Origin of the sequence: Corynebacterium sp. NML120713, from assembly GCF_001875735.1 — a bacterium.
Lineage (GTDB): Bacteria > Actinomycetota > Actinomycetes > Mycobacteriales > Mycobacteriaceae > Corynebacterium > Corynebacterium pseudogenitalium.
In genome coordinates, this window is record NZ_MLCR01000005.1 from 229,314 (window position 1) to 285,191 (window position 55,878).

Genomic DNA, 55,878 nt, shown 5'->3' on the forward strand with positions numbered 1-55,878 from the left:
GCCGCGCAACGAGGTACGCGAGTGGGCTGTTGAAGCAGCGCTTCGCGTCCTGTTGCATGCCGTGCGGGAACAAAAACACGTTGAGGGGAGTTATACCAAGTGATGACTACGACACTTCTAATCGATACGCCGCTTGAGCCCTCGTTCGATGCACAGGATGAGGTCGCTTTTCCATTTCGCGAGTCTGGAACCCGCCAGAAAGAACCGCTGCTGAGAGAGGCGCTAGGAATGTCACTGCGAGCTTTTCGGGCGGATAAAGGCGTGACGTTGCGATCTCTTGCTGCTCAAGCCCGCGTTTCTTCTGGTTACCTCTCTGAGCTGGAGCGTGGGCGCAAGGAAGTTTCCTCAGAGCTGCTCGCATCAATTTGCGAAGCACTGGACACTACGGTTTCAGAAGTTGTTCTCGAGGCTGTTGCGAACCTTTCACTGCAATCGATGAACGATGAATTCGCCACGGCTGATGCGATTCGCGCATAGCGGAGCAGCGCTGTAACAGATAGAATACGAAACAGTTTGGCCGTGGACACGGCCAATTTCAATGCTCAGCGAAAGGTAAAACGCAACACTATGGCAAACCCGTTTTCAAAATTCTGGAACTACCTGATGGCACTTTTCGACAACAAGATTGAGGAGAATGCTGATCCAAAGATCCAGATTGAGCAAGCCATTTCCGAGGCTCAGCGCCAGCACCAGGCGCTTTCGCAGCAAGCAGCCGCGGTTATCGGTAACCAGCGCCAGCTGGAAATGCAGCTGAATCGTCGCCTGGAGGAAGTCGAGAAACTTCAAGCTAACGCTCGCCAGGCGCTCCAATTAGCAGATAAGTCCCGCTCCAACGGTGACGCACAGAAGGCGACCGAGTATGAGAACGCTGCTGAGGCGTTCGCGGCGCAGCTTGTTACCGCAGAGCAGGGCGTTGAAGACACGAAGGCGCTGCACGACCAGGCACTCCAGCAGGCCGCACAGGCAAAGCAAGCTGTGGAGCGCAACGCGGCACACCTGCAACAGCAGGTCGCTGAGCGCTCGAAGTTGCTGTCGCAGCTTGAGCAGGCCAAGATGCAGGAGAAGGTTTCCGAGACCATGCGCTCGATGAACTCGTTGACCGCCTCCGGCCCGAACTTGGACCAGGTTCGCGACAAGATTGAGCGCCGCTACGCGAACGCACTGGGTGCTGCAGAGCTCGCGGAGAACTCGATCCAAGGCCGCATGGCTGAGGTGGAGCAGGCTGGAATCCAGATGGCAGGCCACAGTCGGCTCGAGCAGATTCGCGCAGAGATGTCTGGCGAGTTGACCTCGGGAAAGGAACAGCAGTCGATTGAGCAGGGCAAGACCGGCGCCCCGCACGCAAGTGAGGACGCCGTCGCACGTCGGATGCGTGAGCTCCGCGGCGAAGCCTAAAGCGTGGTAAAGAAAGCTCCAGGATTTCTATAGAAACCTGGAGCTTTTGCTTTGCCCTGCGAAGGATTGAACGCGGTTAGTCGAGCGCGCCACGAGCGACAAGTGCATCGCCGATCTGTTCCGCCCTTCGGATACTTCGCACGATGAGCGGTACGCCAAACGCGAGGGGAGAAAATCCCAGTCCTCGGGCCTTGCGGGCGTCGAGAACTTCCTGCGATGTCTGCAAGATGAGCGGGATGAGACGGAGCGTGAGGGCGATAGCGAGGCTGATTTTCTCAGTTGGTATTCCGAAACGGCCGAGCGGTTTGAGGCCCTCCTCGAGCGATACAAGGAGCGCTTCAACTGTTGTGGTCAGAGTAAGAAGGTTTGCGGCGAGAATCGTTGCGAACAACGTAATCAGCGTGACGCCAGCAAGCCCGATGCCATTTTGCCAGACAAGGAATGCGCCGAGCATTGCGAGCAAGGGAAGAATTGGCACGAGCTGATTGGCAACGATTCGGATCGGAATTCTTGCCACGATGTACAGAACGAAGATCAAGCCTAGCAACGTGAGCGCGATTGGGAACGTACGCCCGAAGTTGGTCGCTATGAGGATGTACAGAATGAGCAGTACGAATTTCTTCTTTGGGCTCATACGGTGGAGCAGCGTTTTGCCTGGGACGTACACGCCCATTGGTAGCGAGTCAATCTTCACTGTTCGGCTCCATTAGCTGAGTGTAGAACTGAATCGAGTCTGTTGGTGTGCCGTCGTATGCAATGACGCCGTCGTTGACACAAACTACTCGGTCGAAGTCACTGAGTAACTCTAGATCATGGGTCACCACGATTGTTTGTTGATCAAGCGAGTTCAATTCAGCGATTATTCGCCGACGATTTCGCAGGTCAAGCAATGTCGTTGGCTCGTCTGCGATGATGGTGGTCGGATCAGTCACCAGTACTGCGGCCAGTGCGAGAAGCTGTTTCTCGCCGCCAGAGAGCGTATGAGGTGATTGTTCTGCCTTGTGCAAGAGTCTGAAGCGTTCCAGTACCTCATCGACGCGTTGCTCTTTCTCTGCCTTAGAGAGCTTGAACTTCTTCAATGAAAACGCCACGTCATCGTGGACTTGGGGCATGACGATTTGGCTTTCTGCGTCGGAGAACACGAACCCGACACGTCGGCGGACTTCAGCGCTGCGAGTTGCAAGCGGAATTCCGTCGTAGAATACCTCGCCTGTGCTCGGCTCTTCGAGCCCATTGATAAGCCGGACGAGCGTTGACTTGCCAGAACCGTTCGAGCCAATGATGCCGATCCGATGTTCCTGCAACGTGAGTGAAAATGGTTGGAGCAGTGTGTTGTCATTACGTACGACGCTCACGTCGTTGAAGCTGATCTGTGGCATGGAAAAATCCAGTTTATGCGCGACGGAGTGAGGGGAGTGCAGCGCGAACTGCGAATGCGATGAACACAATCACTAGCACCTTGGCGGTGTCAGGGATGACAAACGGTAGCTGTGCTGCCCATGCAGCACCAAAAGTCATGTTTGCGCGTGCCATCAATCCAAACACCCCAAAGAAGTACTGCAGGAACAGGCCAGCGAACCCGGCTCCAAGAAGGAGGGCGATATTCACGAAAGAGCTCTTGCTGGAAGCGCGGTAGGCGATGAGACCTGCAACAAATGCGCTTGCGATGTAGCCAACCAGATATCCGATTGTAGGGCTTCCCAGGGCATAGACGACGGTGCGTCCACCTGCGAGAACGGGAAGAGCAAGTCCGATGAGGAGGAACAATAGCACTGTGTAGGTTCCCCGTTTAGGGCCGAGCACGAGCGCCGCGAGAATACAAGCAGCGTTCTGCATGACGATTGGAACGCCGGCAGCGCCGACTGGAATAGAGACAAACCCGAGTACGATGATCACCGCCGCGAACACGGCGATGTATGCGAGGTCTTGGGCTTCAATCTTTGATTGCGGAATGCTTTTAGACATAGCGAGAATAGTACTTGAACGGTGTTCAGTTCGCTATGAAATCGTATTGATTTTTCTGCGCGTATATTTGAGGCCATGCGATTAACGGAGTTTCACCAACTCGTCCAGGATGAATTTGGGGCTGAACGGGCGTCATGGATTATTGAGACGCAACTTCTGCCTCGTCATGGGTGTACAGCCGCAGAGGTTATCGAAAATGGAGGCGATTTGCGCCAAGCCTGGGACGAACTTTGTGACGCCTTTGATGTTCCAGAGGCGCGTCGCCTTGGCGTAGATCGGCCAGGTTTCTAGCTACTCTCGCCGTTTTGTACTTTTAATTCGAACATGTATGCGTGTACACTCTGGTGATGTCTCGGCACTTGCCTATAGTCAGATCCAGATTTAGAAGTCATCGGGAACCGTAACCCTCGAAGGTGAGTCTAAACATGTGTGTGGGCGATGGCGTATGCAAAAACGCCGCCGCCGAACTCGAACAGAATGAACATTAAGGAGAACATGTAAATGGCTGCGAAAAAGAAAACCGCATCAGCCGCGAAAGATCGCCAGAATGCGCTAGATGCTGCACTCGCAATGATCGAGAAGGATTATGGCAAGGGGGCTGTGATGCGTCTCGGTGATGAGAACAGGCCTCCAATTCAGTCGATTTCATCTGGGAATACGGCTATTGACGTCGCTCTGGGTATCGGTGGCTGGCCGCGTGGCCGTATCGTTGAGATTTACGGACCTGAATCTTCCGGTAAGACAACTGTTGCGCTTCACGCCATCGCTTCCGCGCAGCGGGCCGGTGGAATCGCAGCTTTTATCGACGCCGAGCATGCTCTGGACCCGGATTATGCCCGCAAGCTGGGCGTCGATACTGATAACTTGCTCGTTTCTCAGCCAGATACAGGGGAGCAGGCACTGGAGATCGCGGACATGCTTGTCCGATCTGGCGCGATTGACATCATCGTCATTGACTCGGTTGCCGCACTGACGCCTAAGGCTGAAATTGAAGGTGAGATGGGTGACTCTCACGTTGGCCTCCAGGCTCGGTTGATGTCGCAGGCACTGCGGAAGATGACAGGTGCGCTGTACAACTCCGGCACTACAGCGATTTTTATTAACCAGCTGCGTGAGAAGATCGGCGTCATGTTCGGTTCACCCGAGACAACTACGGGCGGTAAAGCGCTGAAGTTCTACTCCTCGGTTCGTTGTGATGTCCGACGTATCCAGACGTTGAAGGACGGACAGGATTCCATCGGAAACCGAACCCGCCTCAAAGTAGTGAAGAACAAGGTTTCGCCACCATTCAAGATCGCAGAGTTTGACATTATGTACGGAGAGGGCATCTCTCGGGAATCGTCCATTATTGACATGGGCGTAGAGAACGGCTTCGTGAAGAAGTCAGGTTCCTGGTTTACCTACGAAGGCGATCAACTTGGACAGGGCAAGGAAAAGGCGCGCAACTTCCTAAAGGAGAATCCGGACCTTGCGGACGAGATCGAGCAAAAGATTTTCCGTGCATTGGGGGTTGGCGAATTTGCCGATGATGATGCGCTGACTGATGACCCAGTAGACATGGTGCCAAACATTGACTTCGACGACGAGGAAGAGCCAGCGAAGGCGAAGTAATACGTGGCAACACCAGATCCGGAAAAGATTCAACGCCTGCAGGACGCACTTGCCGAATGGGAAGCTACCGGTGGGAATGGAGAACTCTTCAACTACGAACGTGAAGAAGCCCTCGCTCCAGTACGGCGGCGTGCATTAAGGTTGCTGGATCAGCGACCGCGATCAGAGCATGAACTCAGGGAGCGTCTTGTCAAGGCTGAGTTCCCAGCGCCTCTCGTTGATGAGGTACTGGCGTCTCTTCGCGCGTCCTCGCTTCTCGACGATCGTCGCTTTGCCCATGAATGGGTCCGACAGCGGGCGAAACGTCGAGGAAAGTCGAGAAGCTTTCTGGACCGCGAGCTCAGGGAAAAAGGAGTCTCAGAAACAGATCGGCGCGCCGCGCTCGCGCAAATCAGTGACGAGGACCAACACGCAATTGCTGAAGCCCTCGCGGAAAAGAAGGCGCGAGAAGTGAAAACACCACCAGCGGGGCACGCGGAGTACACCCGCGCGCTGCGCAGGGTTGTCGGAGTGCTGGCGCGTCGAGGCTTTCCACAAGGTATGTGCATGTCTATCGCAAGAACTGCACTAGATACAAGGGTTGAATCACTTCGAGAGACTTCCTAGGGAGCAATTTGCGGCGTTTGGGCGGGGTAGTTGGCAGTGGCTAGAATGTTCAGCCGTGCCTGCGTAGGCCCGCGTAATCAACCAGGAAAGGCGAACCAGATGGCTGCATCAAGGACATACGAAGTACGAACCTTCGGATGCCAAATGAACGTTCATGATTCGGAGCGGTTGTCGGGTCTGCTGGAAGATTCGGGGTACGTGGCAGTTGAAGATGGGCAGGCCCCAGACCTCATCGTTTTCAACACCTGTGCCGTGCGTGAAAACGCAGACAAGCGCTTGTACGGAACGCTTGGACATTTGAAAAAGGTTAAGGAATCGCAGCCTGATTTGCAGATTGCGGTTGGTGGCTGTCTGGCGCAGAAAGACAAAGACCATGTTATCCAGAGAGCGCCGTGGGTAGATGCTGTCTTCGGGACCCACAATATGGGCTCACTGCCGGTACTGCTGGAACGTGCACGAGTACAAGGCGAGGCGCAAGTTGAAATTGCAGAAGCGCTCGAAGTATTTCCTTCTGTTCTCCCCGCGAAACGCGAAAGCAGCTATGCAGGCTGGGTTTCGGTGTCTGTCGGGTGCAATAACACGTGTACATTCTGTATCGTTCCGAGCCTGCGTGGCAAAGAAGTTGATCGCCGTCCGGGCGATATCCTCGCCGAGGTACAGGCGCTCGTGGATCAGGGCGTCTTAGAAGTCACTTTGCTTGGCCAAAACGTCAATGCTTACGGTGTGCATTTCGTTGACGAGGAAATGGAGCGAGATCGGTCCGCGTTTTCAAAACTGCTACGAGCGTGTGGCGAGATCGATGGCCTCGAGCGTGTTCGCTTCACCTCCCCGCACCCCGCAGAGTTTACATCTGACGTCATCGACGCAATGGCAGAAACCCCGAACGTTTGCCCGCAGCTACATATGCCGTTGCAGTCGGGGTCTGACAAAGTACTCAAGGACATGCGCCGTTCGTACCGATCCAAGAAGTTTTTAGGCATTTTGGATGAGGTCCGTGAGAAGCTTCCTGAGGCTTCGATCACCACCGATATCATTGTCGGATTCCCAGGCGAGACGGAAGAAGACTTCCAGGCAACGCTTGATGTAGTTGAGAAGGCACGATTCACGTCCGCCTATACATTCCAGTACTCACCGCGCCCTGGGACCCCGGCGGCTGAAATGGAAAACCAGGTTCCGAAAGCTGTGGTGCAGGAGCGGTTCGAACGACTGCTTGAACTCCAGGAACGAATCAGCCTGGAAGAGAATGAAAAGCTCATTGGATCTGTGCAAGAACTCCTTGTTCAGCAGGACGAAGGTCGAAAGCACGAGACGACTCACAGAATGTCAGGACGCGCTCGCGACGGCAGGCTCGTGCACTTTGCTGTCGATGAGGCCAATCGATCTGCCATCCGTCCGGGTGACATTGTTACCGCTCGTATCACCGAAGCAAAGTCATATTTTCTGATCGCGGATTCTGGTGTGCTTTCGCACCGACGCACACTCGCGGGTGATCACGCTGAGGCGGGCGAGGTACCAACGACTGCACCTGTTGGGGTGGGACTTGGAATTCCTACGGTTGCACGTCCAGACATCGTTCCAGTAACTAACGTAAGCAACACTGGCTGCTGCACGACTCCTGAAGCGTAAACCACGCGACTAGTGGAAGGGAGACTTCAATGAAAATGGAATTAGGATCCGCGCGCTGGGTACTCGGTATTGCAAGTATTGGGTGGCTTGTTGCGCTGTTTTTGCCCTTCGTTGGTGACATTCCCGGATGGCAGGTGCTCGCGGTGGGCGAAGGCGCCCGCAGTGCAGATACCAAGATCACGGAGTACGTATTTGTATGGCTAGGCTTCCTAGGCGTAGGCGTTTGCACGTCGCTAGTGACGGTTTCGCGACGTTTCGGCATGGCCACAGTCGCTTGGATGATTTCAACAGTTGCCCTGGTTAGCTCGTTGCTGGCAGTGTGGCTGCGGAAGTCGAGTACCGGTGTTGCAGGAATGTTTCAGCACGGGCCCGGGTTTTACCTAGAAGTTGTCGCGGTACTCCTGGTCGTGTTGACGTACATTCCGCTGTTCGTGCGAAAGACGGCGGTTGCCCCGGAACTGCTCAGGAATCAGCCAAGCGAAATCGACGCGGATATCGCGGATGCGCAATTGAATGCGACGCGGACTCATCAGGAGCAAGAAACGAACCCACTGCTTGTCGATGACCGACGGGCGAACGCGGCACGACGCCACAAAAGAAGCAGCTAGCTATCGAGCTTTGGTACGCCCTTCTGCCAGGCCGTCGCTTGGCTTATCCCGGTTGGGGCATAGTGGTCGAGAATGTGGCTCGCACCCGGCTGCGGGTTGGGATAAGAAGCGTAGATCTGCTTCGTTTGTGGCCAAATCGAGAGCGCGGCTGATATCGCAGAAGCCAAGGCGCGCTTGCCTAAACCGAGTCCCCGGCTTGCCTCCCGTACGTACACCAGCCCGATTTCTGCAACAGAGTCTGCGTCATTCTCGAATTTTGCTACTTCTGCAAGCCCGACCGGTTTCCCCGAGACATCACGGGCAATGGCGGTGATCTGGGAACCGCCGCGGTCCTTGAGACGCGCAGCAGCGTCCTGAAGACGGGACGCTGACCACTGGACAGGCTCGAGCGATAATGAGCCACGAGGGTATTTCGCTGCGGACTCCTGGAGAGTAGCTAAGAAGGAGGGCAGATCAGCAGGGTCGAATGCCATGTCTTCAATCACGTCGCACCTATCATTCTGGTCAGGTGCCACGATAGCGTCCGCGTTGATAATTGCCTGTCGCTCACAGTGCGCCGGCGTGTAGCCGCCGTCGCGAAGGAATGGGTGCTCCGGTGCCCCCAATGGCTCCGTGATCCAAATCTGACGGATGGGACGGTGCAACTCTGCAGAAAGCGCGTCAATCAGCGCGAGCGCACTTCGCCACACGTGCGCCGGCTGCTCCTCCCCGGGAAGAGGAGCGATGGAGGCGTCGATAGTGACGTTCGCTTCCAACACATCGACGTCCTCAAGTAGAGGAAGCGATATGAGTACCCAGCCTTCGACGTCGTACAGATCATCCTCAGTCAGCACTGGGTAACCGAACGCGCCAAGGGACCGTGGCGCTGGTTTGCTACACAGCGCGAAGAGAAGCGCTAACGATTCTTCGGATCCCTCCAGGCGTTTCGCGAGATGGGCTGCACTCACTCCGGAGTGCGCTTCTCCCGTAATGTCCTGGATAGCAAGCGTGACTGAGAATGCGTAGGAGGAGACTGCGGCGTGTGACGGGTCGGCACTCCCTACGATCAAGGGATATAGCACTACTGCTCGTCGACGGCCTTCGCTGCGACGTTGGCAAACTCCTGCCACTGCTCAGCCTGTTCACGGAGCTTCGCCGCCTTGGAGGAATTCCCGGCTGCCTCAGCTTCCTGAGCCTGCTGCAGGAAGTGATCAGCTTTCTCCTGGAACTGATTCACCCGCGCTTGTGCCTCAGGGTCTGCTTTGCGCCATCGTGATTCCTCTGCATCCGCTACGCGCTGTTCCAGCCGAGCAATCTTGTCTTCGTACGTACGGACCTTGTTGCGAGGCACAAATCCAATTTCGTCCCACTTCTCCTGGAGCTCACGCAGCTTGGCACGTGCCGCACCTAGACCCTTCTCTGGAGTGATGAGCGCATCGTACTCATCTATAAGTGCGTCCTTAGCTGCAGCATTTGCTTCAAATTCGCGGTCGCGCTCCGCGTTTACGGCGTTGCGGGCGGCGAAGAAGTGATCCTGAGCAGCGCGGAACTGTGCCCACAGCTCATCGTCGACGCCACGTGGGGCGCGTCCGGCTGCTTTCCACTCATCCATCAGAGAGCGGTAGGCACGGGCGGTGGCGTTCCAATCCGTTGAGTCCTGGATTGCCTGCGCGCGGGCGATGATATCCTCCTTGATACGACGAGCCGTTGCGCGATTCCTATCGAGCTCAGCGAAGTGAGCCCCACGACGGCGATTGAAGGCATCGCGTGCACGCGAGTAGCGCTTCCAGAGCGCGTCGTCGGTTGTGCGATCGATACCGCGGATCGTCTTCCATTCTTCGAGGATCGCTCGAATCCTGTCCCCGGCAGCTTTCCAGTCCGTAGACTTCTCGGCGATCTCCTCAGCCTCGGCCGCTAGACTTTCCTTTTTGGCAATTGCGTTAGCCCGTCGGGTCTGCTTGAGTTCCTTTGCTTCGTGTTCCGCAACCTCTGTTTTGCGCAGTAATTCTTCTAGGCGTGCCTCGAGCGCTGCGAAGTCGCCAATTGCGGCGACGTCTTTCAGCGAGTCTTTCAGCTCAGTCACGCTGCGATGCAGAGTGTGTGCGTCCTCTGGGTGTGCAGTGAGTCGCGCCTCCAGGACTTCAGTTTCGACGATGAGGTCGTCGAAACGCTGCCCGTAGTGGCGAAGTCCTTCCTCGGGAGACCCGGCCTGCCAAGATGCGATCTGACGCTCAACGCCGTCACGGGTGACAAAAACATTGCCGGCATCATCGACGCGCCCGAACTTCGACGGATCAGTGTTCGCTGATGACGACTGAGCATGCGCGAGTGGAACAACCCGCTGTGAAGGAACAGACTGTGCCGCACCTGGACGAGGTCCGGGCTTCGGCGTTTGCTTCGGCATGGCAGCCGGGTTCGGACGTCCAGCTGGTGGCTGTGGCTTTGGAGTCGAGGAAGTCATGAAACAGTCCTTTCACAAATAGCTGTGCCGCGCGTCACGGCGCCGAGATACATAATCGACGGCATTCTCGTGTTCATAACTCTAGCGTGTTGCAGACGAACATGCGTCATGTGTCATGGTTTCAACTCCGAGAAAACCCCACTATGGTGGGCGAGGTGAATGAAGCCCGTGCCTGCCTACTTGTCATGCCTGGTTCGCCAGCTCTCGTGCGAGAACTCGCACCTGCTGACGAACCGTCGCAGCGTTTGCTGAACTCAATTAGAGAGACAGCCGGAAAACTGACGAAAACTATTGACATTGTGTGCAGCCACGACAGAAGATGGGCAACGCACCTTGCTGGCTCGTTTGCTGCCTGGGGAGCACCACACGTCGAAGTAGGAGGTGGGCACGTATTAGGCGAACTTGTCGCCAGATACTGTCTTCACGGGGCTACGGTGCGTGAGAGTCGCGAGCACCTGTTGCCGTTAGATCCTTCAGTGCTCACAGTGTTGGTAGTCGATGGACCTGCAGGGCTGACAACTCGCGCCCCGCTAGCGTTAATCCCTGCGGCTGCTGATACGAACGACAAACTCCAGGCTTTGTTGTCAGGAAAGCAAAGCTCCCTGATCCGTGAGCAGGAAATGCGAGACGCAGGAGTACTGGAACCAGATATTTGGCTTGAGCTACAAACACTGCAGCCAACGAAGGCCACACTCGTAGACGTAGACGACACGTTGGGCGTTGGTCGGTATGTTGCTTACTGGGAGGTAGAGCAGTGAACAAGGAGATCGGACACCAACCAGTAGCAATCGTCGGCCCGACGGCTTCAGGTAAGTCCTCGCTGAGTCTCGCGCTTGCGCACGAACTCGATGGTGAGATTGTCAACGTTGACTCGATGCAGCTTTACCGCGGGATGGATATCGGCACTGCCAAATTACCTCTCGCGGAGCGACAAGGAATACCGCACCACCTGCTTGATATCTGGGAAGTTACGAAGACCGCCAGTGTTGCAGAATATCAGCAACGAGCGGTGGAGACCGTTGAGGAGATCTCCAATCGAGGAAAGCTGCCGATTCTCGTTGGTGGGTCCATGCTGTACATGCAGTCACTTGTCGACGCTTGGCAGTTCCCGCCAACCGACCCCGAAGTCCGCGGGCGCTACGAGTCTCTGTTGAAGGAAATCGGAATAGATCGCCTTCATGCGCAGCTAGCTGCAGTTGACCCTGTGGCGGCGTCGATAATTGAAGACCGTGACCCCCGGCGCACAGTGCGTGCACTCGAAGTCATTGAGCTTACTGGTAAGCCTTTTCAGGCATCTCAACCCCCCAAAAACGCCCCTACACGCTGGGGTACGCGCATGATTGGGCTGGAGACAACCCCAGAGTGGCTCAACCCGCGGATTGCGCAGCGTACTGATGCGATGTTCGAGCAGGGGCTCATCGATGAGATTCATCGGTTGGTGGGCCAGGGATTAGTGAAGGATTCGACTGCTGGCAGAGCTATCGGATACGCCCAAGGACTTGGAGTTATCGACGGCCACCTCACCATCGACGAAGCTTGCGAGGACACCAAACTGCGAACGCGGCGCTATGTGCGGCGTCAGAAATCCTGGTTTAGGCGCGACAAACGAATCACTTGGATTGACGCGGCGAACTATGACGTTGCGGAACTAGTAGCACACCTTGGTTGATTACGACGGACCAATTTCTCGAGCAGCGTTACGGGCAGCCACCCAGGCGTCCTCAAGCTCGAGGGCGCGCTCGTCCGCAATTCGAATGAGTTTTTCAAGGTGGACGCGTTCCAGGTCCGGTGACTGCAGGTAGGTGTCAACGCGCGCGAGAAAGCGCTGTGCCGCACTGTACTTGAGATGAAATTCGCTGATTTCGGGTACAGAAAGATCGCTGTTCGCAAGCGCGGGAAAATGAAGCGTGCGGTCGGCCAACGCCTGCGTCGAGCTACCATGTTGCAAGTTATCAAACGCTTCAACGATGTCGCGGATGTCATCGCACGCAATCAGAAGCGATGAGCGAAGCGACTCTACTTCCGGGTTAGGGATAAAACGCCTGCGGGTCAAAAGCGCCGTGACACCAAGCAGCCCGGCGATGATGGCGCCAGGAGTCTTGAGGAGCAGCACAAGCAGCACCATGACGGCGAAGATCAGGGCGCCCCACAGTGCTATGGAAAGATCACGACGTGCTGGATCCATGAGTAGTGCCTAGTTCCTAGCAGCCGCCACCGCAACCGCAGGAGCCACCACAACCACCACATCCGCCACCTGTAGGCACCGGGATGGTACCGACCATGACGGCGTTGCCTGCGATGACTTGGTCGCGTTGGGGGAGATCGCCATCAGGTAAGCAAACGTCGAATGGAAACGCCCCGTCGACTGAAACATGAATGAAGCGGTCACCCGTCAACTCCGACGTGCGGTATTCAGCATCCAGCACGCGTGCGGAAAAAGTGGCTTTTGCATCGGGGGAGGAGGCTGCCCCAGTTGCAATCGCTTCGGCTCCTGCAGACGTGACTGTGCCAACCGTGCTACCAGGGTGCTCCTCAAGATAAGCAGAGGTGGATTCGTACGTGCTCACATCGAGTGCAAGGGCGGTCACGCTGAGTTCTTGCCACTGGATTGTGGGCTCATCGACGATCAATGGCTCCTGCGCCAGGTTGAGCGTCAGAGATCCGATTGGATTCCCATGTGGATCCACAACCTCAGCAAGCGCAACCACATCGGTTGCCGGGGTGATGTGCGCGTTTGTGCGTGTGATGCCTTCAAAGCCGGCAAAGGTGGCGAATGGCTCAACTGCCAAGATATTCAGCTGTGCACCAGAGCGGTCCTGGTATTGGACCATTTGGCCGCCGCGTACCTCACCGATAACGCCCAGGCGACCGGATGCGATTGCAGCTTCTACCGCGTCTTGCCACTTAGGAAAGTTCAGGCCGATCGCGGCCAGATCCTTGTTTTCAGTCAGAGGTTGTTGGTTCATAAGTGTGAAGCCTAGTCGAATGCGCTCTGAGGTGAAGAAATGTGGTGGAAGAAAAATGGGTGGGCTACCGTTGAGCAAGGAAGAAAGCGAAAAAAGTTACGTATACACACTATTTTTGAAAGCTTGCATGAATTCGAAATCAACCACTCCTGATTCGCATGAGGCGTTGCTGGATGAAGCGTTTCGCCATAACGCACAGACGCGCACCGAAACCGCGGGAACAGACCTATCGACGCCAACACAGGGCGCACTCGACCTAGAGGAACGAAACTCGTTTCGTCGCGTAAACACCACGACAGAGCTGCACAATGAAGTCCGGGAAGACATTTACGAAGTCGAGTACCGTAAACTGCGGCTCGAGCGCGTCATCCTTGTTGGAGCATGGACTGAAGGTTCCACCGCCGAAATGGAAGCAAACATGCGGGAATTGGCAGCACTGACCGAAACCGCAGGCGCTGAAGTTATTGACATGCTCTATCAAAAACGAGATAAGCCGGATCCAGGGACATACATTGGTTCCGGAAAGGTGAAAGAGCTGCGCGAGATTGTCGACGCCAGTGGAGTGGACACCGTCGTATTCGACGGTGAGCTATCCCCTGGTCAAATGGTGGCGCTAGAGGAAGCCCTCAACTCTAAAGTGATCGACCGAACGATGCTCATTCTGGATATCTTTGCTCAACACGCAAAGAGCAAGGAGGGCAAAGCACAAGTTAGCCTCGCGCAGATGGAGTATCTCTACACCCGTACCCGTGGTTGGGGCGGCAACCTTTCGCGCCAGGCCGGTGGTCGTGCGGGTTCGAATGGCGGCGTTGGTTTGCGCGGTCCCGGTGAAACCAGAATTGAGGCAGACCGGCGAAGGTTGCGCTCAGAGATGGCAAAGCTGCGTCATCAATTAGCAGACATGGAGACTGTTCGTCAGATTAAGCGCGCGAAGAGGCAGAGCTCGACGACACCCAAGATTGCGATTGCCGGATACACGAACGCAGGGAAGTCCTCACTCATTAACGCAATGACGGACGCCGGCGTGCTTGTGGAAGACGCATTGTTTGCAACGCTTGACCCCTCCACGAGACGCGCAACGCTGGCCGATGGGCGAAACGTCGTTTTGACGGACACAGTTGGTTTCGTTCGGCACCTGCCGACCCAGTTGGTCGAGGCGTTTAAGTCGACGCTGGAGGAAGTGAGCAATGCAGACCTTTTGCTACACGTCGTTGATGGAGCAGACGAGTTCCCACTCAAGCAGATTGCTGCCGTGAGCGAGGTGCTGGCAGAGATCACGCGAGATAAAGATTCCGAATTGCCTCCGGAGATTGTGGTCGTCAACAAGATTGACTCCGCTGACCCTGTGGTTTTGGCAGAGTTACGCCACGTGTTTGACGCGACCGGTCGGGAAGCGGTGTTTGTCTCAGCGCTCACGGGTGAGGGTATTGCTGAACTCGAGGGAAACATCGAGATGTTCCTGAACACGCTCGATGAGCATGTAGTCATGCTGATCCCGTACACCCGAGGAGATGTTGTCTCACTCGTCCATGAACACGGGACGATTCGCTCCGAAGAATATGAAACCGACGGCACCAGGATCGATGTCCGCTTGCCACGAGTTCTGGCGCGTCAGTATGACGAGTTTGTCCAGCAGGTCTACTAGAGACTGCTGGAGTGGTGAGTTAACGCCAGTAGGCGTCGATCTCCTTGTAGAACTCCACATCGCCGAGGCCGGATGCTGCGGCTTCGTCGAGTAATATGCACACATCGTTGTGCATTTGCAGCGATGAGGCAGGGCAGAAAGAGCTCAAGGGCCCTTCGATCATTGCTTGGACAGCCTCGGCCTTCGCTGCACCGGTAGCGATGAGGAGGATCTTCTTCGCTTCCAGGATGGTGCCGATGCCCTGCGTCATTGCCTGGCGAGGCACCTCATCTTCTGACTCGAAGAAGCGTGCGTTGTCAGCAATGGTCCGCGGGCGTAGATCAATCAGTCGGGTCCGGGAACTCAGCGAGCTGGTCGGCTCGTTGAAAGCGATGTGGCCGTTCGCGCCGATGCCGAGCAGCTGAATGTCGACACCACCGGCGTCTTTCATCATGGACTCATACGTCGCAGCCTCCTGCTCCGGATCGGCCGCTGAGCTGCTAAGCGAGTGCACGGCCGCGTCATCGATATCGATTGATGCCGTCAGCTCGCGTCGGATTGTGGACCAGTATGACTGCTCGTGGTGTTGATCGATTCCGTAGTACTCGTCGAGCAAGAATGCGTCACAGTCGGCGAAGCTGAGGCCTTCCTCGCGGTGCTTTCGGATCAGTGCCTGATATGTCGGGCTCGGTGTCGAGCCAGTAGCAAGACCAAGCGTTGCGCCTTGCTTGACGAATGGTTCAATCATGTTTGCAGCGAAATCGCCGATTTCGTCTGCCGTGCGGCGAATGAAAATCTCCATGCGTATTACGCTACTTTGCCCAATTCGCTTTCGGCAATTATATAGCGACATAATATGAGCCTGTGAGTAAAACTATTGGATGGACCTTGCATGGCGACGGGCGCCGCGTTCTGCCCGGCGCGGTGGTCGCCCCTGATGAACGCCTTTCTTGGCCTCGAACAATTGGCATCGGCATGCAGCATGTCGTAGCAATGTTCGGAGCTACACTTCTCGTTCCCACGTTGACGGGATTCCCTGTAAACACAACGCTGCTGTTTTCAGGACTGGGAACCATCATCTTTTTGCTGATTACCCGTAATAAACTGCCCAGCTACCTCGGCTCATCATTCGCTTTCATCGCGCCGCTGTCTGCGTCGTCCCAGTACGGAATCGGCTCTCAGCTGGGCGGGGTACTCATCACGGGTCTGACGTTGATTGCAGTTGGCTTTATTGTTCAACTTGCAGGCAAGAAAGTTATCGACGCCGTCATGCCTCCCACGGTCACTGGTGCCATCGTCGCGCTGATCGGTTTCAATCTTGCGCCGACTGCAGTTTCTAATGTGCAAACTCAGCCCGGGGTCGCGTTTGTCACGCTCGGCACGATTGCTCTGCTGACTGTCGCTGCGAGGGGAATGCTGTCTCGTCTGAGCATTCTGATCGGCGTCATCGTCGGCTGGGTGTTTGCGGCGCTTACTGGCGGGTTATCGGATGACGCACTGGACACGATTGGCGCTAGTCCTTGGATCGGCTTGCCGCAGTTCCATACGCCAGAGTTTCACCTCTCAGCGATTTTGGTGACGCTTCCTGTCATCGTCGTGCTGATCGCGGAGAATATTGGTCATGTCAAGGCAGTTTCTGAGATGACGCAACGCGACCTGGACCCATACCAAGGCAGGGCGTTGATCGGTGACGGTATCGCGACGACATTGGCTGGTGGCTTTGGCGGCTCTGGTACGACGACTTATGCGGAGAACATTGGCGTGATGGCTGCTACCAAGGTTTACTCGACGGCTGCGTATTGGGTCGCATCGTGTTTCGCGATCGTTTTGGCGTTCATCCCGAAGTTCGGCGCAGTCATCTTCACAATCCCGGCCGGTGTGCTGGGCGGAGCGTGCCTGGTTCTTTACGGCCTGATTGGAATGCTTGGTGTACGTATTTGGCAGGATAACAAGGTAGATTTCACGAACCCGGTGAACCTAACAGTTGCGGCTGTGGCACTCATTGTTGGTATCGGCAACCTGTCGTTCACTGTCGGTCAGGTGACGCTTGAGGGCATTGCCCTGGGGTCGGTCGGCATCATCGTGTTCTATCCTCTGTTGAAGTGGATTTACAACACAGTGGGTGAGGGGCAGTTCAACGCTGCATCTCGAAAATAGCTCGAACAAGCAAAAGCCCGAGCGCTCAGATGTATCGCCCGGGCTTTTGTTGTGGGATTTACTCTTCGTCGAGGTTCTTTTCGATCAATGCGGCAATCTTTTCAACTGCCTCACTGTTGTCAGAGGTAACGGTGACCTCATCACCGAACTCGGCGCCCATTGCCATGATCATCAACGAGGAAGCAGCATCCGTCTCTTCCTCGTCCTCGTCACCGACAAGGGTCAGGATGACCTCGTCATCGTATTCACCGGCGGCGTCAGAAATAATGGTTGCTGGACGTGCGTGCAGTCCAACGGTGGATCCGACTTTAACTGTCTTTGAAGCCATGTGCTTCATCCTTTCTGCTTTGAAAGTATCTATCGAGTTTCTGTATTCAGTTTAGGGGCCTGTGTCCTTAGTTCGCCACCGCTGCAGGTTCTGCTTGGGCAGCGACCTTCTGGATCTCCTCGTTTGGCCAGAACTGCTTAGCGACGATGACCGCTACAGTTGCGACCGCCACGCCTGCAATGAGCGCGACGAACAGTCCCCACCAAGGCTCGTAGGCAAAGAGCACGAAGAGACCACCGTGTGGAGCCTGCACACCAACATTGAGTGCCATGCTGACCGCGCCAGCAGTGGCGCCACCGAGCATCATCGAAGGGATAACGCGGAACGGGTCAGCTGCAGCAAACGGGATTGCGCCCTCGCTGACAAACGACAGTCCGAGGAGCCATGCGGATTTGCCGTTCTCTTGCTCCGCCGGGGTAAACAATCCTTTGCGGAGGAACGTCGCGATTGACAGTGCGATCGGGGGAACCATGCCAGCAATCATTACAGCCGCCATAATTTGGAAGCTTGCCTCCGTTCCCGCAGACAGACCAGCGGTTCCGAAGAGGTACGCCGCCTTGTTGACTGGGCCACCTAGGTCAAAGCACATCATGAGCCCGATGATGACGCCGAGCAGGACCGCAGAGGATCCGCTCATCGACTCAAGCCAGCCCTGCAGTCCCAGCATGAGAGACTCAAGCGGACGCCCCAACAGTAAGAACATGATGAGGCCGATAGCAAGGGAAGTCAGCAGCGGGATGATGACCACTGGCATCAGGGACCCGAGCCAGCGCGGAACCTTCCATGTCTGAATCCAGTATGCGATCAAACCAGCCAGCAGACCTGTGACAAGGCCGCCGATAAAACCTGCGCCAACCATGACGGAGATAGCACCGCCGATAAATCCTGGCGCGATACCTGGACGTCCTGCAAGGCCATACCCGATATAGCCGGAGAGCGCCGCAACAACGAAGCCCATGCCCATCTGGCCTGTCGCGAACATGACAGCACCGAGATACAGAAGCCAGCCGGAACGGCGGAACGTCATCATTTCACCGTCGACATCGATTGTATGCCCAGGCAGGTGGGTCGGGGAGAAGTTCGTGACGAGGGACTGCCAGCCATTCGCCATGTCGTATCCGCCAAAGAGGAAACCAAGCGCGAGGAGCAGGCCGCCTGCTGCAACGAAAGGCACCATGTACGACACACCGGTCATTACAGCTTGCTGGATCTTCTTTGGCCAGCTTTCACCAGAGGAAGCGGAGTCTTCTCGCTGCTCCGATCCCGCCGTGGTGACTCTTGGTGCATTCGGATCGTTTGCAGCGGCAATGGCCTCGTCGATCATCTTGTTTGGCTCGTTGATGCCACGCTTTACTGGACTATCAACGACCGGCTTGCCTGCAAAACGTGCTTTGTTACGCACAGCAACATCATGGGCGAAGATCACGGCGTCAGCACTGTTGATGTAGGCCTGATCCAGAGGATCGCCGCCGGAAGAACCTTGCGGCTCCACCTGAAACTCGACATCATCGCGAGCCTGCGCAGCTTGTGTCAGAGCGTCGGCTGCCATGTATGTGTGGGCAATGCCGGTCGCGCACGATGTAACAGCTGCAATCCTAAACTTTTTCACGCCATCGGTCTTGCCCGTCGCAGCGGGAGTAGGTGCTGCGGCAGTTTTCTTCTTAGGAGCAGCGTTGACGACGTCCAGCACCGCGTTGACGACCGTTTGCTCATCCTTTGCTTCGCGGAGCTGAGTTACGAAGTCGCCGCGTACCAAGGCACGTGCGAGCTTGGAAAGGATCTTCAAATGCGCCTTACCGCCGCCTTCAGGAGCAGCGATCAAAAATACAAGCTCTGCGTCTCCATCTGGCCCCGAGAAGTCAACGGGCCGCTGTAACCTGGCAAAAACCAACGTTGGGGTTTCGACTGCTTCGGTGCGGCAGTGGGGGATTGCAACACGGCCATTCACACCGGTGCCAGCTTTCTGCTCACGGGCGTAAGCTGCGTCGGCTAGCTTCAAGCTGTCGCTTGCTCGGCCTGCGTCCTGGGCTTGCTGCGCGAGGTGTTCGATGACCTCTCTTGGCGTCGACCCGTAGTCCACATCGAGACTAACGAGTTGTGGAGTGATGATGTTGTCACTCATGGTGGACTCCTGTTCTCTTAAATTATGAATCGATTTCTACGACTTGGGTTTGTTCCAAGTTGATGTCGTCAGGGCTTGGAATCCCGGTACCTGGTAGGCCTGCTGCAGCAGAGCCATAGGCGACCGCGGTTTGAAGGCACTGGTCCAACGGCAGGCCTTGAGTGCGAGCCATAACATATCCAGCAAGTGAGCTGTCGCCTGCTCCAACGGTAGATTTCACAACAGTCGGTGGTGGCGTTGCTGCCCAGGCAGAGTCTGCAGTGACCAGGCAAGCACCTGCGCCACCAAGGGTGACGAGAACTTCCTTAGCCCCTCGCTGAATCAAGCGCTTCGCTGCCTCAACAACCTCGGAGTAGTCTCCGGCTGAAGCGCTAGTCTCTAGTACATGCCCATCGGCTCCCACCAATTGCGCTAATTCAAAAGCGTTGGGTTTCAGGATATCGGGGGCTGCAGATTCAAGCTGATCTCCCAGCTTTACCAGGGGTTCGTCTGATGTGTCGACGGCCACCAGTACGTCTTCGGCGAGCCTCAATCGGATTTCTCGGGTCAACGTTGCGTAGAGATCCGCCGGGGCTCCACTGGGCAGCGACCCTGCCATGACGACGGCCTTACATTCGCTGCTATGCGAATCAAGCGCGTCGAGGAACCCCTGCTGGACATCAATGGTGTATTGAGGGCCAGGCTCATTGATTTTGGTAGTCGTACCGTCGGATTCAGTAATCGCAGTATTGGTACGGATAGTGCCCTCAACCGGGATGAAAACAAAAGGAAAACCGAGTCGGTTGGCAGCGAACTTGAAAGGGTCGCTTTCCCCGCAGGGAACTACAGCGAGTGCCACTCTTCCAGCCTTCGCTACGGCGTGGGCCACGTTGACGCCTTTTCCGCCAGCTTCTCGCGTAGCGGTAATGGCACGGGCGACTTCGCCGCGACGCAACGTTGCTACAGAAAGCGTTGCATCTGTACTTGGATTCGGAGTGAACGTCAGAATCATGTGGCGCATCCTTAGAGTAATTGGTGCTCTGTGGGGTAGCGCCTACCGAAAGTCTGTTGTGCAGCTGCAGTATCGAAAAGCGCTACTAAAGCCATAATGCCCGATTGTGTCCGTTAATGCAATAGAACGGGCACAATCGGGCATTTGATTCCTTTTGTTTCACTCTTCGGCAAGGACGACCTTGATTCCACGCTCCCGCAATTCGCTGACAAAGCTCTCTGGTGCGTCTGTGTCGGTAACAACGACGTCAATTGCGTCTAGCGGCGCAAAGCTAACTAGATAATCATTGCCGAGCTTCGTGGAGTCGCAGAGCACAACTACCTTGCGTGCATTGGTGACCATTGAAGATTTGACCGCAGCCTCTTGGGCGTCGGCGGTAGAGAGGCCGTGGTCAATAGTCAAGGCATTCGTGCCAATAAAAGCAACATCTGCACGCATAAGCGCGAGAGTGCGTAATGCCGTATCGCCTACAACAGCTTGGGTGATTGCACGGACTGTCCCCCCGAGGAGCTGAACGTCTGTAAGCCCGCAGGATGATAGGTCTAGCGCGATCGGGAGGGAGTTCGTAACTATAGACCAATGCTGTGTTTTTCCTGCTGCAGCAATAAGATCGGCCAGTCCATTGATGGTGGTGCCGGCGTCGAGAAAGATGCCAGCGCCAGGATCCTCTGGGAGAAACTGTGTCGCAGCGCGCGCGATCGCCGATTTGGCGGTCGGTGCCGACCGGAACCGGGCATCAAGAGAAAACTCTGTGGTGAGAAATGATTGGCTAGCGACGGCTCCGCCGTGAACGCGGTGGACAATTCCTTCATTATGGAGAATTGCCAAGTCCCGCCTGATGGTCTCGGCTGTTACATCAAACCGTTCGGCCAGCTCCGTAACATTCACGCGTCCTTCGACTGCGGTAAGTGACGCGATCTGCCTTCTTCTCTCTTCGGCGTACATACAACTCCTCCGTGGGGCAACCACGAATCAGCAGGGTTCAAAAATTAGGTTGCCCCTATTGTTGCAAAACCGTGCGCCCGAATGCTTTTACATGTGTTTGATAGCCCCCGGTTGGGGGCGAAATGGCGAAAAATGGCTACAGGGTCCGGAAAACAGAGACCACTTTGCCCATGATCTCGGCGTCGTTGCCTTGTATCGGAGAAAAGGCATCGTTATGAGGAATGAGCCATACTCCGGAAGAGTCCTTATGAAACTCCTTTACAGTAGCTTCCCCGTCAATTAGCGCTGCTACGAACTCGCCCTCTTCGGCAACATGTTGCGAGCGGATGACTACCCAGTCACCATTGAGAATGCCTGCATCGCGCATTGATTCTCCAACCACCTGAAGCATGAAGAGGTCGCCGCTATCGAGTAGTTCTTCCGGCAGGGGGTAGTAGTGTTCAATGTTTTCCTCTGCCAGGATCGGAGTTCCAGCGGCGATTTGGCCGAGGACAGGGATCATCCGTGCTGGAGAAGTTCCATCAATGTCCGCATCGTTTTTCGGTGTAACCGAACCTCCCATAGATTCTGGCAGGTGGCGGAGGTCTACGGCTCGTGGCTTGTTTGGGTCACGGCGAAGGAACCCTTTCTTTTCGAGCTCCTTCAGCTGGTAGGCGACAGAAGAAGTTGATTGGAGTCCTGCGGCGTCGCCGATCTCTCGAATGCTTGGTGGATAGCCACGTAATACGACGGCGTCGCGAATGACTTGAAGGATTCGCTTTTGTCTGTCTGAAAGTACGCTCATATCGAACTTTTCACTGGTTGTGTTCTTGCGTGCCATGGGTCCTCACATTGAGTCTTGATAGTGTCTTCTGTACAGAATATATCAAAGAGGGCAAATATGTTCGATAGTTGGGGGGTTGTGGGGATGTGATGTGGGATGGTATAAATCGAACATAGAAGTTAAATCGAACAAATACGCTAAAAATGATTCGCGTGAGATGAGAAACCATCGAATTCGCGAAATGAGGTAAGGGGCATTTTATGAGCATCATTGACCAGGCGAAAATGATTTCTACTCGTGCTGATATGGCGGGAGCTCCACTTGCACCACGGTCTTCAATGCCAGCTGAAGTGTGGGATTTTGTACCCATGCGGGGTGATCGAGGGGGTAAGCCGTCACGCCACGAGCAGGTTATCAACCAGAACTTTCGTTGCCACTGGGCGGCTGCAGATGCTCCCGAGCCAACCGTTTATTCTTCCGCCGAGCCTCAAGAGCAGCGAGCAAACGTTCTAATGGGAGCCCTTCTTGGGGTAACTATGTTCGTCGCTGTACTTATCTCGGGCGATTTCGGTAATAGCGAGTGGGACTCGGTGTCGCGGGACGATTCGAACGTTGCTCATAGCTATGAAGTCGCTTCTGCAGCGCAACGTTAACCCGCTAATGTAGGGGGGTGATAACTGTTCTCCGAGATAGTGGGGTGTAGATGTACTGTCCGTTTTGTCATCACGAACAATCGCGAGTTACAGATTCTCGTGTTGTAGACGGGGGCTCTGCTATCCGGCGGCGGCGAGAGTGCACCTCGTGCGGGGGCCGATTCACAACGATCGAGAAGGCCGTGCTGACCGTTGTGAAGCGCAATGGAGTAACTGAACCGTTCGACAAGGAAAAGTTGATCGTTGGTGTTCGGCGTGCTTGTCAAGGCAGGAACGTTAGCGACGACGCATTGAAGCGGCTAGCGCAGCAAGTAGAGGAGACGGTTCGGGCCCAAGGAAGTTCTCAAGTTGCGGCAAATGACATTGGACTGGCGGTATTGGAACCGCTTCGCACACTGGACGAGGTTGCGTACCTGAGATTTGCCTCGGTGTACAAGTCTTTTGAAAGCGCCGAAGATTTTCAGTCGGAAATCCGCTTGATGAAACGACGCGAGCGAGAGGGACTGGAATAAAGTCCGAGGCTCACTAGCGAAGTTTATCGACCATTTTTTCAATACGACGCACGCTCACAGGCTTTTGGGTGCCAAGGTGTTGTGCAAACAAACTCACTCGCAGCTCCTGAATTCGCCACATCACGTCCTTGTATGCGCGTGTCTTCCTGCGTTGGGCAGGGAGCTGTTCCATTCGTCGCTCTAGGTAAGCCTTAGCATTTGCTACTTCAGCCTGCCGCTCTTCGTCACGTTCCGGTTCCGCTTCTAGATGCTCAAGCCGTATCTGGATTGCCTCTATGTAACGGGGGAGGTGCTGTAGGTGTTGCATGCCATGAACCGTGATAGCGTTCGCGGGCAGCATGAATGCTAGTTGCTCCCGAATATCATCAATCGCAGGCCCAGACCAATTCTTGAGCTCTTGCATCAAATCTGAGTATGCAGCGAGACCTGGCGCGATCGATACAATTGATCGTCGGACAGCTCCCGGAATAGTCGGTTTAATTTTCGCACATAGTGCGTCGAAATCAGCAGGTGACCTCACAGGGCCGCCGGCTTGAATCATCGCGTCGCGGATTGCTGCAACGCGAGCGTCTTCGACAAGGCCGGAAGCCCCGCCATGTGGATACCTATCAACAGCGACACGTTGCTGTAGTGGCAGTCCCTTCGTCATCTGAGTATCGGAAACCTCGATTGCCCGCAGCAGCAACGTGAGCGTTGCCGTCATCATTGATGCATCAGCACTCGCCCGGGTTGGATGCACAGCAACGCGAACGCCTTTGGGAGTCACCTCGAGCGCAGGATAGGCCTCGACTTTGTTGCCATCAATGGTTGTGGTCGTAGTTTCGGGAATATCGCCGAGTGTGTCTTCGGTCCATACAGGAACTTCGGCAGTTTCAGAGTGACGGCTTGCTTTCGCGACTGAAGATCGAATCTGTGTGGCCCGACGCTTCTTCAAAGCAAGGAGACTCTTGTCTGAGTCGACAATTTGCCCACGTTTATCAATGACTGCAAACGTTATGAGCAAGTGCGGTGGCAGCAGGTGCGCGCGGAAATCATGCCCACTGATGCCGCTGGCGCCCAATTCAGTGAGGGCCTGAGCCAGTGCTTCGGTAACCGACGTGCGTGGATCGAACGCCATACGCTCAAGTGCACGGTCAGCGAAGTCTGGAGCGGGGACGACGCCCTTGCGTAGTGGTTTCGGCAGTGAACGAATGAGTTCAGTCAGCAACTCTTTACGTAGCCCAGGTACAAGCCAGTCAAATCCGACCGATTCAACGCTGGCCAGTAGAGGCAGGGGAATTGCGATGGTAACACCGTCGTAGGCGCTTCCAGGCTCGAATTTGTACGACACATCGAACCGCATCGACCCTTGTGACCATGACATTGGAAAGTCTTCTGCAGAGATAGTCTGGGCAGAATCGTCAACGAGCTTACTTGGATCAAAGTGAAGATATTCGGGATCGAGCTGCCGTTGCTTCTTCCACCAACTGTCAAAATTGTTCGCTGTTGTGACTGAATCCGGCAGTTTCACGTCGTAGAAATCGAATAGAGTGTCTTCGTCAACGACGATGCCCCTACGCCGTAGCTTTTCTTCAACTTCTGCGGCTTCGCTTAGCAACAAGCTGTTGTGTTCGAGAAACTTATGAGTCCTCGTCCAATCGCCGTCAATGAGTGCGTGACGAATAAACATCTCGCGCGCAGCCGTAGGATCAACGCGGTGGTAGGGGATAAGTCGGTCTCGCACGATAGGGATGCCGTACAATAACGATTTTTGATGAACCATTGCGCATGCGCGTTTCCGTGACCAGAACGGTTCTGAATAGACATGTTTCAGGAGTGATCCTGCCGCGTGCTCGATCCATGAGGATTCTACTCTTGCCACGTCTCTGGCCCAAAGCCGCGAGGTTTCTACAAGCTCGCTTGCCATCAAAAACTCTGGTGGGGTCTTGGCCAGCGATGACCCTGGGAAAATCAGGAAACGGGTACCACGAGCACCTTGGTATTCCTTGCTGTTTCCGTCGCGAGCACCGATATTCGAAAGTAAGCCAGTGAGCAATGCTCGATGAATCGAGTCAGCGTCACGTTTCGTTGTCATTGTCATTGCTTTGTCGACGTCCCAGCCCAGTCGACGTTCGACGTCGCGGAGCTGACGAACGAGGTCGTGCCATTCACGAATTCGCATATAGTGCAAATACTCACGCTTCATGCGCTTTCTGAACTGATTGCCTGAAAGCTCTTCACGGAGACCTCCGACGTAATCCCAGAGCTTGAGCGCTGAAAGAAAGTCGGATGTCTTGTCTTTGAAGCGTGCATGGGCTTGGTCTGCTTGTGCCTGAAATTCCAGGGGGCGTTCGCGCACGTCTTGAATCGACATATGGGCGACAACTGCGGTGACATCCTCCAACACCCGGTAGCGTTCGGCCTCGACGAGCATGCGAGCCATCTTGGGGTCGACTGGGATTTTCGCAAGCGTATGGCCAATTTTCGTGAGTTTTGGAAGTTCACCCTTTGGTATTGCTTTGATTGCACCGAGCTCGTACAAGAGTGTAAGGCCATCGCGAATAGCTTTGTCGTCTGGGGATTCCACGAATGGAAAGTGCCGCATGTCGCCGAGATTGAGAGAAATCATTTGCAGGATCACACTTGCCAAGTTGGTCCGCAATATTTCAGGGTCAGTAAATTCCGGGCGTGAATTAAAGTTCTCTTCCGAGTACAAGCGGATAGCGATACCGTCAGCAACACGTCCACAACGGCCCGAGCGCTGGTTTGCTGAGGCTTGGGATATCTCCTCAATTGGAAGACGCTGTACTTTAGTCCGCGTTGAATACCGTGAAATGCGAGCGAGGCCAGTGTCCACAACGTAGTGAATTCCCGGCACTGTGAGCGAAGTTTCGGCGATGTTCGTAGAGAGGACGATCCTACGCCCGCTATGTGGGGAGAAGACGCGGTGCTGTTCTGCGTTCGAAAGGCGTCCGAAAAGTGGCGCGACTTCAACATTCTTCCAATGCTGCTTTTCAATTGCTTCCATGCAGTCACGGATGTCACGTTCTGAGGCGAAAAAGCAGAGGATGTCACCGTCGCCTTCTGCCATCAACTCCTTGATGGCGTTGATAACACCGTCAATCATGTCAATATCAATTTCACGATCGCCGGCATTTTCGACGAGCGGACGGTAGCGCACCTCAACCGGGTAGGTACGACCTGAAACCTCAATAATCGGGGCGGGGTTGCCTTCTTCGTCACAGAAGTGCTGCGCGAAGCGTTCGACGTCAATGGTGGCGGACGTGATGATGACCTTCAGGTCGGGGCGTTTGGGGAGAAGCTCCTTGACGTATCCAAGCAAAAAGTCGATGTTCAGGGAACGCTCGTGCGCCTCATCGATAATGATGGTGTCGTACGCGTTGAGGAACCGATCACGCTGAATCTCCGTAAGGAGAATTCCGTCTGTCATGAGCTTCACTGAGGTAGTGGTGCTGACCTTGTCGTCGAAGCGAATGGCGTAGCCGACCGATTCTCCAATGCTCTGACCTAATTCGTCTGCTATGCGTTCAGCGACAGTTCTAGCAGCGAGACGGCGCGGCTGAGTATGCGCGATACGCCCTCGTCGACCGCGGCCGAGCTCGAGCAGCATCTTAGGAATCTGGGTGGTCTTGCCGGATCCAGTTTCACCAGCAATAACAGTCACTTGGTGGTTCGCGACAGCTTCTAAGATGTCATTCTTGCGCTGAGAAACCGGGAGTGCATCTGGGTACTCGATGTTCGGAATGAGTTCATCCCGCGCCCGAACGACGTGCAAGCTTCGGGCAATTGCCTCTTCAACTTTGTTAAGTTCCTTGCCGTTCTTGGCCTGTCGAATGCGACGGCGAAGACGTCGGACGTCGCGTAGTTCCACGTTGTCTAGTTGGCGGAAGAGTTCTTTCTTAGGTGTTTGTTCCTGGTCCTTCATAACTAGCGTCCCAGTTTAGCGGGACAGAATCGCATCACTGGTTTTCGCTACCTCTTTGTACGCCTTTCTACACAACGCTCCAAGTTCCTCAAACTCATGGATGCGGGAAGAAGAAGAGCGGTAGGCCAGTCCAATTGTTCGCTTCGCGTCGACACTCTTCTGGAATGTAGAAAGTCCCAAACCAGGACGTGTGCACTCAGCTGCAATAGCTGACTTGGGAACGAGGGTTGATCCAAGGCCAGCAACAACCAGCTGCATGATGGTAGTCAGTGACGCAGCCCGTGTATCTGATTGGCTTGAATTTGAGGGTGTGGTTTGAACGTTCTTGCAAAGATCAACTATTTGGTCGCGCAGGCAGTGGCCGTCGTCGAGAAGAAGCAAATCGAGTTCTTCCAGGACATCGAGAGTAAGGTTTTGGAGCCCGGACAACTTGTGTTTCTCATTCGTTACGACGATGAAGTCTTCGTCATAGAGTACCAGTTCACTGACTCCAGGCGCGTGCGTAGGCAGGGCTAGCAGCGCCACATCGACGTTTCCGTCGCGCAATTTAGCGAGTAGGTGCTTGGTGGGCTCTTCGATGATTCGAGGAGTTAAATCGGGGAACTCGCTCTGAATCAGTTGTAAAAGGGTGGGCAGGATATACGGTGCGATGGTGGGGATGATGCCGATATTGAGAGGCCCGGAAAGGACCCCATGTGCACCGCGGGCATGTGCAACAAAAGCATCGGCTGCTTCAAGCGTTGCTTTCGCATAGGGGAGGAGCGCCTCCCCAGTTGGAGTGACGATGACCTTTCGGGTGGATCGCTCGATAAGTTGAATCCCTAAACCGGTCTCTAGCGCGACCAATGCCTGGGATAATGACGGTTGAGAAATGTTGAGCTTGCTCGCAGCAGTGCCGAAGTGCCTATTCTCGGCGATGGTCACAAACGTACGAAGTTGGGCCAAGGTTGGTTTATATTCTTTATTGTTCATTCTTATAACCATACGGCATTGCAATAGGTTTTGCTGTTGAAATTGCGCGGCGTTTCTGGCACAATGTTTGTCAGAGTGCGAGCGATTGCATTCCAAGACCGTATATGTACGACATCTCACATTCGGAGGTTAAGCTATGGCAATTCTGACTGTAGGCGAGCGTTTCCCTGAGTTCGATCTGGTAGCGCTGAAGGGTGGCGACCTTCATGAGGTCGACGCAACAAGCCCAGAGGACTACTTCGAGAATGTATCCCTAGGAAAGTACGAGGGTAAGTGGAAGGTCGTCTTCTTCTACCCGAAGGACTTTACGTTCGTCTGCCCAACCGAGATCGCAGCGTTCGGCAAGCTGAACGAAGAGTTCGAAGATCGCGATACGCAGGTCCTTGGTGGCTCCACTGACAATGAGTACTCCCACTTCAACTGGCGTGCAACGCACCCAGATCTGAAGGCCGTTCCGTTCCCAATGTTTGCTGATGTCCGCCACGACTTGATCCGTGCACTGGGCGTTGAAAATGAGGCAGGCGTCGCTGATCGCGCAACGTTCATCATCGACCCAGACGGCGTCATCCAGTTCGTGTCTGTCACCCCGGATGCTGTTGGCCGTAACGTCGAAGAGGTCCTTCGCGTTTTGGATGCTCTCCAGTCCGAAGAGGTCTGCGCCTGTGACTGGCAGAAGAACGACCCAACGAAGAATATCGACAAGTTGGCTGTCGTTCAGGAATCCCTGAAGTAAATGAACTCCGAGTCCCCGTCACTAGTTCAATACTCAGTGACGGGGATTTATTAATAAACAATAGAGAGGAAAGAGAAAAGAGATATGTCGATCGATAACCTGCGCAGCGCTTTGCCTGAATATGCAAAAGACCAGAAGCTGAACCTTGGCTCCTTGATACGCTCTACAGAGCTGAACGAGCAGCAGCTGTGGGGCACTCTCGTTGCCTCCGCTGCAGCGACAAAGAACCCCACCGTGATCTCTGAGATTACGGACGAGGCCAAGGAGCACCTGTCCGAAGAGGCTCTCGATGCCGCTTTCGGCGCAGCAACTGTTATGGCAATGAACAACGTTGCCTACCGCGCAAAGGGCTGGCTCGGCGATGACTTTGCACAGGTAAAGTTTGGCCTTCGCATGAACATCATCTCGAAGCCTGGCGTCGAGAAGGCAGACTTTGAGCTGTGGTCGCTCGCAGTATCTGCTGTCAATGGCTGCGAGCATTGCGCTGTAGCACACTCCAACGTCGTGCGCGAAGAGGGCCTGACCAAGGAGCAGGTCTGGGAGGCAGTAAAGATTGCTGCTGTTATCCAGGCCATTGCACAGACCGTAGTGGTAGAAGACGCACGCTAACTGTTACGTCTTCTGCACGATAGTCGGCTGAGGGACTACATCTGGACAACGTCCAAGTCCCTCAGCCGAACTTCTCCCGCCTCATCAGAGGCATCGAGATCGACGACGCCGTGGAATTGGAAGCTGCGGTCCCCATCTGGATCTTTCACGATCTGTACGACTTCCCAGAGCCGCGAGCTTTCATCCTTAACTCGGAAATACTCTGGCCCGCGAGCATCTGCGTCTATCATGACATCGTCGTACTCGTCGAAGTAATCGTCGAGAAGCGAGGGCCAGTCGGGCCGAACATCGGGGTCGAGATATTCAAGCATCGACTCCAGGGCTTCTTCCTTTTCGAACGCAAACAGTTCAACAAGCCTAAAGAAGTAGTTGCGAACCATGATTTTGAACGCCCTGCGGTTCGCTGTGAGCGCCGTAGGATCCTCAACACCGAACGCGAGCTCGCGGTCGAGAACGTCCTGGGAGATTGGGGCGTCGTCATCAGCTAGCGTCGCCCATTCGTCAATGAGCGACGAGTCCACCTGACGGATCAGTTCGCCTAGCCATACGATGATATCTTCGAGCTCTTCAGTCATGTATGCCTCGGGCACAGAGTGGGAGAGGGTGCGCCACGCATCGGTAAGGTAGCGGAGCACCACACCCTCAGAGCGGGATAGCCCGTAGGTTGCGATGAGATCCGAAAACGTCATCGCATGCTCGATCATGTCGCGTACCACCGACTTTGGCGAAAGCTGCCACTCTTTCGCCCACGGGTTACTGGAGCAGTAGGTTTCAAATGCATCTTCCAGTTCCTCCGCGAGCGGCTGAGGGTACGTCACATCTTCGATGAGTGCCATGCGCTCCGTGTAGTCGACGCCCTCTGCCTTGAGAGCTGCGATCTCCTCGCCGCGAGCTGCTGACTGCTGAGCTTGCAGCACCTGACGGGGGTCATCCAAGATTGCCTCAAACGCTGAGATTACATCCAACGAATACGTTGAAGACTCGGGGTCAAGCACCGTGAGAAAAGCAAGCGCGAACGGGGAAAGCGGTTGGTTGAGCGCAAAGTCCCTGTCCAGTTCTCGCGTGAGAGTATAGGGGCGATACGCTGGGGAATCAGGAGTGCGCTCTACAATGTCAGCCTGGATGAGCCCGCGAAACAGATCGACTGCCGTAAGAATGTCACGGTTCTGCTTAGCGCGTGTGTCATGGTTGCTCCGAATCAAGTGCTTCATGTGCCCGTAGCCGTCACCCGGGCGAGCAATAACATTGAGCAACATGGAATTCGAAACTTGGAACTGGCTAGTGAGTTCCTCCGGTTCCGCCGTAGTGAGGCGCTGGAAAGTTTTTTCGGACCAGGTAACTTCGCCATCACGAGCTGACTTCTTGTTGAGCTTCTTAAGCCGCTTCGGATCGTCGCCGGCGCGACGCCGAAGCTTTGCATTCTCAATCTCGTGTTCTGGCGCTTCGACGACGACCGTGCCCTCGGTGTCGTACCCAGCTCGCCCCGCGCGGCCGGCGATTTGGTGAAACTCCCTCGATTTAAGGATGCGTTGTTTCGTCCCGTCATACTTTGCCAGGCCGGTAATCAGCACAGTACGAATTGGCACATTGATACCGACGCCGAGAGTGTCCGTTCCGCAGATCACCTTTAAAAGCCCTGTTTGAGATAGTTTTTCGACGAGCCGTCGATACTTCGGCAGCATTCCGGCATGGTGAATACCAATGCCCTTTCGAAGTAACCTCGACAACGTCTTACCGAAGGTAGTCGTGAACCTAAAATTCCCGATCTCCTCTGCGATACGTTGCTTCTCCTCTGCGTTGATGATTTTCATACTGGTCAGAGCCTGCGCTCGCTCTGCTGCCTCGCGTTGTGAGAAGTGCACAACGTAGATCGGCGCTTTGTTATCCGCCAGTAGTTCTTCAATCGTCTCGTGGACGGGGGAGAACACGTAACTGAAATCGAGTGGCACGGGACGCTCCGACCCACCAACATACGTGGTTGGGCGGCCAGTGCGCTCGGTGAGATCCTTTTCTATCCAGGCAGTTTCTCCAAGCGTGGCAGACATCAAAAGGAACTGGGCCTGGGGGAGTTCCAATAGCGGCACCTGCCATGCCCATCCGCGGTCCGGCTCCGAATAGTAGTGAAACTCATCCATGATGACCTGCTGAATCTTCGCGTGCTCACCTTCTCGCAGCGCAATATTCGCGACGATTTCAGCGGTGGCTGCGATAATAGGGGCGCCGCTGTTCACTGTGGCATCACCGGTCATCATCCCTACGTTTTCTGCTCCGAAGATCTCACACAGTGCAAAGAACTTTTCGCTCACAAGCGCCTTAATTGGGGCAGTATAAAACGAGCGCTGCCCCCGAGCCATGGCAATGAAGTGCGCAGCGTTTGCCACCATCGACTTTCCCGAACCGGTTGGCGTCGCCAGGATCACATTATCCCCAGCAAGCAACGCAAGCGAAGCTTCTTCCTGAGCTTCATAAAGCGAGATTCCACGACTCTGCGTCCACGCAGTGAAAGAGTCCCAGACGGCCTCTTCAAAAAGGCCTGCTGGAACGTCGTCAAGGTCTGCCAAATACGTAGAAAGAGTCACGCCAACTACCGTAGCCGAGTTCGTCGCGAAAAGCCGCTACTCGTCTTCCTCATCGGTTGGCTGAGCTGGGTCAATATAGTAAAAATCCTGCAAAGCCTGACTGAGATCATCGCCAAAAGGCAGTCCCCGTTGTCCGTCGACAAGCGGACGACTCTGCTGGTCCTCGATCGCCGTGAGATAGTTCTCGAAGGCTTCGCTGATCTCATCGCCGGAAGGAACCTGTGCCTCACCGGGCATCTTTGCGTTGGGATTGTTCCTGCGGTACTCCTCAACTTCACGGTCGTAATGCTGTTCGAGAGCCGAGACGACTTGCGCGATCTCCTTTGACGCAGCCGTTTGCTCTGCTAATTGACGCTGAACACTTGTTATCTCTTGCTCGAGCGCGCGGAGTGGCAACTGAAGATTTGCTGTATCCTCGAGCGCCTGCATGAGCTGGAACGCCGCCATCGGGTAAGGAGAGTTTGCAATGTAATGAGGTACATGCGCAGTAAAACCAGCGACCTTTTCGCCTCGCTTATCTAGCTCTCGCTCGATCATGATGGAGGCAGCCCCGGGCACAGTAATAATTCCGTCGAAGAGATACTTGTCTTTCACCAAGCTCTCATCATTTCCGTGTGTGGAAACCACTACTGGGCGGGTATGGGGAGCGGCAACAGGGGCAGCGTAGAGGCACAGCGTTTGCTGAACTCCAAACTGCACTGCAAGGTCAGCCACAGACTTGCTAAATGCCTCCCAACGCAGATCAGGCTCTGGCCCGCTCAGCAGCAGAAACGGCATATCCTTTGTGTCGCGGACAACACGCAGCTCAATGCCGATCTCTTCGACGTCGGCCACCGTGTGATTCGCCAGGGTTACAGCAGGCCTGCGAGAGCGGTAGTCAATAAGTTCATCGTTATTGAAGGTAGCTAAAGTGCGGGTTTCCAACGCCGCGTTGAGATGATTCGATACCCCTTCAACCGCATGGCCCGCATCTGCGTAACCCTGTAACGCAACGACGAGCGTTGGCCCCTCAGGAGATTCGCCAAGACTCGAGGGAGACGGGTACTCAAGTTCATACATGCGATTATTCGTTGGCATGACCGCTCCTAGGATAATTTGAAAGGATCTAACTTTGTACTTACCCACAACGTCTGGGGTGAAGAAATATTCCTGCTGAAAATAAGGAATTCTAGCAAAGCGGGAACCGATGGTGTGTTGGCTACGTCTAAACTGTATGAAAATAAATGCAGCTAATTCATCACTTTTTGGACCATCAGATATCATCGCAGCCCTGCCCGGGGTTCTAGGGTTTTATCCTCAAGAATCGGTCGTGGTGCTCGGCATCATTCCGGACAGCGAAGGAACAGGTGGGCTTCAACTTGGACCTGTAGTTCGCGTTGACCTCACGCGCCTTGAAGCATTCATAGAAAGCCTCAAGACCGACGTGACGCAATACCTACTGGGGGATGACGTCATCGCGTACCTTGCAGTCATTGTGAGCCGTATTCCGAACTCAGAGCTCGTCAAAGACGCAGTTGATCGCTTGCAGTTCCTCGAAGAAGAAACCGGTTTCAAAGTCGACCTGTGCTGGCATGTTTCCGAAATTGCGCAGGGTACCCCATATACATTGCTTTTTGGACCGCCATTGAATGCGGCCGAAGAATGCGATCGCGCGTCCTCCCTCATTGGTGGCTGTGTATCGTCAGTGATTTCCTCTCCATCGATGCGCCCATACGTTGAGCAGGGGATACTCCCAGAACTCGATAGACAAGACACGTTTAGCTATTTTGAGCCGGTCGATTCGGAGTCCGTCCAACTGGCGCAACAAATCCAGGCACAGACACGCAAAGCCGGGTTGCAGCTACTGAAAGACTTGTGGGGCGGTAGCCACGCTGGGGAGGAGGAACACCCGGCAAAACTGGCGAAAGAAGAAATTGAAAGCATTATCGAGGTTCTGCTTTGCTTGCCCGAGACTTGCCTCATCGGCCAGCGCGATGCTAATCCAATCGGCGAAATCTCGAATGAAATGAGAATCGCGCTCGAAGGCTTGACGGCTCTGCTCACCCATGCTCTACTGCGGGATACACTTATCCCCGCGATTATGCAGAACCCAAAGCGACTTGCTGCTCCACTACTATTCTTGTCGCGCCATGCTGTGGGGACAGTGCGGGCAAACGCGTTAGCGTTGTGGGCTGTAATCGCTGTGCGGTGCGAGATCGGGTCTTGGGCAGGGGTCGCACTACAGTGCGCGCTGCAAGAAATGCCGGACCACTCATTAAGCGACGTGCTCCTGCAGTTACTCGCGATCGGTCAATATGAGGGTCTCCTGCACGCAGTTGAAGAAGGCGGGGAAGCAGTCTGGATGGAGCTAGAGATGCTTGCAGGTTCCTAACAGCAGATTGTCTCTACCGAAGCTCAATGCGCACGGCATGCGCGAGGTCATCAGGAATGACGAAATCTTGTTGCTCAGGAAGTGATAGCTGTAGCCCGCCATCATCCGGAAGGCTCACTATGACTTTCTGGCCGACGATATCGCCTAAGCCTGCCAGCTCCGGCAAACGCTCTGCTTCAAGCTGCAGAATCTCACTGATTTGGACCACTACAGCTTCGCGACCCTCGGAGAGATCTAAGTCCGTTGCGCGAGTGCCAAGCTCAGGCTTAGCAACATTTGAACCGCCAATTTCATCCAACGCAGGGATGGGGTTGCCAAACGGAGATACCTGAGGGTGGTTGAGTACCTCGTATACGCGCTTTTCCACGGCTTCACTCATCACGTGTTCCCAGCGACATGCTTCGTCGTGCACTTGTTCAATATCCAACTTGAGGATGCCGGTGAGAAGGCACTCTGCGAGGCGGTGCTTACGCATCACCGCAGTCGCACGGGCGCGTCCCTCGTCGGTAAGGGAGAGCGAGCGATCTGTTTCAACAACAATCAGGCCGTCGCGCTCCATGCGGGCGACGGTCTGGGAAACTGTCGGGCCAGACTGCTCGAGCCGCTCTGCGATTCGTGCGCGGAGCGGCACAATGCCTTCCTCCTCAAGTTCGTAAACTGTACGTAAATACATTTCTGTTGTGTCTACGAGATCACGCACGTGGAACTCCCTTGCCTAAAAGTCGCTCTGAAGCGTTGAGGCTGCATCAACATTCAACGCAGTCCAAGAATCGACGCCTATTAACGATTGCTATGGTAACCCAAAAAACTATTAGTTGCGGAACGCTTCGTCGCGGTTGTTACATTGCGTAATCCCTAAGGCGCTCTGCCCGGTCACCTACGCGAAGCTTCGCCATGACCTCTCGTTCGATTTGGCGAACGCGCTCACGAGACAAGCCGAATTTACGCCCAATCTGGTCCAATGTGCGGGGAACACCGTCGGTCAGCCCATAGCGCATACGGATGACGTCCTGCTCGCGCTGCTCCAAACCGTTGATGACATCTTGGATGTCATCGTGACGGAGCACGGATACCACCGCGTCTTCGGCGTCTGTAGCTTCTGCATCTTCAATGAAGTCCCCCAGGGGGGCCTCTTCATCCGCTCCGACCGGCATGTCAAGACTCACGGGGTCTCGGGATTGACGGAGGAGGAGCTCAATCTTGTCCTCTTCGATGCCAGACTCCTCTGCCAACTCCTCATTCGTTGGTTCGCGGCCAAACGACTGGTACATCTCGCGGCGAATTCGGGAGAGTTTATTGACCTGTTCTACAAGATGCACAGGGAGACGGATAGTACGAGACTGGTCTGCCATGCCGCGAGTAATGGCCTGGCGAATCCACCACGTCGCGTACGTTGAGAATTTAAAACCCTTGGCATAGTCAAATTTCTCCATCGCGCGGATCAGTCCGAGGTTGCCCTCTTGGATCAGATCGAGCAGTGGCATCCCGCGTCCTGTGTAGCGCTTTGCCAACGACACAACCAGACGAAGATTTGCCTCGAGGAGGTGGGCGCGAGCTTTCCGTCCTTGCTTCGCCAGAATTTTATAGTCACGTTTCTGGGCTCGGGTGAGCTTGCAGTCTGGATCATCAAGAAGCTGCTGGGCATAGAGTCCAACTTCGATCTGCTGGGCTAGTTCGACCTCTTCTTCTGCATCGAGCAGGGCAGTCTTGCCAATGCCATTGAGATACACGCGAACAAGGTCAGCCGATGGATTGTCGTTCGTTTGATTGCGACGACTACCGCGGTCAACTTTTTCTTCGTTGTCCGCTGTTAAGGTCTGACTCTTCGACGTCATTGAGCACTGCCTCCTTGGACGAGTGGAACAGGTAATCTTCTACACCCTCAACGATCTTGGACACATTTTTGTTCCCAATGATCAAAAGAGTGCTAGGCCTCGACAATCACCGTGAATGGGCCGTCGTTGATGCTCTGCACCTTCATATGGGCACCAAACTTTCCTTCAGCGACCGTGATGCCCCGGTCCCGGAGGTAGACTGCGATTTTTTCCATGATGGGTGCTGCTTCATCTGCGGGGGCTGCGTCACTCCATGATGGCCTCCGTCCTTTTGCCGTGCGACCCATCAACGTGAACTGACTCACAAGCAAAACAGGGGCTTGTGCGTCCACTACAGACTTTTCGCCCTCAAGAATTCGCAGTTCCGCGATTTTGCGAGCAACCGTTTCCCAAGCGTCGTCGCTATCCTCACGTCCTGCTCCGACAAGGGCCAGAATTCCACCTGTCGCCTCGCAGTCGATTGCTCCGACGACTTCACCGTCGACGGTGACGCTCGCGCTCGTAACTCTTGTCAATACAGCCTTCATTCCTACTCCACCTCTGCAATTTCCGACGGCAGCACGATGCCGTGGCGGATCAGATCCACAACAGCTGCAACCGTTTGGTTTTCCAATTCTTCAAGGGCCTGCTGGTCGTCGACACCTCGAGATGCTGCTAGGATGCCCACCACGTCACGCAATGGCAAACCGGCGGGATGCAATCCCGCAAGGACGGTTTTCAACGCCTCATCCAATGAATGAGAGAATCGTGGGCCATCCATTCGAGTAATGCGCAACTCTTCGCGCGTGAAACCCAGCCCCTCTTCAGTATTTGGCACAGCGATGTCTTCGATCGCGACTGTGGGCCGGACCAGGAACGAACTATCTAAGAGTTCCTGGACGGATTTTTGCCGTAGCCACGCCTGCCGCAGAAAGTATTCCTCGACCTCAGGCCCAAGCGGATCCGTGAACGGTTGCGCTAGTTCTTCCGCAGTGATCTCGGAGGGCTGGTCGCCGATGTGTTGCATGAAAATCCAACCGAAACCAATAGCGTGAACACCCGCGGCTTGGAAGTAATCGAGCCACTGTTGTGTGCGGGCTATGCCACTTTCAGTCCTGAGATCGACTGATTCATCTTTCAGCCACGTGGCGACGTAGGTCTCGGGGTCAACCACTTCTCGTTGAAGCACCCATGCGCTGACTCCTTGCGAAGGGACCCAGCTCGCAACCCGCGACTGCCATACCTCACCATCAATATGGGCCCATGAGCCCAGCATGCACAGCATCCCACCTGCTGCGAGATATTCAGGTGCGTGCTCTGCTACGAGGCGACTTGCTTCATCCAGCGGCATGCCGGAGTCGCGGTAAACATGCCCCACCTCCGGAATGCCGACTACAAACGGCGGGTTGGCAACGATCCTTTCAAACTGCTCGCCCGCGACAGGCTCAAACCAAGATCCTTCGCGGAGCTGAACGTTAGTGATGCCATTCATCTCGAGCGTGGCCTGAGCCAACTCGATCGCTCGATGATGAATATCAGTACCGACGATCTGATCCGCAAGGCCAGATTGCGCTACTGACAGCACTCCCGAACCGGCTCCAAGGTCCAAAACCGTTCCAGTCGGTGACTGCGGGATCGCGTGCAACAGGGATTTCGACGCCGCTCCGACTCCAAGTACGTGATCTTTGCCGGGAACGATTGCAGACGTAGAGGCGTCAAGATCTGCAACTATGAAGTGATGCTGTTGAGACAACAAATGAGGCCGGATGTCGTAAGCAACCTCGTAACGTTGCTCTTTGGTCTGGCGAAAGACACCTGCGCTGATGAGTTTCTCAGCAAGTGACGAGCCAAACAACGCCTCGAGCTCGTTTTGGGAAGTCGGGCGCCGCAACAACAAAGTGGATATGGCCGATCCGATAACGTCTTCTGAATGGCAGCGACGCAGGACGGCTCCCACCTCGCCCCGGTAGAGAGCCTGGTATGCATTTGGCCCAAGGTAACTTCCAATCGAAGATGTGGTGTAGGGAAGCGCGCGCAATCGTTCACCGAGCTCCCGCGCAAGTCCAGGGTGTAATCCAAATGCCGTAGATGATAAATCTGTCATGCTGCTACTCCGATTGGGATTCGTGATCGATAACGGTCGGCGTCGTATCTGTTGAAGCCTGGTTCGAGGATAGTTGTTGCCTCGACTGCTCCTCCAACGCGGCATAGGCACGACTCAGCGCAGGCTTGTAGACATTCTTTTCACGCGGATCACGCGACTCTCCTTTCGCGTTGCCCAACATCACTGCGACCCAGGGGAGCGGTACGGAAACAATAAAGAGCAACGTCGCAATCCACCAGTTACCGAGCCACCACGCAGATGCGATCGAAAGCAAAATGAAAGGGATCCGAAGTGCCTGCAACCAAAGGTATTGAGCCTCTCGGCTCTGCAGGTTTTGCTCCGGCGTCTGCTTCGCATCCGTAATGAGTGCACGGTGTCGTTTTGAGCGGAAATGACGAAAAAGGAAATGCTTATCGTCGTGGACTTCGACTTCCGCATCAATCGAGACGTGCTCTTGTGCCTCGCCCTCTCTCTCATTCATAAATACACAGGTTAGCGCCTCGGCTTAAAAACTTTGCCAAAGTGGGGCATGATGGGAGTCGTGAATACGACGACGAAGACTCTTGAGCGCACAGACCTTCGGGAAGACACATCGTCAACAAATGATGATGGAACCCCCAAGTTTTTCCACTATGTGAAGAAGGATCAGATTTTCGATTCTGCGATTTCTGGAAAAGTCGTAGTCGCACTCTGTGGCGAGACATTTCCGGTGAAGAAGCAGGCGAAGCCTGGGTCGCCAGTATGTCCTGACTGCGAACGCATCTATAAGGGGTTGCGTCGGAAGTGACGGCTCCAGGTACGTCGGACGGGCCTCAGCTGCGCGCATGGCAGCAAGAGGCCCTCGATTCGTTTATGCGCACCAAACCTCGAGACTTTCTCGCTGTAGCAACTCCTGGTGCGGGTAAGACGACGTTTGCACTGACACTAGCCAGCAAACTGCACGCATCGAAGGCAGTGCAGCGCATCATCGTCGTCGTACCAACAGAACACCTAAAACACCAGTGGTCCCAATCAGCAGCGAGGTTCGGCCTTTCGCTAGACCCAAACTTCACAAACTCATCTGCGGTAAACCCTGCCTATGACGGCATTGTCGTGACGTATGCGCAAATCGGTATGCACCCGTTCAAGCATCATGCGGTGGCCACTGCGAAGCGCAGTTTGGTGATTCTTGATGAGATTCACCATGCTGGTGACGCCAAAAGTTGGGGGGATGGAGTCTACGAGGCTTACAACGATGTCGAACACCGCTTAGCGTTGACAGGTACGCCGTTTCGCTCTGATGATTCCCAGATTCCGTTCGTCCGATACGTCGAAGACGGCGATGGGCACCTCGTTTCACAAGCGGACTACACCTATGGGTACTCCCACGCCTTGGCCGATGGCGTCGTCCGCCCAGTTGTATTCCTGGCATATTCCGGCGAGGCACAGTGGAAAGACTCCGCCGGGGAAGAGTATTCCGCAAGGCTTGGTGAGCCACTGAATGCCGAGCAGACCGCGCGTGCCTGGAAAACTGCCCTAGATCCGAAAGGGGACTGGATCAAGGCAGTCCTCCAGGCGGCACATACACGGCTGAAAAAACTTCGTACGAATATGCCGGATGCCGGAGGCCTCGTCATCGCTACGAACAAGACGACAGCACGCGCCTACGCCAAGATCCTCTCCAGCATTTCGAGCACGCCCGTTACGGTCGTGCTCTCAGACGAAGCCGGGGCATCCGACCGCATCGACGAATTCTCCGCGTCCACCGACGAATGGATGGTCGCAGTCAGAATGGTCTCCGAGGGAGTCGACGTTCCTCGCCTCGCTGTCGGCGTATATGCAACATCAGCATCGACACCACTGTTTTTCGCGCAGGCAATCGGACGATTCGTGCGCTCACGCATGCCAGGCGAATCCGCCTCCGTTTTTCTCCCGTCGGTCCCGGTTCTGCTCCGCCTCGCGGAAGAAATGGAGGTGTCACGCGACCACGTTTTGGGCAAACCACACCGAGAATCAGGGTGGTCCGACGAACTACTAGCCCAAGCAAACCAAGTTCAAAACGAACCAGACGACAACCCTTCGTACGAAGCCATCGGCGCATCAGCCGAGCTAGACTCTTTAATTTTCGACGGCTCCACCTACGGCACACCCACCGTCGCAGGATCCGCAGAGGAACAAGACTTCCTAGGCCTTCCAGGGCTGCTTGACGAAGAACAGGTCAAGACTCTGCTCCGCAAACGCCAAAGCGACCAACTAGATGCCCGAGAAGCAGAAGAAAAAGCGCGAAAGGCTGCCGAGCGCCAAGCACGCGAGCGTGCTGAAGTACTAGGAGAGCACTTGGCTCCCACTCAGCCGTCCAAGCAAACCTCCGCGCCGGGTAGCAGTGAGGAGGCATCAGTGGCGGCTGATGAGATTCCCCAGTTGAGAAAGGAACTCAACGCTCGCGTTTCAATCGTCGCTGGAAAGACGGGTCGCCCGCATGGTGCGATCCATACGGAAGCGCGTAAAGCGTGTGGTGGTCCACCGACCGCGCTGTGCAATGCGGAACAGCTGCGGGCGCGTATTGCGTACTTACGAGATTGGTAATACACGAAACCGGTAGGAGAGTGGACCTCCTACCGGTTATTGCTTACTACGTAGAAACGCATTTAATCGAGGTAATCGCGCAGCACCTGTGAACGCGACGGGTGGCGAAGCTTCGACATCGTCTTGGACTCGATCTGCCGGATGCGTTCGCGTGTCACACCGTACACCTGGCCGATTTCATCTAGCGTGCGAGGCATGCCATCGGTCAAGCCGAAGCGGAGCCGCACTACGCCGGCCTCACGCTCGGAAAGTGTGTGGAGGACATCCTGAAGTTGGTCCTGAAGAAGCGTAAAGGAAACAGCATCGACTGCGACAACGGCCTCGGAGTCTTCGATGAAATCACCGAGTTGACTATCGCCTTCATCGCCGATCGTCTGATCCAACGAGATCGGCTCACGGGCGTACTGCTGGATCTCCAACACCTTCTCTTCGGTGATGTCCATCTCTTTTGCGAGTTCAAGCGGTGTAGGTTCGCGCCCAAGATCTTGTAGAAGCTCACTCTGGATACGGCCAAGCTTGTTGATGACCTCGACCATGTGCACCGGGATGCGAATGGTTCGAGCCTGGTCTGCCATGGCACGTGTAATTGCCTGGCGGATCCACCACGTTGCATAGGTGGAAAACTTGTAGCCCTTGGAGTAGTCGAACTTTTCAACTGCACGGATGAGACCGAGGTTGCCCTCCTGGATGAGGTCCAAGAAGGCCATACCGCGACCGGTGTAGCGCTTTGCCAGCGAAACCACGAGTCGAAGGTTAGCTTCGAGCAGATGGTTCTTCGCCTTGCGACCGTCTCGGGCGACGGCGCGGAAGTCGCGCTTAACCGCAGGGGTAAGGCGTGCTTCCTTGTCTCCCTCCTCAGCTGCACGGGCCATCTCGTCGAGTCGGTGTTGCGCGTAGAGACCAGCTTCAATGCGCTTCGCGAGAGAAACCTCCTGCTCAGCATCGAGCAGAGCAACCTTACCTATTTGCTTCAAATACGCACGGACAGAGTCCGCAGATGCGGTGAGCTGAGCGTCCTTGCGGGCTTGGCGAAGTGCAGCAGATTCCTCGATATCCCAGACAGAAGATCCGTCGTCTTCCTCGTCTTCTTTTTCCTCGTCGTCATCACCAAGATGCTCGTCAAATTCTTCGTCATCTTCTTCAGCCGTCAGCGGGTCGAAGTCCTGCTCCTGGTCAGAATCGTCGAGCGATTCGTCCGCTTCTTCCAGCGCGGAGTCGTCGCTGGTGACCTCATCAGTTGCGGGTGAAGCAGTCTTCTTTGCGGCGGTTTTCTTTACCGTCTTCTTCGCTTTCTTAGCTACCTTTGACGCCTTTTTCGCGGTTTTGCGTGCTGTTTTCTTTGCAGTCTTCTTGGCGGTCTTTTTGGCAGCCTTTTTGGCGGTTTTCTTGGCTGCTTTTTTGGTGGCTTTCTTGGCGGTCGTTGTGCCGTCGGTTACGCCGCCGGAAGTGCTCTCTGCCGCATCGTTGACGGAGTTTTTGCCTGAAGCTTCGCTGGCTACCACGTACGCCCTTTCGCCTTTGTGAACTGATTGATGCTTTTGCGGACACCGAGACTTCCTCCAACAATGGATGGAAAGAAAGTCACTCTGGTGAAAGCAGACCAGCAAACGCCGGTCTGCCTTCCTAGCGTACGCAAACTGTGCTGATTTTTCAGAACGCCTATCTTAACAGCATTGTCAAGCTGCTTTGTGTTAGACGCCGAGTCTCGCTAGTTACGGTGCGAGGTGCTCATTGGCCGCCATCGCTGCTCCGACAATGCCTGCTCGGTTGCGAAGAGTGGCCACGACGACAGGAGTGTCGACAGTCAATAGAGGGACCCATTTGTCAGATTTCCGCGAGATGCCACCACCGACGACGAAACACTCTGGATTAAACAGTCGCGCGTATTCGTGCAGCACCTTATCAACTCGCTTCGCCCACTTCTTGAAGCTCAGGTCTTCCCTCTGCTTTACAGCTGAGGAGGCGACGTGCTCTGCTTCCTTCCTATTGACGATTAAATGGCCAATTTCTGTGTTAGGGAAGAGGTGCCCATTAACCAGGAACGCTGAACCAATACCAGTGCCAAACGTGAGGAATATGACAGAACCGTTTCGGGCTCGTTCATTGCCAAAGGCAACTTCAGCAAGCCCCGCGGCGTCGGCGTCGTTTAATACAGTGACAGAGCGCTCAGGGAGATGCTGCTCAAAGAGCTCATGCACATCGGTGTCGATCCACGACGGGTCGATGTTAGCTGCGCTCTTTGCGATCTGATGCTGAATCACCGACGGCAGCGTTACTCCCACAGGGCCGTCCCATTCGTGGAGACGGACGATCTCTGCGACTGTTGATGCAACAGCTTCAGGTGTAGCTGGCTGAGGAGTTGCGATCTTGATCCTGTCGCCGACGAATTCTCCGGTTTTGAGGTTGACGATGGCGCCCTTGATTCCAGAACCGCCGACATCGACGCCCATACCATAGTGCTCTTGGGCACCATCAATTCCACTTGTTGTAGTCATAACATTGAGCATACAAAAGGTGTGCTCATTGCGCATGTAGGAAAATATTTAGGAGCGCGGTACCTAGAACGAGCGGGTTGACGTCGCTGTACTTTAATTAGCTATAAAGCCTTTGATGTGTAGGGAACCCGTGGGTATTGGCCTGCTGACCTTGTAATATGACATATAGCTTTGTGTGCTTTATTATTCGGCTCCAAACCAATAAAAAGGCTGAGGCTCATCTATAGGAAGCGTATCTCCTCAACGGGCCTAGGCATTGCTGAACTTGACTACTCCTGGAGGCACCACCACCATGGCGACCGATTACGATGCACCGCGTAAGCGCGCAGAAGACGAGCTTGAGACTGACTCCCTCGAGGGCTTGAAGGCTGCGGAGGTTGCGGGCAGCAGCATGGATGATGACGGTGAAATCGTTGAACCGTTTGAACCGCCACTTCAAGATCTGTCCGGTGAGGAACTGAACGTTGAGGTAAAGCCTCGCCAAGATAACGAATTCACTTGTGCGTCTTGCTATTTGGTTCAGAAAAAGAATCGGCTGGCTTACGAAACCGAAGACGGCCAGAAGATTTGCCTCGACTGCGAGTAGTAGCGAGCAACGCAGTCGTGCGATCCCTAGGCGGTCCGCTGCTCAGGCAAAAACATTCCGAGGATTTTCTCCGGTTCTTTCGCAGCAATTAGCCAGTAGGGGGTTGGGTCCTGAGGATCGTCCAAGACAAGCAGAATATGTTCTTTCACCCAACCATGCGATACCAAGAAAGCAGCTGGGTCTAATTGTCGTCCGAGAGCATTTCGCTTCGCCGATGCAGGGACAACCATAGATCTGCTGACAACGGTGTTGGGTAAGTTGGCGTCGTCAACGACGAGCCAACGAGTGCCGTCGCTGTCTTGCTCGACCGCAATTGTAGTTTTCGAAAGCCATGTCAAGAACCAAAAAACTAAACTTCCGATAACGAGCACGGGGATAATAAACCACCAAAAATTGCGGTTGAGCGTAAGTTGTGCCCCGATGAGCAGCGTTAATGCTGCACCGATGATCCACCAGTACCAAGGCACCCATTGACGCTCCGTATATAAGACTTTGGAACCACTGGATGCCGGTGCGTTTTGGTTGCTATTCATACCCTCATCAACTCGTCAATTCGATGTACTCCCGAATACGTTACCCAATAACACTAGGCGAAATTATCTTAAGAATGCACACGCAATGGAATCCCGTAAGGTGTATGAAGTGACCTCTCTTGAACCAATTTCAGTAAAACGTCTTGATCCAGACATGCCGCTTCCTAAACGAGCGCATGAAGGTGACGCCGGGGCGGACCTTTACTCCTCGGAAACACGGACATTGGCTCCCGGCGAACGGGCGCTCATCGGCACCGGAATTGCTGTCGCGTTGCCCATGGGAACTGTCGGGCTCATTCATCCTCGTTCGGGACTCGCTGCCAAACACGGGATTTCTATTGTGAACACGCCAGGCACCATTGATGCCCAGTATCGAGGGGAGTTGAAGATTTGCCTTCTTAATACCGACCGTGAATGTTCGTTTACAGTTGAACGAGGAATGCGGATTGCTCAACTAGTGGTGCAAAAAGTCGAGTTGGTTGACTTCGTCGAAGTTTCCGAGCTTGACGATACCCAGCGTGGTGCCCAAGGATACGGATCAACGGGGCTCGCCTGAGGCCACATTGGGCCCGTACTAGAGTAATTCTCACCCGAAGAAACTTTTTTGAAATACACAACTTCACTCGAAAGGTGATCACCCATGGCATGGTGGCCATTTGGTAAAAAGAAGAAAGACCAGCAGAAGGAAGACGCTGCCCCAGCTCAGACGGAGGCAGAGACCAACGACGATCTAGAGGTCACAGCACCAAAGTCTCAGGACACGGGGATTGCAGCGGATACTGATCTATCCCAGACTCCATCAGCCACTGGTACTCTTGCCGATTATGATCCAATCAGTGGATCTACCGGTCCGTTCGACGGCGACAACGTCGACATTGAGGAGTTCGATTTTTCTGACTTCTCCCAGGTGAACCTCAACCTCGGATCAATGCAGATTCCGCTGCCAAAGGATTCGCAGGTGCAGGTTGAAATGGGCGAGAACGGCCCGAAGATGGTGCACATCGTTACCAGGTACGGTCGCATCACTCCGGTTGCTTTCGCTGCACCGCGTAACGGCGGCCTGTGGGCCGAATCGGCAGAAGAAATTGCCGAGGGCATGAAGAACGAGGACATGCCTGTCGAGTTTGAAGAGGGCCTCTGGGGAACCGAAATCGTCGGTACTGGCGCTAACGGCGTGATCCGCATCATAGGTGTTGAGGCGCCTCGATGGCTGTACCGTGTCACGTTGGCCGCTCCGGCGGGAATGGAAGAACAGCTTGCTGAGCTCGGGCGGGAAGTCGTAGCACGCAGCTTTGTTTACCGCGGTCCGGACCCAATTTTGGCGGGTAACTCTTTGCCAGTCGTCCTGCCTGCGCAGTTGGCTCGGCAGGTGCAGCAGGCTGTACAGGAGCGGGCTGCGCAGGAGTCGCAGCAGCAGAGCCCACAGGCTGGAAACCCGAACGCCCTGAGTGACGCGCTGAAACAGATCATCGCACAAAACAACGAAGCGAATAAGAATAATTAATGAGTGCCCAACCATCGCTGACACCAGGCGACAGCATTCAAGTCACATTCCACGCCTTTGCTCACGGCGGTGAGGCTATTGCCCTTGCCAATGACGGACGAGTTGTCTTCGTGCAAGGCGCTCTACCTGGAGAAACAGCGACCGTCAAACTGCTGAAAGTGAAAAAGCGGTGGGCTCGCGGTGAACTGCTCGAGATACAACAAACTTCACCAGATCGAGTGAAGGTAGGATGTCCTGCTGCTGCGGCAGGTGCGGGCTGCTGCGACTTTGCGCATATGAGTGAATCTCTGCAGCGGGCCGCCAAAACAGAGGTACTTGTTGGACAGCTTGAAAAAATGGCACGTCCATCTGGTGTGCTTGATGGCATTGATCTCACCGCCATTTCGGTTCAGGCTTTAGCGCCTACGACCGGATGGCGGACGCGTATCCGACTCGGCACTGATGCGCAGGGGCGTGCCGGTTTCAGGAAAGCACGTTCCAATGACGTCGTCGCCGAGCGTTGTACTCAGGCGATGCCGGAACTGTTTGACGGGATTGTTGGCGATGGGGCACGACGATTTACTCCTGGGTCTGAGATAGTCGTCGTCATCGATTCTCTCGGGAACCGGCATGTCGTTGAAACGAGCAAAGTCCAACGCGGACGGCGCGTGGAACGAATAGACCGTACGGTTGAAGGCTCCGGCAACATCGTAGAAATGGTCGGAAACGATAGGTTTGAGTTTCCGGCGACTGCGTTTTGGCAGGCGCACCGTAGTGCACCGTCGGCATATGCAGATCTGGTGCGTGAGTGGTCCCTTGCGGGGAGGCCTTATCAGAACAATTCCGGTTGGGACCTCTATGGCGGAGTAGGGCTCTTTGTTCCATCCATGTCCGCGGCACTCGGTGGTGGTCCGGTTGCAACCGTCGACTATTCGAAGTCCGCGATGGCGCATTCTCAGCCTGCACTTGCAAGCCTCGACGTCAACAAAGTCAACTCCCGGGTAGAAACAGGAATTCGATCCTTGCCCCCCGCGGGCCTGGTTGTGCTCGACCCTCCTCGAACTGGTGCTGGAGACAAAGTGATTCATGATATCGCAGCGGCGAGTCCGCAGCGAGTGATTCACATTGGGTGCGATCCGGCAGCATTTGCTAGAGATTTAGCAAGTTGGGGAGCATGCGGATATCACGTAACTGAGATAAAAGTCATCGATGCATTTCCAGGAACGCATCACTTTGAAACGCTTGCATGCCTGGAGCCTCTGCGTCCTCATTAGGAATGGGGCGTGCGCCCCGCAAGGTGTAAACTAGCGTCAACTATTGCTTGTTCTAAAGGAGAAGTAGAGGACCGTGGGACTGATAGGTAAACTCAATTCGCCAGCGGATTTGAAGTCGTTGGCGCCTGGGGAATTATCAGATCTCGCTGATGAAGTACGCCAGTTTTTAATTGAGAAGGTGTCAGCAACGGGAGGTCACCTGGGGCCGAACCTCGGCGTTGTCGAGTTGACAATTGCACTGCATTACGTATTCGACTCGCCAACGGAACCGGTCGTTTTTGATACCTCTCACCAGTCGTACGTGCATAAAATTCTGACCGGGCGTGCTGGTCAGTTTGATTCCTTGCGTCAGAAAGACGGTCTTTCTGGCTATACCTCGCGCTCGGAGTCGGAACATGATTGGACTGAGTCATCGCACGCGAGTGCTTCGCTTTCAATTGCAGATGGCTTAGCGAAAGCCAAGTACATTCAGGGCAAGGGCGACGAAAATGTTGTCGCCGTCGTCGGTGACGGTGCACTGACGGGTGGGATGTGCTGGGAAGCGCTGAACAACATTGCAGCCGCAGAACGCAACGTAGTCATAGTCGTAAATGACAATGGTCGCTCGTATTCGCCAACTATTGGTGGTTTTGCGAACAACCTGACTCGCCTTCGTGATCAGCTCGCAGCTTTGCGCATGAAACCCGGCTACGACGACGTAATGGAATCCGGTAAGAAGACCCTCAAGTCGATGGGTTGGGTCGGAGAACGGACGTTTGAAGCGCTTCATGCGCTGAAAGAAGGAGTGAAGGCCCAGGTTATCCCAACAGAGATGTTCCCAGAGCTGGGGATGAAGTACGTTGGGCCAGTAGAAGGTCACGACCTCACGGCGTTGCTAAGCGCTTTCGAGTACGCGAAGACCTACGAGGGGCCCTTGATTGTGCATGTTGTGACTGAGAAAGGCCACGGCTTCGCCCCCGCAGTTAACAACATCGCCGACCAAATGCACTCCACTGGTGCGATTGACCCTGTTACAGGAGAAACTCTGAAGAAGTCCAAGCCAGGGTGGACATCAATTTTCACCGAGGAACTTCTCGACGCCGCTAGGACTCGACGTGACATTGTCGCAATCACGGCCGCTATGGCTGGGCCGACAGGCCTTGCACCGTTCGCAGAGGAATTTCCTGATAGATTTTTTGATGTCGGTATTGCGGAGCAGCATGCGATTGCCTCTGCCAGCGGGCTTGCTCTCGGGGGACTGCACCCCGTTGTCGCGGTCTACTCCACATTTTTGAACCGAGCTTTCGATCAGCTCCTGATGGACGCAGCACTTATCAAGCAGCCGTTGACTGTAGTGCTCGATAGAGCGGGCGTCACTGGTACGGACGGCGCAAGCCACAACGGCGTGTGGGATATGGCGCTGACGTCGATCGTCCCAAATATTCGTGTCGCGGCGCCTCGCGATCCGCAGCAGCTAAGGGAACTGTTTAGGGAAGCTTTGACTGTTAAGGACGGGCCAACTGTCGTCCGCTTCCCTAAGGGGAACGTCGGCGAGAACCGAGCAGCTATTAAGCGGCTTCCAGGAGGCGTCGATATTCTTCGAGAGCCATCATCGACTGCGCAGAATGATGAAAGTGACCAGACAGTTGATGTGTTGATTGTTGCAGTGGGAGTTTTTGCGGATTCGGCACTACGGGTCGCTGAACGATTGGAATCGGACAATGTTCGAGTTACCCTGGTAGATCCTCGTTGGGTTGTGCCTGTTTCCCCTGATATTCTCGAGCTTGCGGTTGAGTCCGATCTTGTCGTGGTGTATGAAGACGGGATCGTGCATGGAGGCGTTGGTTCAGCAATTGCAGAAGCGTTGTCCTACGCTGAAATCGACACACCGCTGCGGCATATTGCATTTCCTCAGGTGTTCCCAGAGCACGCTTCCCGGGAACAGATCTTTGAAGAATTCGGTATGGACGAGTCAGCTGCGACGAAAAAGATTCGCGAGTGGGTACGCGGCCTTGAGGACCGCGATCAATAAGGCACTCGCTGCCTAGCGGCGAGGTTCCGGCTGTTCCGCCACGAAAATAGGTGCTAGGAAGTCTATTTGCCATTCGCGCAGTCCCATCTGCTTGAGCAGGGGACGGGTGTATTCCATTGGCCAATCTAGACGTTCGTGGAAGGCGGTCCATATGGTCCGTTCGAGGACCTTGTTCGTCAAAATCAGCTCTTTGCGGATCTTAAGAGTCTCGGCGATTTCGGCGACCCGATTGTTTATGTTTTGTCGCGTACGTAGCGCCACTTTGTTGTGCCTTGTCCACTCCCAAATGCTTTTCCTAGTAGGTAAGCGAAGTTGTTCCCTCAGTGCGGTTTCAAATGGGGATAACAGCGCATCATGGATTGTCTCGAGCCAGAAGTATGGATAGGTGGTGAGCGCATGGGTTGCACCGTCAAACGCCAGCAATTCGTCAACGGTCGTTGGGCGGGACTGAGCCAGTGGTACCAGCATCTTGTTCGGAAGTACTAATCCCGGAGCTATGTCTTGGTCGTAGGCAAAACAATCGCGAGCATCCCAAAGCCACTTCGTCAAAGTGAGCTCGAGATCCGACAATTTGTCCGAAACCTGGGGTATATCGAGCCAAGAATGTTTCTTTACCCCCGGGTTTGAACGTGTAGCTACCAAATGAGCAAATTCTTGATTCGCGTATTCAAGTTTGCCTTGCATATCGAGGAGGTGTACTAAGGCCTGTTCAAGGTGGGGCAGGTAAATAACGTCCTGCGCTGCGTACTCGAGCATTGAGTCGGTCAGTGGTGTCTGTGACCAATCGGCATCGCCGTGCTGCTTGGGAAGTGAGACTTGGCAAAACTCCTTTACCAACACGCCAAGTTTGGTTGCTGGGTAGCCTGCAAATCGTGCTGCAAGTTCGGTATCGAAAATAGTGGACGGGCGTAATCCTAATTGCGCGAGACACGGTAGATCCTCTCTCGCCGCGTGTATTACCCACTCCTGATCATTGCAGACTGGTGCAAAGTACTGTTCGAACTCGTCTCGATAGTGCTCAGGGGCAATGAGGAACGTTCCCGCGTCTTTGCGGTAGATCTGCACGAGGAATGCTCGGTCATCGTAGCGGTACGCGCCGGCTCGTTCGGTATCGATACAAAAAGGACCAAGTCCTTCGGCTAATTGATCAGCTACCTCGGCAAACTGCGATGGATGATCGACAAAGGTGTAGGACAAATTCACTTCCATGCGTACACATACTAATGCTACGAAATAGTTCGCACACCTTCGGGTGGCAGACCCGCCACTAAACTGAGGACATTTGCAAACGCTTCCACATGTGATGACAGATCAATTCCTTCAGCTGTCCAAGATGCGCGCATCTCCAATTGGTACGCCCGCGGAGGGCCGCCAATCTCCCCGTAGCGGACGGAAGCTGTGGAGGTTACCGTACCTCCAAGGTTGGTAAACCCGGCCCCATTGCCATCGAGCGACTCGTTAAGCCACTGCCATGCCACATCGGGGAGAAGTGGATCCGCCGCGACAGCATCGTCCATATCTGCCTGGATATAGGCGACTAGTCGCATTGAACCCTCCCAGGCCTCTTCGGCGTCGGGGGAATGAAGCAGGATGAGGCGACCGAACGCGTCACCTTGGTCTGGCTTGGTCTGGATAACCTCAAGCCCAACGGCGTGGCTAAACGGTGCAGGCCGCTGAGGAGGCCGAATGGTACCGATGGAGATTTCTGGGCGCACTTGAGCCTTATGCATCGATTCGACCGCTGCGGTGAACTCCGCAGGAGTCGACGCGCTCTCGCTTGGGGAGGTGGTATCCGAGTTTATCACGCCAACCAAGCTAATGAGGATGCGGCTTTGAGGGGGCGAGGCGCGCCGTATATTGGTTGGCAAGATTCAGCGTTTGCAGCGAAGTGTACACTGAACTAGTACTTTCGTTTGATGTATGTTTTTATAGCGACGGTTGGTCGCCTTGGCATCCAACGTGTTTCCGTGAATCTCAGAAGGAGAGTTTAAATGGCGAAGCTTGACTACGAAAAGCTGAACGCAACCCAGCGCTACCTGCAGTACGCGGTATTTCGTGCGATCCCAGGTGCACTTGGTACCGAGCGCGACGAAGTTATCGCAGAAGCAGAAAAGTTCTTTGAGCAGCTCAAAGAGGAAGGGAAAGTTGTCGTACGTGGTATCTATGACAACACTGGTATTCGGGCTGACGCGGACTTCATGATTTGGTGGCATGCGGAGGAATTCGAGTACATCCAGGATGCACTCGCGCGATTCCGCCGTGACACTGCGTTCGGTCAGCTGTTGGAGGTTTCGTGGCTCGGTAATGGAATTCACCGCCCTGCGGAGTTCAACAAATCGCATCTTCCGAGCTTCATCATGGGGGAGGATCCGAAGGACTGGATTACGGTGTACCCATTCGTTCGTTCATACGACTGGTACGTAATGGAGCCTGAGAAGCGTCGCAAGATCCTAATGGAGCATGGCATGGCAGCACGCGACTATGCAGACGTTCGTGCCAACACCGTCGAGGCCTTTGTCCTTGGCGACTATGAGTGGATGCTTTCGTTCGAGGCGGACACGCTGGAGCGTATTGAGTCACTTATGAAGACGATGCGCTACACAGAAGCGCGCCTTCACGTCCGAGAAGAAATCCCGTTCCAGACCGGTCGCCGCGTCGCAAGCATTGCTGACATCATAAAGGTTCTGCCGTAGCTGGCATTGCGAAATCAAAAACTCCCTCAGCGCATCTCGGCGCTGGGGGAGTTCTTTAATCGTCCTTTCTTGGGGCATCAAACTTCAGAGAAATTGAATTGATGCAGTATCTCTGATCGGTTGGTGTGTTGAAACCCTCACCCTCGAATACATGCCCCAGGTGGGAATGGCATTGAGCGCAAAGCACCTCAGTTCTTACCATCCCGAGAGAGTAATCGGCTCGCTTGATGACGGCGGCTTCGCTATCAGGAGCGTAGAACGCTGGCCACCCGCAGTGGGCGTCGAACTTCGTTGTAGAGCGGAACAACTCTGCGCCGCATGCGCGGCACACGTAGATGCCTTCTTCGAAATGATCGGTGTACTCACCAACTCCAGGTGCTTCGGTGCCGGCTTGCCGAAGTACACGGAATTCCTCAGGGGCGAGGTGAGCTTTCCACTCTGCTTCCGTCATCTGCTGAAAACGATTCTCTGTCATGAGGGTCTCTGTCGCCTTTCTTTGTTGTGAACACTGTTGTGAGTACCCAGGTGGCCGTCGATACGATGAACACAGCCCAACCCAATGTGGGGAGGAATGTAGTAATCCAGTTCCCGATGAGAGGGTTTCGAAGTGTCGTCCATTGTAACGGTGCAAGGCAGAAAAATAGTCCGATCCAGGGGCCGCTGGTGTGCATTGGGCTTCGTGCTGAAAGAACAGTGAAAGCCGCCGGGAAGAGCATCATCGAGTAGTAAGCCTGGCCGAGGGACGAGAGCAAACATACACCCGCGAGTAAAACCGTGGAGCTAAACGTGAGCCATAGGAGCTCGTCTGACCAGCGCCAGCGGGCAAGCCCCAGGACCGCTATAGCGACAGTGATGCCGAAAAAGACGAATAGTGCGTCGTAGAACTGCGTCGGAAAGCCAAAGTAAGTCGTGAAGCCGGCAAGCGATGAATTGGCATAGTCGCGGGTGATCTTTAGATAGGGGACGACGACATCGATGTAATCGCGGGCGCCCGGTGTCATTGGCCATGCGACAACGTTGAAGAGCACGGGAACTAGGACACTCGGTACGACGCAACGCCAGCGGAGTTGCATGAGTGGCAACACCACCAAGGGGGCAAACATCGGCTTGACCAGTATGGCGAGGCCTAGGCAGACGCCGGCTAACACAAAGCGCCTGTGAGTATAGCTATAGAGGAATACGGTAAAGAGGAGCAGCAATACACCATTGATGTTCGAAAAGACGAGTGTGTTTACAACTGACTCGGTGCAGAAACTGAGCACGATGCTGATAGGTAGCAGCGGGTGGCTCAGCGGTTTTCCACTGAGCTTCGTGAGGATTCCAAGTGCCGCAAGAATGGCGGCGGTGTTTACTAAAACAAAGAGTGGACGGATCAGCGAGGCGTCGTCAAACAGGCCCAAAGGTGAGAGCAGTAGCGTAGCTCCAGGATTGTAAAGATAGTGCGGATCGACGTGGTGATACACCTCGTTGTAGACGGGGACGCGCTCGACAAAGCGACGGGTGGCAGCCCACACGGTGGTGAAGTCGTCGGTCTGGGAGCCGTGCCTTGCAAGAACGGCAACTCGGTGGATGGTGAGCAGAAGTGCCAGTGGCCAGGCAGCTGCGTTAGCGGCGGTTTGTAGCGTGCGCGTTGCCGCTGTGGTGTGCGAGCCATTCTGTGGGGCAGGAGCGGTCCAGATGTTGTTCAGGCGCTGCGCCCAGGCGGGGGGAGTGTCTTGTGCGTACGTCACTTGCATAACAGTACCGAATGCAGTTACCCCTCGTGGGAAGCAGCAGTGCCCCACAGACGGTAGCGCACGAACATCGTCGAGTCCTCGCTCACCCGCACGTCTTCGAGCTCGAGCGGGGTGGCATAGTCTCCACCTCCGCCGAAGAGGGGCTTTTCTACCTTGCCTTGCAACGTAGGGTCGATGGTCAGGTGCAAAATGTCACCGAGCCCAGCAGTCAGGAGCATGTCGTAGAGTCCAGGTCCGCCCTCGCAAACGATGCGGTTAAAGCCCTGGGCGTGCAGGGCATCGATAATTGAGCGTGCAGTGCCATCGCCAGTGGACAGAATGCGGCCGCCCGCGTGCAGGAGTGCTTCTCGACGCTCGGCGAGCTCCGGATCGTCGACGTGGTGCTCCGGAGCGAGGAAAAGCGGAGGCACCTCCGTGTCGTAAAACAACTGTGTGTCCACGTCAAACTCGAAGCTTTCGGTGATGATCGCAAGCGGTGGGACCTCCGCCTGCCCGCGGGACCGACGTTCGGCCTTGTCCTCGTCGGTGCACTTGACTCCGAAGTAGTTTTCCGCCCGCGCGGTGCCTCCACCGACTAAGACAGCGTCGGACCACACACGCAGCAGGTTGAGCAGCGCGGCATCGATGGCGTTGCCAAGGGAGCGGGAGGTGCCATCGAGAGAGGCCGCGCCGGAAAGTGTCATGACCGCAAGCAGACGCAGTTCCGGGACTGAAGCGGGCAGCACAGTGCCCAGCAATTCAGCTGGTTCGAAAGTGCGGCTCGCGTCTATCATGGCGTCAAGCGTACACATCTGACTGCCAGGATTTTAAAAGGAGACAGCACGTGCTCGATCGTTTTCCGCTCGTGGAAGAGGCGCAGCGGGTATGGATAGGTGGCGAGAACCCTGACCGGCTCTTCGCAGCGCTCTTTGACCCAGACGTGGCAGATGCCGATTGGAAACAGCAGGTCTGCGTACTTGCAGACGCGGTGTTCGGTGAGACCGTCTACCGTGAAATCGATGCGTTTGAAGCGATGTTCAACGCCGTGACCGACGCAACATGGAAGGCACGTGAGCGCTGCCTCGGTGAGCACAACGAGGAATGGCTTCGGCTGTTGCCGGAATGGGCAAGGCAGTCTCGCACTGCAGAGTTCGCGCTCATCCTTATCGAGCTGCAACTCCATCGCTTCAACTTCGACCACGATGGCATCCGGCGCGTACTCGATATGGCGAACGATGCGCCCCTGCGCTTCCACAACCTGTCGGTGACCGTCAACCTCAACCAGGTTTTTCTCACCTTCGCCAGGCTGCTCTCGGGTCGTAGGATTGACCCGCAGCACGTCTTCGACGCCGTGGGAGCCCCACCCAGCGACGGGAACGAGCATGCCGTTTCTCAGCTGGAACAAGTGCCACTGAAGCTCAAACATCTCATGCTCCACGGGTTGTGGCTCTACCCAGACACCGAGTATGGGGAGCAAATACTCGCCTTCTCTGAGGCAATCTTGCGCTATCACTCGCCAAACGACTACATCGCGCACTACCGGCGTGCCGAGGGATACCGCCGCATGGCAGCCATCGAAGCAGCACCACGCTCCGACGTGTTCTCGGGACACACGGTTCGTTCCCGGGACGACTTTTACGCCGAGGCACTTCACTCTGTGCAGATGGCCATTAAGAACCTACCCCGCGGATGCCACAGCGCTGCACGGGGAGTTCGTCTCCTACCGGATGATGATTGCCACCGAACGGCAGGTACAAAACTCCATTCAAGGACGTGTAGATGCAGAGCTTGCGTACGTCGGCGCCGAAGTAGAGCGGATGTCGGAGAGGATTGAAGCAGAGTCACGCAACAGTCTCTTACGGAGCATAGAGATTCTGTCTGTCTTCCTCGCTGTCATTGGGGTGCTGTCTTTCAACATCTCGCTCGCAGGGCTAGAACAGATTGGCACCTTTGAACGCTTCGGCCTGATCCTTACCGCCGGGGTCATCCTGGGCGCATTCTCCTGGATGGTGCACGTGGCGGTCTACCGCCATACGCACGCCGAACCGGTGGTGATGAAAACGCGACGGAAACAAATACGAGAGCTGCAGCAGCGAATTGCAGC

General features: G+C 55.0%; 57 protein-coding genes (2 of these 57 running past the window's edge). 27 read left to right on the plus strand and 30 right to left on the minus strand.

What is annotated here, in order from left to right; genetic code table 11:
* The 3 genes from BJP06_RS01095 to BJP06_RS01105 form a co-directional block, all read left to right on the plus strand.
* Positions 1-103, plus strand: the 3' end of a protein-coding gene (locus BJP06_RS01095; protein ID WP_071572542.1) for a CinA family protein. It extends 464 nt beyond the left edge of the window; 103 of the gene's 567 nt are visible here — the last part of the coding sequence; its start codon lies off the left edge, out of view; the stop codon is at positions 101-103.
* The gene (locus BJP06_RS01100) at positions 103-477 is read left to right on the plus strand and encodes a helix-turn-helix domain-containing protein (protein WP_083433148.1); all 375 of its coding nucleotides are present in this window, start codon (positions 103-105) and stop codon (positions 475-477) included. The genes BJP06_RS01095 and BJP06_RS01100 overlap by 1 nt, the downstream gene beginning before the upstream one ends.
* Positions 478-567: 90 nt before the next feature.
* Entirely contained in the window at positions 568-1,395 is an 828-nt protein-coding gene (locus BJP06_RS01105) for a PspA/IM30 family protein (RefSeq protein WP_071572544.1), read from the plus strand.
* A gap of 76 nt (positions 1,396-1,471) precedes the next feature.
* Here the strand turns inward: BJP06_RS01105 and BJP06_RS01110 are convergent, their stop codons facing one another.
* The 3 genes from BJP06_RS01110 to BJP06_RS01120 are packed head-to-tail and all read right to left on the minus strand — an operon-like array spanning position 1,472 to position 3,360.
* Positions 1,472-2,089, minus strand: a complete 618-nt coding sequence (locus tag BJP06_RS01110; RefSeq protein ID WP_369822157.1) for an energy-coupling factor transporter transmembrane protein EcfT — start codon at positions 2,087-2,089, stop codon at positions 1,472-1,474.
* Positions 2,079-2,774, minus strand: a complete 696-nt coding sequence (locus tag BJP06_RS01115; RefSeq protein ID WP_071572545.1) for an energy-coupling factor ABC transporter ATP-binding protein — start codon at positions 2,772-2,774, stop codon at positions 2,079-2,081. Before BJP06_RS01115 ends, BJP06_RS01110 begins: the two co-directional genes overlap by 11 nt.
* A gap of 13 nt (positions 2,775-2,787) precedes the next feature.
* A complete protein-coding gene (locus tag BJP06_RS01120) occupies positions 2,788-3,360 on the minus strand; it encodes a biotin transporter BioY (RefSeq protein WP_070362325.1) in 573 nt (190 codons plus the stop codon).
* Positions 3,361-3,435: 75 nt separating this feature from the next.
* On the opposite strand from BJP06_RS01120, the gene BJP06_RS01125 reads away from it, so the two are divergent.
* The 5 genes from BJP06_RS01125 to BJP06_RS01145 all read left to right on the plus strand — a co-directional run bounded on the left by BJP06_RS01125 (position 3,436) and on the right by BJP06_RS01145 (position 7,811).
* The gene (locus BJP06_RS01125) at positions 3,436-3,651 is read left to right on the plus strand and encodes a DUF3046 domain-containing protein (protein WP_071572546.1); all 216 of its coding nucleotides are present in this window, start codon (positions 3,436-3,438) and stop codon (positions 3,649-3,651) included.
* 210 nt (positions 3,652-3,861) lie between these two features.
* Positions 3,862-4,971, plus strand: a complete 1,110-nt coding sequence (recA, locus tag BJP06_RS01130) for a recombinase RecA (protein ID WP_071572547.1) — start codon at positions 3,862-3,864, stop codon at positions 4,969-4,971.
* Between the two features lie 3 nt (positions 4,972-4,974).
* Positions 4,975-5,577, plus strand: coding sequence for a recombination regulator RecX (gene recX, locus BJP06_RS01135; protein ID WP_071572548.1), 603 nt, complete (start codon positions 4,975-4,977; stop codon positions 5,575-5,577).
* Positions 5,578-5,622: 45 nt separating this feature from the next.
* Complete coding sequence (gene miaB, locus BJP06_RS01140) at positions 5,623-7,203, plus strand: tRNA (N6-isopentenyl adenosine(37)-C2)-methylthiotransferase MiaB (protein WP_071572549.1); 1,581 nt, start codon at positions 5,623-5,625, stop codon at positions 7,201-7,203.
* 29 nt (positions 7,204-7,232) lie between these two features.
* Complete coding sequence (locus tag BJP06_RS01145) at positions 7,233-7,811, plus strand: hypothetical protein (protein WP_071572550.1); 579 nt, start codon at positions 7,233-7,235, stop codon at positions 7,809-7,811.
* On the opposite strand, the gene BJP06_RS01150 is transcribed toward BJP06_RS01145, so the two are convergent.
* Both BJP06_RS01150 and BJP06_RS01155 read right to left on the minus strand, forming a co-directional pair.
* Entirely contained in the window at positions 7,808-8,860 is a 1,053-nt protein-coding gene (locus BJP06_RS01150; protein WP_255365763.1) for a GNAT family N-acetyltransferase, read from the minus strand. The two genes, BJP06_RS01145 and BJP06_RS01150, sit on opposite strands and share 4 nt — an antisense overlap.
* An 11-nt stretch (positions 8,861-8,871) precedes the next feature.
* Positions 8,872-10,251: a DUF349 domain-containing protein gene (locus BJP06_RS01155; protein ID WP_369822077.1), complete on the minus strand. Its 1,380-nt coding sequence runs from the start codon at positions 10,249-10,251 to the stop codon at positions 8,872-8,874.
* A gap of 434 nt (positions 10,252-10,685) precedes the next feature.
* Between BJP06_RS01155 and BJP06_RS12400 the strand changes: the two genes are divergently transcribed.
* A complete protein-coding gene (locus BJP06_RS12400; protein WP_320072698.1) occupies positions 10,686-11,009 on the plus strand; it encodes a hypothetical protein in 324 nt (107 codons plus the stop codon).
* Entirely contained in the window at positions 11,006-11,920 is a 915-nt protein-coding gene (miaA, locus tag BJP06_RS01165) for a tRNA (adenosine(37)-N6)-dimethylallyltransferase MiaA (RefSeq protein WP_255365764.1), read from the plus strand. Before BJP06_RS12400 ends, miaA begins: the two co-directional genes overlap by 4 nt.
* Here the strand turns inward: miaA and BJP06_RS01170 are convergent, their stop codons facing one another.
* Positions 11,921-12,436: a hypothetical protein gene (locus BJP06_RS01170; protein ID WP_071572552.1), complete on the minus strand. Its 516-nt coding sequence runs from the start codon at positions 12,434-12,436 to the stop codon at positions 11,921-11,923.
* Positions 12,437-12,452: 16 nt separating this feature from the next.
* A complete protein-coding gene (locus tag BJP06_RS01175; RefSeq protein ID WP_071572553.1) occupies positions 12,453-13,217 on the minus strand; it encodes a hypothetical protein in 765 nt (254 codons plus the stop codon).
* Positions 13,218-13,344: 127 nt separating this feature from the next.
* Here BJP06_RS01175 and hflX point away from each other — a divergent pair, with 127 nt between their 5' ends.
* On the plus strand, positions 13,345-14,862 hold the full coding sequence (hflX, locus tag BJP06_RS01180; protein ID WP_071572667.1) for a GTPase HflX: 1,518 nt from the start codon (positions 13,345-13,347) through the stop codon (positions 14,860-14,862).
* A gap of 19 nt (positions 14,863-14,881) precedes the next feature.
* On the opposite strand, the gene nagB is transcribed toward hflX, so the two are convergent.
* On the minus strand, positions 14,882-15,643 hold the full coding sequence (gene nagB, locus BJP06_RS01185) for a glucosamine-6-phosphate deaminase (protein WP_070362334.1): 762 nt from the start codon (positions 15,641-15,643) through the stop codon (positions 14,882-14,884).
* Between the two features lie 62 nt (positions 15,644-15,705).
* On the opposite strand from nagB, the gene BJP06_RS01190 reads away from it, so the two are divergent.
* Positions 15,706-16,998 carry a uracil-xanthine permease family protein gene (locus BJP06_RS01190; protein ID WP_070478931.1) on the plus strand — a complete coding sequence of 431 codons (1,293 nt, stop codon included), beginning with the start codon at positions 15,706-15,708 and terminating at the stop codon, positions 16,996-16,998.
* Between the two features lie 58 nt (positions 16,999-17,056).
* Here BJP06_RS01190 and BJP06_RS01195 read toward each other — a convergent pair whose 3' ends face one another.
* From BJP06_RS01195 to lexA, 5 genes are all read right to left on the minus strand, one after another.
* On the minus strand, positions 17,057-17,326 hold the full coding sequence (locus tag BJP06_RS01195) for an HPr family phosphocarrier protein (RefSeq protein WP_070363496.1): 270 nt from the start codon (positions 17,324-17,326) through the stop codon (positions 17,057-17,059).
* A 67-nt stretch (positions 17,327-17,393) separates the two neighbouring features.
* Entirely contained in the window at positions 17,394-19,448 is a 2,055-nt protein-coding gene (locus BJP06_RS01200; RefSeq protein WP_071572554.1) for a fructose-specific PTS transporter subunit EIIC, read from the minus strand.
* Positions 19,449-19,470: 22 nt separating this feature from the next.
* The gene (locus BJP06_RS01205) at positions 19,471-20,439 is read right to left on the minus strand and encodes a 1-phosphofructokinase family hexose kinase (RefSeq protein ID WP_071572555.1); all 969 of its coding nucleotides are present in this window, start codon (positions 20,437-20,439) and stop codon (positions 19,471-19,473) included.
* Between the two features lie 159 nt (positions 20,440-20,598).
* Positions 20,599-21,384, minus strand: coding sequence for a DeoR/GlpR family DNA-binding transcription regulator (locus BJP06_RS01210; RefSeq protein WP_070478936.1), 786 nt, complete (start codon positions 21,382-21,384; stop codon positions 20,599-20,601).
* 136 nt (positions 21,385-21,520) lie between these two features.
* On the minus strand, positions 21,521-22,204 hold the full coding sequence (gene lexA, locus BJP06_RS01215; RefSeq protein ID WP_070478937.1) for a transcriptional repressor LexA: 684 nt from the start codon (positions 22,202-22,204) through the stop codon (positions 21,521-21,523).
* A gap of 203 nt (positions 22,205-22,407) precedes the next feature.
* Between lexA and BJP06_RS11780 the strand changes: the two genes are divergently transcribed.
* Positions 22,408-22,800: a hypothetical protein gene (locus tag BJP06_RS11780; RefSeq protein ID WP_141742247.1), complete on the plus strand. Its 393-nt coding sequence runs from the start codon at positions 22,408-22,410 to the stop codon at positions 22,798-22,800.
* A 50-nt stretch (positions 22,801-22,850) separates the two neighbouring features.
* Positions 22,851-23,312, plus strand: coding sequence for a transcriptional regulator NrdR (nrdR, locus tag BJP06_RS01225; protein ID WP_070362341.1), 462 nt, complete (start codon positions 22,851-22,853; stop codon positions 23,310-23,312).
* Between the two features lie 13 nt (positions 23,313-23,325).
* Here the strand turns inward: nrdR and hrpA are convergent, their stop codons facing one another.
* On the minus strand, positions 23,326-27,237 hold the full coding sequence (gene hrpA / locus BJP06_RS01230) for an ATP-dependent RNA helicase HrpA (RefSeq protein WP_071572557.1): 3,912 nt from the start codon (positions 27,235-27,237) through the stop codon (positions 23,326-23,328).
* Between the two features lie 15 nt (positions 27,238-27,252).
* The gene (locus BJP06_RS01235; RefSeq protein ID WP_071572558.1) at positions 27,253-28,209 is read right to left on the minus strand and encodes a hydrogen peroxide-inducible genes activator; all 957 of its coding nucleotides are present in this window, start codon (positions 28,207-28,209) and stop codon (positions 27,253-27,255) included.
* 136 nt (positions 28,210-28,345) lie between these two features.
* On the opposite strand from BJP06_RS01235, the gene BJP06_RS01240 reads away from it, so the two are divergent.
* Both BJP06_RS01240 and BJP06_RS01245 read left to right on the plus strand, forming a co-directional pair.
* Positions 28,346-28,942 (plus strand): peroxiredoxin, encoded by a 597-nt coding sequence (locus BJP06_RS01240; protein WP_071572559.1) that lies wholly within the window; start codon positions 28,346-28,348, stop codon positions 28,940-28,942.
* A gap of 84 nt (positions 28,943-29,026) precedes the next feature.
* On the plus strand, positions 29,027-29,551 hold the full coding sequence (locus BJP06_RS01245; protein ID WP_071572560.1) for a carboxymuconolactone decarboxylase family protein: 525 nt from the start codon (positions 29,027-29,029) through the stop codon (positions 29,549-29,551).
* A gap of 35 nt (positions 29,552-29,586) precedes the next feature.
* On the opposite strand, the gene BJP06_RS01250 is transcribed toward BJP06_RS01245, so the two are convergent.
* Together BJP06_RS01250 and BJP06_RS01255 are read right to left on the minus strand one after the other, a co-directional pair.
* Positions 29,587-32,130 carry an RNA helicase gene (locus tag BJP06_RS01250; RefSeq protein WP_071572561.1) on the minus strand — a complete coding sequence of 848 codons (2,544 nt, stop codon included), beginning with the start codon at positions 32,128-32,130 and terminating at the stop codon, positions 29,587-29,589.
* A 36-nt stretch (positions 32,131-32,166) separates the two neighbouring features.
* Positions 32,167-33,207, minus strand: a complete 1,041-nt coding sequence (locus tag BJP06_RS01255) for a PAC2 family protein (protein WP_083290923.1) — start codon at positions 33,205-33,207, stop codon at positions 32,167-32,169.
* 136 nt (positions 33,208-33,343) lie between these two features.
* Here BJP06_RS01255 and BJP06_RS01260 point away from each other — a divergent pair, with 136 nt between their 5' ends.
* Positions 33,344-34,501, plus strand: coding sequence for a DUF4192 domain-containing protein (locus BJP06_RS01260; RefSeq protein ID WP_177224247.1), 1,158 nt, complete (start codon positions 33,344-33,346; stop codon positions 34,499-34,501).
* Positions 34,502-34,514: 13 nt separating this feature from the next.
* Here the strand turns inward: BJP06_RS01260 and BJP06_RS01265 are convergent, their stop codons facing one another.
* From BJP06_RS01265 to BJP06_RS01285, 5 genes are all read right to left on the minus strand, one after another.
* Positions 34,515-35,201: a metal-dependent transcriptional regulator gene (locus BJP06_RS01265; protein WP_071572563.1), complete on the minus strand. Its 687-nt coding sequence runs from the start codon at positions 35,199-35,201 to the stop codon at positions 34,515-34,517.
* Between the two features lie 139 nt (positions 35,202-35,340).
* On the minus strand, positions 35,341-36,336 hold the full coding sequence (locus tag BJP06_RS01270) for a sigma-70 family RNA polymerase sigma factor (RefSeq protein ID WP_070478945.1): 996 nt from the start codon (positions 36,334-36,336) through the stop codon (positions 35,341-35,343).
* 92 nt (positions 36,337-36,428) lie between these two features.
* Complete coding sequence (gene dtd / locus BJP06_RS01275; protein ID WP_071572564.1) at positions 36,429-36,863, minus strand: D-aminoacyl-tRNA deacylase; 435 nt, start codon at positions 36,861-36,863, stop codon at positions 36,429-36,431.
* Positions 36,864-36,865: 2 nt separating this feature from the next.
* Positions 36,866-38,419 (minus strand): methyltransferase, encoded by a 1,554-nt coding sequence (locus tag BJP06_RS01280; RefSeq protein WP_071572565.1) that lies wholly within the window; start codon positions 38,417-38,419, stop codon positions 36,866-36,868.
* A gap of 4 nt (positions 38,420-38,423) precedes the next feature.
* Positions 38,424-38,900 (minus strand): DUF3099 domain-containing protein, encoded by a 477-nt coding sequence (locus BJP06_RS01285; protein WP_071572566.1) that lies wholly within the window; start codon positions 38,898-38,900, stop codon positions 38,424-38,426.
* Positions 38,901-38,951: 51 nt separating this feature from the next.
* Here BJP06_RS01285 and BJP06_RS01290 point away from each other — a divergent pair, with 51 nt between their 5' ends.
* Both BJP06_RS01290 and BJP06_RS01295 read left to right on the plus strand, forming a co-directional pair.
* Positions 38,952-39,206 (plus strand): DUF3039 domain-containing protein, encoded by a 255-nt coding sequence (locus BJP06_RS01290; RefSeq protein WP_071572668.1) that lies wholly within the window; start codon positions 38,952-38,954, stop codon positions 39,204-39,206.
* Between the two features lie 65 nt (positions 39,207-39,271).
* Positions 39,272-40,984, plus strand: a complete 1,713-nt coding sequence (locus BJP06_RS01295; protein ID WP_070363498.1) for a DEAD/DEAH box helicase — start codon at positions 39,272-39,274, stop codon at positions 40,982-40,984.
* Positions 40,985-41,046: 62 nt separating this feature from the next.
* Here the strand turns inward: BJP06_RS01295 and BJP06_RS01300 are convergent, their stop codons facing one another.
* Both BJP06_RS01300 and ppgK read right to left on the minus strand, forming a co-directional pair.
* Positions 41,047-42,486, minus strand: coding sequence for an RNA polymerase sigma factor (locus tag BJP06_RS01300; RefSeq protein ID WP_071572568.1), 1,440 nt, complete (start codon positions 42,484-42,486; stop codon positions 41,047-41,049).
* A 210-nt stretch (positions 42,487-42,696) separates the two neighbouring features.
* Positions 42,697-43,479: a polyphosphate--glucose phosphotransferase gene (gene ppgK / locus BJP06_RS01305; RefSeq protein WP_070363500.1), complete on the minus strand. Its 783-nt coding sequence runs from the start codon at positions 43,477-43,479 to the stop codon at positions 42,697-42,699.
* 292 nt (positions 43,480-43,771) lie between these two features.
* Here ppgK and BJP06_RS01310 point away from each other — a divergent pair, with 292 nt between their 5' ends.
* Positions 43,772-44,065, plus strand: coding sequence for a DUF4193 domain-containing protein (locus BJP06_RS01310; RefSeq protein ID WP_070363501.1), 294 nt, complete (start codon positions 43,772-43,774; stop codon positions 44,063-44,065).
* A 26-nt stretch (positions 44,066-44,091) separates the two neighbouring features.
* Here BJP06_RS01310 and BJP06_RS01315 read toward each other — a convergent pair whose 3' ends face one another.
* Positions 44,092-44,598, minus strand: a complete 507-nt coding sequence (locus BJP06_RS01315; protein ID WP_071572569.1) for a DUF3093 domain-containing protein — start codon at positions 44,596-44,598, stop codon at positions 44,092-44,094.
* Positions 44,599-44,683: 85 nt separating this feature from the next.
* Here BJP06_RS01315 and dut point away from each other — a divergent pair, with 85 nt between their 5' ends.
* The 4 genes from dut (at position 44,684) to dxs (ending at position 49,366) form a co-directional block, all read left to right on the plus strand.
* A complete protein-coding gene (gene dut / locus BJP06_RS01320) occupies positions 44,684-45,154 on the plus strand; it encodes a dUTP diphosphatase (RefSeq protein ID WP_070362355.1) in 471 nt (156 codons plus the stop codon).
* Positions 45,155-45,238: 84 nt separating this feature from the next.
* Positions 45,239-46,102 (plus strand): DUF3710 domain-containing protein, encoded by an 864-nt coding sequence (locus BJP06_RS01325; RefSeq protein ID WP_071572570.1) that lies wholly within the window; start codon positions 45,239-45,241, stop codon positions 46,100-46,102.
* Positions 46,102-47,355, plus strand: coding sequence for a class I SAM-dependent RNA methyltransferase (locus BJP06_RS01330; RefSeq protein WP_071572571.1), 1,254 nt, complete (start codon positions 46,102-46,104; stop codon positions 47,353-47,355). The genes BJP06_RS01325 and BJP06_RS01330 overlap by 1 nt, the downstream gene beginning before the upstream one ends.
* Before the next feature lie 73 nt (positions 47,356-47,428).
* Complete coding sequence (dxs, locus tag BJP06_RS01335; RefSeq protein ID WP_071572572.1) at positions 47,429-49,366, plus strand: 1-deoxy-D-xylulose-5-phosphate synthase; 1,938 nt, start codon at positions 47,429-47,431, stop codon at positions 49,364-49,366.
* Positions 49,367-49,378: 12 nt separating this feature from the next.
* Here the strand turns inward: dxs and BJP06_RS01340 are convergent, their stop codons facing one another.
* Together BJP06_RS01340 and BJP06_RS01345 are read right to left on the minus strand one after the other, a co-directional pair.
* Entirely contained in the window at positions 49,379-50,575 is a 1,197-nt protein-coding gene (locus BJP06_RS01340; protein WP_071572573.1) for an HRDC domain-containing protein, read from the minus strand.
* A gap of 17 nt (positions 50,576-50,592) precedes the next feature.
* On the minus strand, positions 50,593-51,180 hold the full coding sequence (locus tag BJP06_RS01345) for a DUF3000 domain-containing protein (RefSeq protein ID WP_256472553.1): 588 nt from the start codon (positions 51,178-51,180) through the stop codon (positions 50,593-50,595).
* A 177-nt stretch (positions 51,181-51,357) separates the two neighbouring features.
* Between BJP06_RS01345 and hemQ the strand changes: the two genes are divergently transcribed.
* A complete protein-coding gene (gene hemQ, locus BJP06_RS01350) occupies positions 51,358-52,059 on the plus strand; it encodes a hydrogen peroxide-dependent heme synthase (RefSeq protein WP_071572574.1) in 702 nt (233 codons plus the stop codon).
* A 55-nt stretch (positions 52,060-52,114) separates the two neighbouring features.
* Here hemQ and msrB read toward each other — a convergent pair whose 3' ends face one another.
* From msrB to BJP06_RS01365, 3 genes are read right to left on the minus strand one after another with little or no spacing between them, the layout of a single operon-like run.
* Positions 52,115-52,534, minus strand: coding sequence for a peptide-methionine (R)-S-oxide reductase MsrB (gene msrB, locus BJP06_RS01355; protein WP_070976779.1), 420 nt, complete (start codon positions 52,532-52,534; stop codon positions 52,115-52,117).
* Positions 52,473-53,789 carry a glycosyltransferase family 87 protein gene (locus tag BJP06_RS01360; protein WP_252930843.1) on the minus strand — a complete coding sequence of 439 codons (1,317 nt, stop codon included), beginning with the start codon at positions 53,787-53,789 and terminating at the stop codon, positions 52,473-52,475. Before BJP06_RS01360 ends, msrB begins: the two co-directional genes overlap by 62 nt.
* A gap of 23 nt (positions 53,790-53,812) precedes the next feature.
* Positions 53,813-54,568 carry a pyrimidine reductase family protein gene (locus BJP06_RS01365; RefSeq protein ID WP_070479004.1) on the minus strand — a complete coding sequence of 252 codons (756 nt, stop codon included), beginning with the start codon at positions 54,566-54,568 and terminating at the stop codon, positions 53,813-53,815.
* A gap of 50 nt (positions 54,569-54,618) precedes the next feature.
* Here BJP06_RS01365 and BJP06_RS11785 point away from each other — a divergent pair, with 50 nt between their 5' ends.
* Together BJP06_RS11785 and BJP06_RS01375 are read left to right on the plus strand one after the other, a co-directional pair.
* Positions 54,619-55,608: a hypothetical protein gene (locus BJP06_RS11785; RefSeq protein WP_143000868.1), complete on the plus strand. Its 990-nt coding sequence runs from the start codon at positions 54,619-54,621 to the stop codon at positions 55,606-55,608.
* On the plus strand, positions 55,592-55,878 hold the 5' portion of the coding sequence (locus BJP06_RS01375; protein WP_143000869.1) for a hypothetical protein. 37 nt of this gene lie beyond the right edge of the window; the window shows 287 of its 324 coding nt (coding positions 1-287); its start codon is at positions 55,592-55,594; the stop codon falls past the right edge of the window. Before BJP06_RS11785 ends, BJP06_RS01375 begins: the two co-directional genes overlap by 17 nt.

What these genes read in the sequence shown, in the direction of transcription:
- BJP06_RS01315 (WP_071572569.1), bottom strand. Translation starts at nt 44,598, where the DNA reads ATGAATAGCAACCAAAACGCACCGGCATCCAGTGGTTCCAAAGTCTTA.
- BJP06_RS01175 (WP_071572553.1), bottom strand. Translation starts at nt 13,217, where the DNA reads ATGAACCAACAACCTCTGACTGAAAACAAGGATCTGGCCGCGATCGGC.
- BJP06_RS01365 (WP_070479004.1), bottom strand. Translation starts at nt 54,568, where the DNA reads ATGATAGACGCGAGCCGCACTTTCGAACCAGCTGAATTGCTGGGCACT.
- recA (WP_071572547.1), top strand. Translation starts at nt 3,862, where the DNA reads ATGGCTGCGAAAAAGAAAACCGCATCAGCCGCGAAAGATCGCCAGAAT.
- BJP06_RS01235 (WP_071572558.1), bottom strand. Translation starts at nt 28,209, where the DNA reads ATGAACAATAAAGAATATAAACCAACCTTGGCCCAACTTCGTACGTTT.
- BJP06_RS01115 (WP_071572545.1), bottom strand. Translation starts at nt 2,774, where the DNA reads ATGCCACAGATCAGCTTCAACGACGTGAGCGTCGTACGTAATGACAAC.
- BJP06_RS01145 (WP_071572550.1), top strand. Translation starts at nt 7,233, where the DNA reads ATGAAAATGGAATTAGGATCCGCGCGCTGGGTACTCGGTATTGCAAGT.
- msrB (WP_070976779.1), bottom strand. Translation starts at nt 52,534, where the DNA reads ATGACAGAGAATCGTTTTCAGCAGATGACGGAAGCAGAGTGGAAAGCT.
- BJP06_RS01210 (WP_070478936.1), bottom strand. Translation starts at nt 21,384, where the DNA reads ATGTACGCCGAAGAGAGAAGAAGGCAGATCGCGTCACTTACCGCAGTC.
- BJP06_RS01295 (WP_070363498.1), top strand. Translation starts at nt 39,272, where the DNA reads ATGCGCACCAAACCTCGAGACTTTCTCGCTGTAGCAACTCCTGGTGCG.
- BJP06_RS01310 (WP_070363501.1), top strand. Translation starts at nt 43,772, where the DNA reads ATGGCGACCGATTACGATGCACCGCGTAAGCGCGCAGAAGACGAGCTT.
- BJP06_RS01290 (WP_071572668.1), top strand. Translation starts at nt 38,952, where the DNA reads ATGGGAGTCGTGAATACGACGACGAAGACTCTTGAGCGCACAGACCTT.
- BJP06_RS01280 (WP_071572565.1), bottom strand. Translation starts at nt 38,419, where the DNA reads ATGACAGATTTATCATCTACGGCATTTGGATTACACCCTGGACTTGCG.
- lexA (WP_070478937.1), bottom strand. Translation starts at nt 22,204, where the DNA reads ATGGCACGCAAGAACACAACCAGTGAAAAGTTCGATATGAGCGTACTT.
- nagB (WP_070362334.1), bottom strand. Translation starts at nt 15,643, where the DNA reads ATGGAGATTTTCATTCGCCGCACGGCAGACGAAATCGGCGATTTCGCT.
- dtd (WP_071572564.1), bottom strand. Translation starts at nt 36,863, where the DNA reads ATGAAGGCTGTATTGACAAGAGTTACGAGCGCGAGCGTCACCGTCGAC.
- BJP06_RS01105 (WP_071572544.1), top strand. Translation starts at nt 568, where the DNA reads ATGGCAAACCCGTTTTCAAAATTCTGGAACTACCTGATGGCACTTTTC.
- miaB (WP_071572549.1), top strand. Translation starts at nt 5,623, where the DNA reads ATGTTCAGCCGTGCCTGCGTAGGCCCGCGTAATCAACCAGGAAAGGCG.
- BJP06_RS01330 (WP_071572571.1), top strand. Translation starts at nt 46,102, where the DNA reads ATGAGTGCCCAACCATCGCTGACACCAGGCGACAGCATTCAAGTCACA.
- BJP06_RS01285 (WP_071572566.1), bottom strand. Translation starts at nt 38,900, where the DNA reads ATGAATGAGAGAGAGGGCGAGGCACAAGAGCACGTCTCGATTGATGCG.
- nrdR (WP_070362341.1), top strand. Translation starts at nt 22,851, where the DNA reads ATGTACTGTCCGTTTTGTCATCACGAACAATCGCGAGTTACAGATTCT.
- BJP06_RS01255 (WP_083290923.1), bottom strand. Translation starts at nt 33,207, where the DNA reads ATGCCAACGAATAATCGCATGTATGAACTTGAGTACCCGTCTCCCTCG.
- BJP06_RS01260 (WP_177224247.1), top strand. Translation starts at nt 33,344, where the DNA reads ATGAAAATAAATGCAGCTAATTCATCACTTTTTGGACCATCAGATATC.
- BJP06_RS01155 (WP_369822077.1), bottom strand. Translation starts at nt 10,251, where the DNA reads ATGACTTCCTCGACTCCAAAGCCACAGCCACCAGCTGGACGTCCGAAC.
- dut (WP_070362355.1), top strand. Translation starts at nt 44,684, where the DNA reads ATGGAATCCCGTAAGGTGTATGAAGTGACCTCTCTTGAACCAATTTCA.
- BJP06_RS01200 (WP_071572554.1), bottom strand. Translation starts at nt 19,448, where the DNA reads ATGAGTGACAACATCATCACTCCACAACTCGTTAGTCTCGATGTGGAC.
- BJP06_RS01245 (WP_071572560.1), top strand. Translation starts at nt 29,027, where the DNA reads ATGTCGATCGATAACCTGCGCAGCGCTTTGCCTGAATATGCAAAAGAC.
- BJP06_RS01205 (WP_071572555.1), bottom strand. Translation starts at nt 20,439, where the DNA reads ATGATTCTGACGTTCACTCCGAATCCAAGTACAGATGCAACGCTTTCT.
- BJP06_RS01100 (WP_083433148.1), top strand. Translation starts at nt 103, where the DNA reads ATGACTACGACACTTCTAATCGATACGCCGCTTGAGCCCTCGTTCGAT.
- BJP06_RS01325 (WP_071572570.1), top strand. Translation starts at nt 45,239, where the DNA reads ATGGCATGGTGGCCATTTGGTAAAAAGAAGAAAGACCAGCAGAAGGAA.
- hrpA (WP_071572557.1), bottom strand. Translation starts at nt 27,237, where the DNA reads ATGAAGGACCAGGAACAAACACCTAAGAAAGAACTCTTCCGCCAACTA.
- BJP06_RS01120 (WP_070362325.1), bottom strand. Translation starts at nt 3,360, where the DNA reads ATGTCTAAAAGCATTCCGCAATCAAAGATTGAAGCCCAAGACCTCGCA.
- ppgK (WP_070363500.1), bottom strand. Translation starts at nt 43,479, where the DNA reads ATGACTACAACAAGTGGAATTGATGGTGCCCAAGAGCACTATGGTATG.
- BJP06_RS11780 (WP_141742247.1), top strand. Translation starts at nt 22,408, where the DNA reads ATGAGCATCATTGACCAGGCGAAAATGATTTCTACTCGTGCTGATATG.
- BJP06_RS01270 (WP_070478945.1), bottom strand. Translation starts at nt 36,336, where the DNA reads ATGACGTCGAAGAGTCAGACCTTAACAGCGGACAACGAAGAAAAAGTT.
- BJP06_RS01195 (WP_070363496.1), bottom strand. Translation starts at nt 17,326, where the DNA reads ATGGCTTCAAAGACAGTTAAAGTCGGATCCACCGTTGGACTGCACGCA.
- hemQ (WP_071572574.1), top strand. Translation starts at nt 51,358, where the DNA reads ATGGCGAAGCTTGACTACGAAAAGCTGAACGCAACCCAGCGCTACCTG.
- BJP06_RS01170 (WP_071572552.1), bottom strand. Translation starts at nt 12,436, where the DNA reads ATGGATCCAGCACGTCGTGATCTTTCCATAGCACTGTGGGGCGCCCTG.
- BJP06_RS01240 (WP_071572559.1), top strand. Translation starts at nt 28,346, where the DNA reads ATGGCAATTCTGACTGTAGGCGAGCGTTTCCCTGAGTTCGATCTGGTA.
- BJP06_RS01125 (WP_071572546.1), top strand. Translation starts at nt 3,436, where the DNA reads ATGCGATTAACGGAGTTTCACCAACTCGTCCAGGATGAATTTGGGGCT.
- BJP06_RS01340 (WP_071572573.1), bottom strand. Translation starts at nt 50,575, where the DNA reads ATGGAAGTGAATTTGTCCTACACCTTTGTCGATCATCCATCGCAGTTT.
- hflX (WP_071572667.1), top strand. Translation starts at nt 13,345, where the DNA reads ATGAATTCGAAATCAACCACTCCTGATTCGCATGAGGCGTTGCTGGAT.